Genomic DNA, 43,045 nt, shown 5'->3' with positions numbered 1-43,045 from the left:
CTACCGGTCGCGGTGTTCCGCTGCGACATGCTCCTTGCCGACACCACCTACACCGGCCAGCTCAACATCTCCGACATGTTCACCCGCATGGCGCTGTCGGTCCTGGCCACCGGCCTCGCGCCCGCCTCGTTCTACCAACTCGACGCCCACGGCCACCGCCAACGCGCGCACTTCGACGCGCTGCCCGTCGAATTCGTCGCCGAGGCGATCGCCACCCTGGGAGCCCAAACGGTCGACGGATTGCAGACCTACCACGTGATGAACCCCCACGACGACGGCATCGGGCTCGACGAATACGTCGACTGGCTCGTCGACGCCGGCTACCCCATCCAGCGCATCGAGGACTTCACCGAATGGGCACAACGGTTCGCCGCCGCCCTGCACGAGCTACCGGATAAACAGGGCCAGCACTCACCATTGCGGCCGTTGCAGTTGTTGTCACGCAATTTCACTTATTTGCCGCCCCTAAAGCCGAGGCGCGGCTCGTTCGCGCCGACTGACCGATTCCGTGCCGCGGTGCGAGAGGCGAAAATCGGCCCCGACAACGACATCCCACACATCTCGGCGCCGATCATCATCAAATACGTCACGGACTTGCAGCAGCTCGGCCTGCTCTAGCCACTAAACGACCCGTTGGATGTCCGTGCAATCATGGCGAGCCGTTTTATGTGTTCGCCCGCGCTAATTGACACGTTTTAGTAGGGTGGTCCGCTATCACAGCCTCAGCGGCGAAGAGCAGGCACCTACCTCGGCACCAGGTCATTTGACGACACAACGCGCGGAATGAGCGACTCCAATGCCCGTCGAACCGACCACGCTGCACCGTACTAGTCGGTATCTACCGACTTGTCTGCGGTCTCGCCGTTTCCTCGCCGCGATTAGCGCGATCGGCGGCATCCAGCTGCTAGCGACAATGGACGGCATCATCGCGGTAATCGCGCTTCCTAAAATCCAAAACGAGCTGGGTCTGTCGGACGCCGGGCGGAGCTGGGTCATCACCTCGTTTGTGCTGACCTTTGGTGGGCTGATGCTGCTGGGCGGGCGCCTTGGTGACACCATCGGCCGTAAGCGCGCCTTCATCATCGGAGCTGCACTGTTCACCATCGCCTCGGTCGTGTGCGGAATCGCCTGGGACGAAGGCGCTCTCGTCTTGGCTCGGCTGCTGAAGGGCGTCGCGGCGGCGATCGCTCTGCCCACCTGTATGGCGCTAGTGGCGACCACGTTTCCGAAGGGTCCGGAACGCAACGCGGCGGTCGCCGTGCTCGGTGCGGCAGCCGGCATCGGCTCGGTGATGAGCTTGGTCTTGGGCGGGATGCTCACCGCGGTGTCGTGGCGGCTGGCGTTTCTAGTAAATGTGCCGCTCGGGCTGCTGGTGATCTACCTGGCCCACACCGCGTTGCGGGAGACTCAGAAGGAGCGGATGAAGCTCGACGCCAGCGGGGCCATGCTGGCCACCCTGATGTGCGCGGCTGTGGTTTTCGGGTTGTCGATGGGCCCGCAGACGGGCTGGCTGTCGACCACCACGATTGCATCAGCTGCGGTGGCTCTCGGTGCTTTCGTGGCGTTCGCCGTCGTGGAGCGCGTGGCAGAGAACCCCGTCGTGCCGTTCAGCCTGTTTTTGGACCGTAACCGGCTGGCCACGTTCGGCGCGACGTTCCTAGCCGGGGGGCTGGTGTTCACCCTGAGTCTCATGGTGGCCCTGTACGTGCAGGACATCATGGGCTACAGCGCGCTGCGTGCCGGCATTTGCTTCATCCCGTTCGGTGTTGCGATGGGCCTCGGGTTGAGCGCGTCGTCGCGGTTGGTGACGTGGTTCCCGCCGCGGATGGTCGTGATCGGCGGCGCCATCGTGGTGCTGGCCGCGATACTGTATGGCGGCTCGACACTCAACAGTGGTGCTCCGTACTTCCCGAATCTCGCGGTGCCGCTCGTCGGCGCCGGCATCGGCATCGGCTTGATCAACGTTCCGCTCTCGCTGGCGTTGATAGCTAGCGTCGGTTTCGACCGGATCGGGCCTACATCGGCGATCGCAGTGATGCTGCGAAGCCTCGGCGGGCCTGTGGTGGCGGTCGTCATCCAGGCCGTAATCACGTCGCGTACCTTCCATCTGGGCGGCACCGGCGGGCCGGTGAAGTCCATGAACGCCGCCCAACTACACGCGCTGGACCACGGTTACACCTACGGCCTGCTGTGGCTAGCCGGGGTGGTTGTCTTGATCGGCGGAATGGCACTGTTCATCGGCTACACCGCGCGGCAGGTGGCACACGCGCAAGAAGTCAAAAACGCCATCCGCGCCGGGTAGCCGGCTCTCATGGACGATCCTGGCCACTGTATTCGTTATCCAGTTCAGCGCCCGTCTTTCCGATTAAGATATCGCCGTGTTGGACGCGTACGTCAAAAGAATTGGGTATGCCGCGACGACCTGCTGCGGCCCGAATGCAAGCACTAATACCGAAACGCCGCACGCGTTGCGCGACCACGCGGTCTCGACGAACTGATTGGCACGCGCTGGTGGACGAGACGAACACCCCCGGACACGGCCGCGATCTGGCGGTCGATCTCTACCGTGCAGGGGGGCTGGTCTTAATTGTCGTCGGGCATTGGCTGCTCGCGTGCATGACCTATCACGATGGACGTTTCGGCCTCCAAGATGGGATTTCCGACATGCCTTGGACGGCATGGCTGAGCTGGATTTTCCAGGCGGTCCCGGTGTTCTTCCTGGTTGCTGGCTATGCCGGCGCTGTGTCGTGGACGCATCGGTGCGACACGGACGGCATGTCGCGGCAGGACTGGCTTAGGCATCGACTGGCGCGGGTGCTCGGACCGACCGCGGTATACGTCGCACTCATGTCGATAATTGTGGTGGTTCTACAGGTCCTCGGCCTGCCCGGTTCGATGCTGAAGCTCGCGGGTTGGGCGCTAGGGACGCACCTCTGGTTTCTCGCCGTCTACGTGGTGGTGGTGTCGCTGACGCCCATTGCGATCGCAGCGCACCGCCGTTGGGGTCTGTTGGTGCCGGCAGTGCTGGCGGTAGGGGTAGCGGCGGTCGACGCCGCCGCGGTCCACGGCCACGTGCCTTACATCGGCTGGCTGAACTGTCTGCTGTGCTGGGGACTGCTTTACCAGCTCGGAATCGCGTGGCGCAGCGGGTCGTTAGTTGGCCGCATACCTGCGCTGCTCGCCTCGGGATCGGCGGTCGCGCTGGGACTGCTGATTTGGCTGGGACCCTATCAAGTCAGCATGGTCGACGTCGCCGTCCACGGGCTGCGGAATGCGATCCCGCCCACGGTGGCAATGCTGGCGTTCGGTTGCGCGCAGGCCGGAGTGGTAGTGACACTTGCGCCCGCGCTCAATCGCGCGCTTCGACCCGACCCGGTACAGCGGGCACTATCCGCCGCCAATAGCAAAGTGATGCTTCTCTACCTATGGCACATGGTGCCAGTGGTGGTCGTGGCGTTCGTCGGCTACCGGGCCGGGCTATTTCCGCAACCGATCGAAGGAAGCGCGGCGTGGTGGTGGTTCCGGCTGGCGTGGGTGTTCATCATTGGCCTCGCGGCAGCGGTCGAGATGGCCCTGTTGTGGTGGGGGCGACGGGTTTTCGCGGCCCCTCTACCCATGCTCCCTATGCCGCTCATACAGCGTTGGGCGGAACCGGTCACGCCAGCCGGTGTGTCAATGGCGGCGTATGGCCTGTGGTTGTTCGCCCATTACGGCTTTGCTCCGGCGGGTCACCTTGCGTGGGTCACCGCGCTGCTATTCGCCGTGGGCTTGGTTTTGGTGGCTTTCCGACCCGCCGAGGTCGCCCTCGTCCGATCGGCGGATCGCGCGCTCCGGATGGAGTAGCGAAGGTACATGAGGTTTTGCCACAAGGATCCCAACGGCAAGGGCTCCTGGTAGCTTCACGTACCACAGCCGCTCGGTGCAGGAGGGATGGCCGTGGAGACCGACATCTTCCCGCTAACGGACGCACGACCGCTTCCGGACCCGCCGTTTCCCCTCGTGATAGAGCCCGCGACAGAGCACATTGATGTGGTGCCGTGGGCGACTGCGCAGCACGACCAGATCCGACAGCTCGTGCTACGCCATGGGGGCATCCTGTTCCGCGGCTTCACCGGCGGGTCGGTCGAAACATTCCGCGACTTCATCGCCGCGATGTCCGGCGAGCCCCTCCCGTATCTGGAGGGTTCGTCGCCTCGGCACGAGGTGGCCGACCGCGTCTACACCTCGACCGATTACCCCGCCCGCCACCGGATCCCCCTGCACAACGAGCTGTCCTACAGCAACACCTTTCCGCTGCGCATCTTCTTCCACTGCGTCGTACCGCCGGCCAGCGGGGGCGCCACTCCCCTGGCCGACTCTCGCAAGGTGTATCAGCGGATCTCGCCCGCGGTGCGCCAACGCCTGGAGGAAACGGGCTACCTCTACGTTCGGCACTTCGGCGGCGACATCGGCATCGGGTGGCGCGAAGCCTTCGAGACCGACGACCGCGCCGTCGTCGAACGTTATTGCGCCGACCACGACGTCGAACTCACCTGGGGGCCGGGCGACGAACTCACCACGCGGCAGCGTCGACCGGTGTCGGAGGCGCACCCGGAAACCGGTGAGATGACGTGGTTCAACCATCTCACCTTCTTCAATGTGTCCAGCTTGGACCCGATGGTCGCCGAGGCGCTGTTGTCGATGGGCAAGGAGAACCTGCCCAACAACACCTACTACGGCGACGGCGCGGACATAGAACCGGCGACCCTTGACGAGCTTCGTGCCGCATACGACGCCGAGAGCGTGGCCATACCGTGGCAAGAGGGTGACATCCTGATGCTCGACAACATGCTCGTCTCCCACGGTCGGGAGCCATACACGCCGCCCCGGCAGATTGTGGTCGGCATGGCTGAGCCATGGTCCCGCTACGGGTAGTAACGTGCGGATGCCCGTCCAGTAGGGTCTGATAGGACAAATCCGTCGTCGGCTCGAGGGGCGAACGAAGTCCGGTGAACTCAACGAAGAAGCTGACACCGTCCTCACTCCGTGAGGCCTTCGGCCACTTCCCGTCCGGTGTGGTCGCCATCGCCGCCGAGGTCAACGGAACCCGCGAGGGGCTGGCGGCCAGTACCTTCGTCCCCGTCTCCCTGGACCCGCCGCTGGTCTCGTTCTGCGTGCAGAACACGTCGACGACGTGGCCCAAGCTCAAGGACCTGCCGATGCTGGGCATCAGCGTGCTCGGTGAGTCCCACGACGAGGCTGCGCGCACCCTGGCCGCTAAGACCGGCGACAGGTTCGCCGGTCTGGAGACGGTGTCCAGCACCACCGGCGCGGTCTTTATCAAGGGCACCGCGCTGTGGCTGGAGAGCGCGATCGAACAGATGATCCCCGCCGGGGATCACACCATCGTGGTGCTGCGGGTCAACGAGGTGACGGTGGACGCCGAGGTCGCGCCGATTGTGTTCCACCGCAGCGGGTTCCGGCGAATCAGTCCGCACTGACCGCGAGAGTGCAACTGGGCTAACGAACGCTCAGCGGCGAAACAGCTTGTTACCCAGCCACACCACGGGATCGTACTTGCGGTCGGCGACCCGCTCTTTCATCGGGATCAGCGCGTTGTCGGTGATCTTGATGTTTTCCGGGCACACCTCGGTGCAGCACTTGGTGATGTTGCAGTAGCCCAGGCCGTGCTCGTCCTGCGCCTGGCTGCGCCGGTCCAGCGTGTCCAGCGGGTGCATCTCCAGCTCGGCGATGCGCATCAGGTAGCGCGGGCCGGCGAACGCCTGCTTGTTCTCCTCGTGGTCGCGGACCACGTGGCAGACGTTCTGGCACAGGAAGCACTCGATGCACTTGCGGAACTCCTGCGAGCGTTGCACGTCGACCTGCGCCATCCGGTACTCGCCGGGCTGCAGCTCCTTCGGCGGCGCGAAAGACGGTATCTCGCGGGCCTTTTCGTAGTTGAACGAGACGTCGGTGACCAGGTCGCGAATCACCGGGAACGTCCGCAGCGGCGTGACCGTCACGACCTCGTCCTCGGCGAACGTCGACATGCGCGTCATGCACATCAGCCTCGGGTAGCCGTTGATCTCCGCCGAGCACGATCCGCACTTGCCCGCCTTGCAGTTCCACCGCACCGCGAGGTCGGGGGTTTGCGTCTGTTGCAGGCGATGGATGATGTCGAGCACCACCTCGCCCTCGTTGACCTCGACCGTGAAGTCCTGCAGCGCGCCGGACGCGTCGTCGCCGCGCCACACCCGCATCGTCGCGTTGTAGGTCATCAGCCTCTCCGTCCTGGGTGGTCGGCCAGCTCGTCGTCGGTGTAGTACTTCTCCAGCTCCGAGATCTCGAAGAGTTCCAGCAGATCGGGCCGCATCGGCGCCTGCTCTTCGCGCGTGATGGTGATGTCGGGGATCACCTCGTCGCCGCCGCCCGTGCGGCAGACCAGCAACAGCTTGCGCCACGAGGAATCCATCGACGGGTGATCGTCGCGGGTGTGACCCCCGCGGCTCTCGGTGCGCTCCAGCGCGGCCTTCGCGACGCACTCGCTGACCAGCAGCATGTTGCGCAGGTCGATGGCCAGGTTCCAGCCGGGGTTGTACTGCCGATTGCCCTCGACCTGGAGGTTCTTGAACCGCTGGCGGAGCTTGTCGAGCCGGGCGAGGGCCTCGGTGATCTCGTCCGACTTGCGGATGATGCCCACCAGGTCGTTCATCGACTGCTGCAGCTCGAGCTGCAGGGTGTACGGGTTCTCCGCCTGGGCGCCGTCGGTCGGTCCGTCGAAGGGGGCCAGGGCTCGCTTGGCCGCGGCGTCGATGGATCCCGACGAGATGGTCGGGCGGCTGCTGAGCGCCCGGACGTAGTCGGCGGCCCCCAGGCCGGAGCGCCGTCCGAACACCAGCAGGTCCGACAGCGAGTTGCCGCCGAGCCGGTTGGAGCCGTGCATGCCGCCCGAGCACTCGCCGGCGGCGAACAGCCCGGGCACCGTGGCCGCGCCGGTGTCGGCGTCGACCTCGATACCGCCCATCACGTAGTGGCAGGTGGGCCCGACTTCCATCGGCTCCTTGGTGATGTCGACCCCGGCCAGCTCCTTGAACTGGTGGTACATCGAGGGCAGCCGACGCTTGATCTCCTCCGGCGTCAGCCGGGACGCGATGTCCAGGAACACCCCGCCGTGCGGGCTGCCCCGGCCGGCCTTGACCTCGGAGTTGATCGCGCGCGCGACCTCGTCGCGGGGCAGCAGGTCCGGGGTGCGCCGGGCCGAGTCGTTGTCCTTGAGCCACTGGTCGGCCTCTTGCTCGGTCTCGGCGTACTGGCCCTTGAACACCGACGGGATGTAGTCGAACATGAACCGCTTGTTGTCGGAGTTCTTGAGCACCCCGCCGTCGCCGCGGACGCCCTCGGTGACCAGGATCCCCTTCACGCTCGGCGGCCACACCATGCCGGTGGGGTGGAACTGGACGAACTCCATGTTGATCAGCGACGCGCCCGCCCGCAGCGCCAGCGCGTGCCCGTCGCCGGTGTACTCCCACGAGTTGGAGGTCACCTTGAACGACTTGCCGATCCCGCCGGTGGCCAGCACCACCGCGGGCGCCTCGAACACGACGAACCGGCCGCTCTCGCGCCAGTAGCCGAACGCCCCGGAGATCGCGTCGCCGTCCTTGAGCAGCTCGGTGATCGTGCACTCGGCGAACACCTTGATCCGCGCGTCGTAGTCGCCGAATTCGGCGTAGTCCTCCTGCTGCAGCGACACGATCTTCTGCTGCAGCGTGCGGATCAGCTCCAGGCCGGTGCGGTCGCCGACGTGCGCCAGCCGCGGGTAGGTGTGCCCGCCGAAGTTGCGCTGGCTGATCTTGCCGTCCTTGGTGCGGTCGAACAGCGCGCCGTAGGTCTCCAGCTCCCAGACCCGGTCCGGCGCCTCCTTGGCGTGCAGCTCGGCCATCCGCCAGTTGTTGAGGAATTTGCCGCCGCGCATGGTGTCGCCGAAGTGGGTCTTCCAGTTGTCCTTGGGGTTGGCGTTCCCCATGGCCGCCGCGGCGCCACCCTCGGCCATCACCGTGTGGGCCTTGCCGAACAGGGATTTGCACACCACCGCGACCCTCAGGCCGCGCTCGCGCGCCTCGATGACCGCGCGCAGGCCCGCGCCGCCGGCACCGATGACGACGACGTCGTAGGAGTGCCGTTCGACCTCAACCATGAAACCCTCGCTCAGCTTTTCTTAGTAATTCTCGAAATGGCTTTTCAGCCAACGAATCTGAAATCCGTGATGGTGCCGCTGGCCACCAGCATGATGTAGAAGTCGGTGAGTGCCAGGGTCCCCAGCGTGATCCACGCGTATTGCATGTGCCGGGTGTTCAGCTTGCTGATCTGTGTCCAGAGCCAGTAGCGCACCGGGTGTTTGGAGAAATGCTTGAGGCGGCCGCCGGTGACGTGCCGGCACGAGTGGCACGAGACGGTGTAGGTCCACAGCAGCAGCACGTTGACCACCAAAATGACGTTGCCCAAACCGAACCCGAAGCCGGACGGCGAATGGAACGCCATGATCGCGTCGTAGGTGTTGATCAGCGAGACCACCATCGCGAAGTAGAAGAAATACCGGTGGCTGTTCTGAATGATCAGCGGGACACGGGTTTCCCCGGTGTAATGGACGCGCGGTTCGGGCACCGCGCACGCGGTAGGTGATTGCCACACCGACCGGTAGTAGGCCTTGCGGTAGTAGTAGCAGGTGATCCGGAAACCCAGCAGGAACGGTAACACCAGCATTCCCAACGGAATCCACCACGGGAAGTGGCCGAACCAGACCCCGAGATGGCTTGCACCCGGCGCGCACGACGCGCTGACGCAGGGCGAATAGAACGGCGTCAGGTAGTGGTATTTGTCCACCCAGTAGCTGTTGCCCACAAAGGCCCGGGTGGTGGCGTAGACGATGAACGCCAGCAGGCCGAGGTTGGTCACCAGCGGCGGCTGCCACCAGCGGTCGGTGCGCAGCGTCCGCTCCGGTATATGTGCGCGGGTGGCAGAGAAAACGCCGGACTCAGAACGGGTCGCCGTGGGTGCGCTCATCAAGTGTTCCTCTTCGAACGGGCTGTCTGGTCGAAGGGTACACAGATAGAGCCCTCCCTTTTACGGGGGGCTTGGGTTGCCGCGACTTCGTCAGTACCTGCTGTGACCCCCGACACCCTCGTCGTCGACATCGCGCCAGAATTCGGCGTCGTACTCGGTGTCGGGAATGGTGATCTTCTCGCCGGACTGCTGCACCGTCGCGCGGGCCAAATCCAGTTCGGACACGTCGGTATCGAGCAATTCGACGTCGCTGAGGATCCGGTCGGCGTCGAGCACGATGCGACGCATCGCCGGGCTGTCGCCGTATCGCGCCTTCAGGGAGCTCACGCACCGCCGCAAGCCGCCGATGAGGTCGTGAAGTTCGGCGAGTTCGGTAGCGCTGGACAACGGGTCTCCTCGGGCGGGCGGTGTCACGGATCACAGTATGTTGCCGATACTAACCGCCGCGCCCGACTCACGTGAGGCGCGTCACGAAACGGTGAGTGCGAGCTCAGGGCTTCACACCGAAGCTCTGACGGACGCAGAATCCGGCGGAGCCGTTGGGGCCCCGCCGGATTCGGTGTCGATCGCCGGAATTACTTGGTGATGGCGATGCGCTTCGGCTGCGTTCCGGCGTAGGCGCCGGTGACGCGGACCGTCAGCACGCCGGCGTCGTAGGAGGCGGTGACCGCCTCGCTGGTGACGTGGGCGGGCAGCTGGAACGACCGGCGGAAGGATCCGTAACGGATCTCACGCAGGGTGCGGCCGTCCTCCTCCTCGGAGTGCGCGTCGCGGTGTTCGCCGTGGATCACCAGCCAGCCGTTCTCCACCTCGACGTTGACGTCCTTCTCGACGTCCACGCCGGGCAGTTCCAGGCGCACCACCGCGTCGTCGCCGTCCTTGACGATCTCCGCGGCCGGGGTGAATCCGCTGGTTACCGGCTTGAACCAGTCCGCCGCGGCGGCCGGGCCGAAGAAGTCGCGAAGCCACCGGTCCGTGTTCCAGGCCGGTCGCGACCACAGTGCGAGGTTACTCATGTTCGTCTCCTTGAGCTTCGTTGTGAGTTTGCTGTGACCGGCGCCTCACCGGCCGGCCATTAGTAGAAACATGAGTCGACCACGCTAAAGTTCCACCTGGGTGTTCGCCGTCAGAGAACAGCTTCACAACGGGCGGCGTGAGGTGTGAGGCTGCCGTCATACGAGTGTCACATTGGGCGACTTTTCCTTAATTTGCCGCTTCTACCCTCAGTGCCATGGCCTCCGCCGGAACTTCGTCCGCACCCCGCCACGTCATCGTGGTGGGGCACGGCATGGTGGGGCACCGCTTCGTCGAGGCGCTGCGCGCCCGGGACGACGACGGGGCTTGGCGCGTCACGGTTTTGGCCGAGGAGGGCGACGCGGCCTACGACCGGGTCGGCCTGACCTCCTACACCGAGAGCTGGGACCGCGGCCTGCTGGCATTGCCCGGCAACGACTACGCCGGCGACGACAAGGTGCGGCTGTTGCTGAACACCCGCGTCACCGAAATCGACCGCGCGTCAAAGTCGGTCACCACCGCGGACGGCGAGCGGCACCGCTACGACGCCCTGGTGCTGGCCACCGGCTCCTACGCCTTCGTGCCGCCGGTGCCGGGCCACGACCTGCCGGCCTGCCACGTCTACCGCACCCTCGACGACCTCGACGCCATCCGCTCCGGCGCCGAGAGCGCCGGCGCGAACAACCTGGCCGGCGTCGTGATCGGCGGCGGGCTGCTGGGGCTCGAGGCCGCTAATGCGCTGCGGCAGTTCGGGTTGCCCACACACGTCGTCGAGATGATGCCGCGGCTGATGGCCCAGCAGATCGACGAGGCCGGCGGCGCGCTGCTGGGCAGGATGATCGCCGAGCTGGGGATCGCGGTGCACGTCGGCACCGGCACCGAGTGCATCGAAGGCACCGACGGTTCGACCTCCGTGCGGGTGCGCCTGACCGACGGCGACGTCATCGACGCCGGCGTGGTGATCTTCGCGGCCGGCATCCGGCCGCGCGACGAGCTGGCCCGGGCGGCCGGGCTGACCATCGCCGATCGGGGCGGCGTGCTGACCGACTTGTCTTGCCGGACAAGCGATCCCGACATCTACGCCATCGGCGAGGTCGCCGCGATCGAGGGGCGCTGCTACGGCCTGGTCGGGCCCGGCTACACCTCCGCCGAGGTCGTGGTCGACCGGCTGCTGGACGGCGCCGCGGAGTTCCCGGACGCGGACCTGTCGACCAAGCTCAAACTGCTGGGCGTCGACGTCGCCAGCTTCGGCGACGCGATGGGGACCACCGAGAACTGCCTGGAGGTCGCCATCAACGACGCGGTGAACCAGACGTACGCCAAGCTGGTGCTCTCCGACGACGCCAAGACCCTGCTGGGCGGGGTGCTGGTGGGAGACGCCTCGTCGTACGGGGTGTTGCGGCCGATGGTCGGCAGCGAGCTGCCCGGGGATCCGCTTGCGCTGATCGCGCCGGCGCAGTCCGGCGGGGGCGCATCGGCGCTGGGCGTCGGGGCGCTGCCGGACGCGGCGCAGATCTGCTCGTGCAACAACGTCACCAAGGGCGACCTGACGGGCGCGATCGCCGACGGCTGCGGCGACGTGGCGTCGCTCAAGTCGTGCACGGCGGCCGGCACCTCGTGCGGGTCGTGCGTGCCGCTGCTCAAGCAGCTGCTGGAAGCCGAGGGCATGGAACAGTCCAAGGCGCTGTGCGAGCACTTCGCCCAGTCGCGGGCGGAGCTCTTCGAAATCATCTCCGCCACCGAGATCCGGACCTTCTCGGGCCTGCTGGAGCGATTCGGCCGCGGAAGGGGCTGCGACATCTGCAAGCCCGTCGTCGCGTCCATCCTCGCGTCCACCGGCTCCGACCACATCCTCGATGGCGAGCAGGCGTCGCTGCAGGACTCCAACGACCACTTCCTGGCCAACATCCAGAAGAACGGCAGCTACTCGGTGGTGCCGCGGGTCCCCGGCGGCGACATCAAGCCCGAGCACCTGATCCTGATCGGCCAGATCGCCCAGGACTTCGGGCTTTACACCAAGATCACCGGGGGCCAGCGCATCGACCTGTTCGGCGCCCGGGTGGACCAGCTGCCGCAGATCTGGAAGCGCCTTGTCGACGGCGGCATGGAGTCCGGCCACGCCTACGGCAAGGCGGTGCGCACGGTGAAGAGCTGCGTGGGCAGCGACTGGTGCCGCTACGGCCAGCAGGATTCGGTGCAGCTGGCCATCGACCTCGAGCTGCGCTACCGGGGCCTGCGGGCGCCGCACAAGATCAAGCTCGGCGTCTCGGGCTGCGCGCGGGAATGCGCCGAGGCCCGCAGCAAGGACGTCGGCGTCATCGCCACCGAGAAGGGCTGGAACCTCTACGTCGCCGGCAACGGCGGCATGACCCCCAAGCACGCCCAGCTGCTGGCCGGCGACCTCGACACCGAGACGCTGATCCGCTACATCGACCGGTTCTTGATGTATTACATCCGGACCGCCGACCGGCTGCAGCGCACCGCGCCGTGGGTCGAATCACTCGACGGCGGGCTCGATCACGTGCGCGAGGTGGTGTGCGACGACTCGCTGGGCCTGGCAGCGGAATTCGAGGCCGCAATGGCGCGGCACGTGGACAACTACAGGTGCGAATGGAAGGGCGTGCTGGAGGATCCGGACAAGATGTCGCGGTTCGTGTCCTTCGTCAATGCCCCCGACGCGGTCGACTCGACGGTGACGTTCACCGAGCGCGCCGGCCGCAAAGTGCCTGTGCCCATTGGGATGCCGCGGGTTCGCGGATGACGAGGGAGGAACCATGACACTTCTCAACGACATTCAGGTGTGGACGATCGCCTGCGCGTACGACCACCTCATTCCGGGTCGCGGTGTCGGCGTGCTGCTCGACGACGGCTCCCAGGCGGCCCTGTTCCGGCTGGACGACGGGTCGGTGCACGCCGTCGGTAACGTCGACCCGTTCTCCGGCGCGGCGGTCATCTCGCGTGGCATCGTCGGCGACCGCGGTGGCCGCGCCACGGTCCAATCTCCCATCCTCAAGCAGGCTTTCGCGCTCGACGACGGCAGCTGCCTGGACGACCCGAGGGTCTCGGTGCCGGTGTACCCGGTGCGCGTCACGCCCGACCGCCGCGTCGAGGTCGCGCGCACCGCCGCCTAGTCGCTTGCGATTGGGTTCGCCGAGCGTGGGGGGTATGGCGTAATAGCCGACCGGTTTCGTCCTTATCCCACACGCTCGGCGCACTAGTGACTGCGCCGAAGGACACGCGCTCAGTCGATGTCCCCGACGAGATATCGCTGCATCGTCGGGCCGATCGCGTCGACGAGCGCGTCCACCGACATCGAGTGCAGCGGCTCGGATCGCACGCCGTAGCGCATGATGCCCAGGCCCACCAGCTGAGAGGCGCACAACGACGCCCGCACGGCGACCTTGTCGGCGCCCAGGATCTTCAGCAGCGGCCCGAAAACCGGGCCGATGAACATGCCCTGCACGATCTCGGCGGTCTTGGCCATGCCCGTCGACGCGACCGCACTCGCGGCAAACGGGCCGCCGCCGGCCGCATCCCAGGTGGTGATCAGCATGTGCAGGGTCCGGCGGCCGACCTGGTTGACGCCGCCGGTGACGATCCGGTCGATGAACTCCGGTGTGCCGAACGGCAACCGCAGCATCTTCGCGACCGGGTCGAGGAGCCCACGCGCTGGCTCTTCGCGACGGGGCATGCTGTCAGGATCGCCCGTCGGCGAGCAAAGATCAAGCGTTGCGTGCGTCGGCGCGCCTCGCGTGCAAGGCCTGGCGCGCTAGGGGTTTCGGCACGGCCCTGCGGAACCGGCTCGCGATCAACCGGGCCAGCCCGGGATGGGTGCCCAGCGGTTGGCTGACCAGATCGGCGCCACAACCGTGCAGCCGTTGCTGAAACAGGCCGTCGGCCAACAGATAGGAGGCGACGACGACGCGACGGGCGCCGTCGCGGCGGGCGCGCAGGACCGCCTCGCGCACGTCGGGATCGCCGGTGGCGGCAAAGCCCAGCTGTACCCGCGATCCGGTGAGCGCCGACAACAACGTCGCGGTGGTGTGCAGGTCCGCGCGCGCCCGGTGATCGGACGTTCCCGCGGCACCGAGGATCACCGAATCGCCGGGGCGCCAGCCCGATTCCATCAACTGGTAGAACACGATCCGCGCGAGCTCCCCGCTCGGGCCCAGCGCCGGGGTGACGACGACGTTAGCGTGCCCGCTGGCGGCCACGTGGGCGGGCAGGTCGGTGCGGACGTGATATCCGCGAGAAAGGAACGCCGGCACCACGATCGCGCGCCGGCCGTCGTCGGCGTGTGAGAGCACCTCGCTGGGGGTGGGCCCCAGCACGTCGACGAACGCGACCTGCACCGCGCGGTCCAGCAGCGTGCCCACCCGGGCCGCCAGGTCCCCGATCATCGCGACGCCGCCCGTCCTGCGGGTGCCGTGCGCCACCAGTATCAGGCTCATGCCATTCCCGCCGGTTCGTCGACGGCCAGCCGGTAGCCGCGCTTGACCACCGTCGCCACAATGTTCCTGTCGCCCAGGGCCGTCCGCAGCCGCAGCACGGCCGTGTCGACGGCGTGCGGGTCGTTGCTGTTGCCGGGCAGCACCCGCAGCAGGTCGTTGCGGGCGACGACATCGCCGGGTCGCTGCGCCAGCGCGCGGAGTATCGCCATCCCGGACCCGGACAGCGTTTTGACGGAGCCGTCCACCAGTGCGCAGTTTCCCCGGATGTCCACGAGATGACCGGCCGCCCGCACGTGGCACGAACCCAGCAGCGGCAGCTCCTCGGCGATGTGACGGGCCAAGGCGCCCAACCTCATTCGATCGGGAGATGACGCCGGGACGCCCTTGCGGATCAGCGGCTGGGAGGTCACCGGGCCCACGCACATCGCGTGCACGTCGGTGCGCAGCGCCGTCAGCAGCTGGTCCTCGATGTCGAGGTCGCGGCTGCGCTCCAGGACCGCCGCCGCGGCCGGCGCCGACGTGAAGCTCACGGCGTCGAACTGCCGGCGTGCGATCCCGGTAACCAGCTGGTCGAACTCGCCACCCAACGGGGTCGACTTCCACCGGTACACGCGGATGGGCACCACGTCCGCGCCCGCGGCGCGCAACCCGCCGACGAATTCCGGGAACGGATCCCAGGCGTCGGCCGCGCCGTGCAGTTGAACCGCGATCCGCATGCCGGATACGTCGGATTCGAGGAGGTATTTCAGTAGCTCGGTTGAGGATTCGGATTTCGGCGACCATTCCTCGTGCAGGCCGGCGGCGCGCAGCGCGCCGGTCGCCTTCGGGCCGCGGGCCACGATCCGCGCCGACGACAGCGCCGCGACGAGCTGGGTGGCCAGCCCCCACCCCTCGGCGGCGGCCAGCCAGCCGCGCATGCCGATGCCGGTGTGCGCCACCAGAATGTCGGGTGGCGCGGCGATCAGCGCCTCGGTGTTGCCGTGCAGCTCGTCGTCGTCGGGCAGCGCGATCATGTTGATCGCCGGGGCGCTGTAGACCTCGGCGCCGTTGCGGCGCAACAACGCGGCCAGCTCCTCGGCGCGACGGGCCGACGTCACCGCGATCCGGTAACCGGTCAGTGGTGCAGAGTGTGGCCGGGCCATATCAACTGTGTATGCCTGGGAGGTTTCCGCGGCGTTACCGCGCAATTGCTGACGCATTGCTCCCGCTGCGAGCACGATCACACCCGCGCGGGGCGCGGACCGGCCGGCGAACGTCCGTCGTCCAGGTCAGGATCGAGCGCATGGTGTTCACCTCGATGCCGTGGTCGAGGTTGTCCATGAACAGCGCCGCCGCGACGCCGACGACCGCCAGCAGCACCAGGTAGACCGCGCACACCAGGTACGGCGCCCGGTGACCGGCGGTGGCGAGCGCCAGCAGGCCGGCCAGCTGGATTCCCGCGACGCCGAGGTTGCCGACGCCGGCGTTGGTCGCCAGCGCGGCGCCCTTGAGCCGCTGCGGGTAGAAGGCGTTGACGTTGGCCAGCGACGCCGCGTAGTTGCCGCCACCCAGCCCGGTCAGCGCCGCGCACACGACGTAGGGCCACAGCGGCAGGCCGGGATTGCCGTTTCCCGCCTCCCAGGCCGCGGTGTCCTCCGGATTCCAGTCCGTGATGTGGTGGGTGCGGCCCATGCGGTGTTCGCCTTTCGTGCAGTGGGTTTGGGTGGCGCGGCTAGGAACCCGCGAAACCCGTTGGGCGCGTAAAGCGAACGGGTTGACACCCGATGCTCACATCAGGAACCGAAGTCGGTCAACTCGATTCGGCCGATATCGCCTGTAGGTTCAATCCCAGTTGTCTGGTAAGTCGCTGAAGGACAAGCGGATTCGCTGTGACGCGACCCTCGCTGTGGAATTCGGTGTGAGGCCGAATACTTTTCGTGCTATACGCGATCTACCAGACGTCCCCGGCGCGCCAATCGCACATCAGGTCCGCGGAGGTGTCCAGCTCGACCTCGACCGGCAGCACGTATACCGTCCCGTCGTCGTCGGGGGTGCGGGCCGGGCCCGTCGGCGCCAGCACCGACGTCGGGCCGCGCCACGGCAGCCAGCCGCGCGCCGCGTAAAGCCGTTGCGCCCGGATCGACGAACTGAGCGCGCCGAGCTGGTAGGCGCCGCGCACCACCTGCTCGACGCCGTCCAGCAGCGCGTGCACCAGGCCCTGGCCGCGGCAGTCCTCCCGCACCGCGACGCCCTCGACGTAACCGCAGCGCAGCGCGTCGCCCCGGTAAAGCAGCCGGCGCTGGATCACCGCGGCGTGCGCGATGATCGCGCCGTGCTGCCAGATCAGGGCGTGCATGCCGCCCAGCGTGTGCTCCCAGTCGTGCTCGCTGAAGTCACCGCCGAAGGCGGCGGTGACCATTTGGCGGACGCCGTGCCGGGTCTCGCTGTCGAGGTCGGCGGTGTGGACTAGGCGGGCGGTGTGGACCTGGGCGGTCACACCCCTTTGTCTACCAGGCGGAGGCCGCCTGCGCCCCGGCCCCCACCGGAAGGCGGGGCCGCGCCCAGTGCAGCCGCACGTACTGGCCGGGCCGCACCTGGGCGACCTTGTCGATGTCCTCGTCGACCACCACGCCGACCACCGGGTAGCCGCCGGTGACCGGGTGGTCGGGTCCGAGGATCACCGGTAAACCGTTGGGCGGCACCTGGATTGCGCCGCGGGTGACACCCTCGCTGGGCAGCTGGCGGTCGGGGTAGCGGGACCGCAACGGGCGGCCCTCCAACCGCATTCCGACCCGGTCGCTGCGGTCCGAGGCCATCCAGATGGTGCGCACCAGGACGTCGGGATCGACGAACCAGTCGTCGCGCGGCCCGGGCACCGCCCGCAGTTCCACCAGGTGCGCGTCGATCGCCGCCACCGGGGCCTGGTCCAGTTCGGGGTAGTCGTCGGTGTGCTCGCCGATCGGCAGCCGATCCCCGGGCGCAAGCGGCGGCGGGCCGATCGCGGACATCACGTCGTAGCTGCGCGAGCCCAGCACCGGCTCGACGCAGATGCCGCCGCGCACCGCCAGGTAGGTCCGCAGCCCGGCCCTCGGGGCTCCCATCGAGATCACCTGGCCATCGCGGACATGCTGAATGCTGTTGGCGCCGAACTTGATTCCGTCGACGGTCGGCTCGGTGTCGGCGCCCGTCACCGCGATGTCGACGTCGCCGCCGCGGACCCGCGCGCACAGCCCCCCGAACGTCACCTCCACGGTGGCGCGGTCGTCGGGGTTGGCGACCAGCCGGTTGGCCAGTCGGTGCGAGCGGCGGTCGGCGGCGCCGGAGCGGCCGACGCCGAGGTGGGCCAGCCCGGTGCGGCCGAGGTCCTGCACGACGGCCAGCGGCCCGGTGCGCAGGATTTCCAGCGTGACGCGTGGATCTGTCACGGCGCCCTCCTTCTCACGCGGCCCGGAACTGGACCCACATGCCCTGCGTCAGCAGCGCCGGGCTGGGCCGCTCGAGGTCCCACAGCACCGCGTCGGTGCGTCCGATGAGTTGCCAGCCGCCGGGCGACTGGCGCGGGTAGATCGCGCTGAATTCGCCGGCGAGGCCGACCGAGCCGGCCGGCACCGAGGTACGCGGCTCGGCGCGGCGCGGCACCCGAAGGCGCGGGTCGCCGTCCACCAGGTACGCGAAACCCGGTGCGAATCCACTGAATCCGACCCGCCACAGGGTCGACGTGTGGGCGTTGATGACCTGCGCGGTGGTCAGCCCGGTGAGGTCGGCGACCTCCGCGAGGTCGGGGCCGTCGTAGACGACGTCGATCACCACGTCGGCGCTGCGCTCCGCCGGGGCGGCCTCCTCGGCGCGCACCGTCATCTTGCGCAGCCGCTGACGGACGACCCCTTGGTTGCGCGGGCCGTCGAGCTTGACCAGCACCGTGCGGGCGGCCGGGACGATGTCCAGCACGCCGGGCAGCGCCCCGGCGCGCAGCGCGTCGGTCCACGCCAATACCTCTGCGGTGCTGCCACATTGCACCATCAGAGCCTGGTCGCCGTAGTCGAGCACGGTGTTGCCGACCAGCTCCGTCGGCAGCCCCCTGGTTAGGTCAGTCACGCTCATTACTCGACGGTAACCTCGGAATCGGGGCAGGTCGAGGGGAGTGCCCGGGATTTTCGAGCACTGCCAGAGGTGCCTTAGCAAACGCTCAAACAGCGGGTTCTACCCGAGGATCTTGGCGATCTGCGGGGGCAGCTGGTCGGCGACCAACGGGTAGCTCAGCGGCGACGAAAACGCGATCGCACCGGCCTGGTCCTTGGTGGTGAATATGTGCCGGCTCTGCGCGGTCGCCTGCGACCCCGCCACCTCGGGATCGGCCAGCAGCGCCTTTTGGTCGTCCGGGCTTTCGGTCGTCCAGATCAGCACGTCGGCGGAATCGAGCACCGCCTTGATCTGGTCGCGCGGGATGACGGCGCGGTGATCGGAGACGAACGGCTTGATGCTGTCGGCGATGACCAGCCCCATCTGGTTCAGGAAGTCGGTCCGCCAGCCCGCCGCCGTCGCGACCACGGTGCCCTGAAAGAGGCTGCCCTGCATCAGCAATGCCTTCTTGGCCTGCCATTGCGGATACTTCTGCGCGACGGCGGCGAACTGCTTGTCGACGCCGTCGATCAGCGACTTCATCTGGTCGGCCTGGAACACCGCCTGGCCGATCGCGGTGGCCTGCTCCTTCCACGGTTCGAAGAACGCGTCGCCGTCCGACTGCGCCAGGGTCGGCGCGATCGCCGACAGCTTCTGATAGGTGTCGGCGTCCACCCCGGCGTTGACGGCCACGATCAGGTCCGGCTTCAGCCCGGCGATCTGCTCGACCGGAATCCCGTTGTCCAGGTTCAGCACCACCGGGCGCGCGTCGCCGAGCTTGGGCTGGGCCCACGGCCACACCGCGAACGGTTGATCGCCGAACCAGTTGGTGACCGCGACGGGCACCACGCCCACCGCGAGCAGGTCGTCCTGTTCGGTGTAGCCGGCGCTGACCACGCGCTTGGGCGGCTCCTTGACGACGGTCTCACCGAACAGGTGGGTGATGGTCACCGAGCGGCCGCCGGAGGTGCCCGGCGCCGGTTTGGGTGACGAGCAGCCCGGCGCCGCGGCGGCGGCCCCGAGCGCCGCGGCGGCCCCGGCGAGCTGCAAGAACTCCCGCCGACTCTTCATCGCGTGAGAGTATCGCGTCCGGGGCTCTCACCTGCATCGCCGCGCGGTCGCGCCGCTCAGCCCAGCGGCATGCCGGCGTCGACGAAGTCCATGGCCCGATAGATCGTGTCGGGCGTCGGCGGCGCGTTGTCGAAGGCGGCCATCATGGCGCCGGTCAGCGCGCCGACGAACACGCGAACCTCGAAATCGCTTGCGGGACGGTCGATTCGGCGGCTGACCGCCTCGGCCATGACGTTGACGGTGCGGTAGTACTCGTCGTACATGGCCGCCTTGAGCTCCGGTATCGAGAACATCAGCCGCTGCCGGGTGCTTTCGAACTCCTGCTGCTCGGCGGGCAGGTCGGCCATGACGGCCTGGTAGGCCTTGCGAAACGCCTGGATCAGCGACAGCTCGGGCGGCTGCGCCTCGAAGGCCGCCAGTATCAGCGGGTCCAGGTCGTCGGCCAGCAGCAGCGACTCCTTGGATCCGAAGTACCGGAAGAAGGTGCTGGGCGACACCTCGGCGGCCTCCGCGATCTGCTCGACGGTGGTGGCGGCGTAGCCGTTCCGCTCGATCAGGCGGAACGCCGCGCGCCGGATGGCCTGGCGGGTCTTGATCTTCTTGCGCTCCCGCAGGCCCAGGGGCGCCTCACTCGCCTGCATGAGGCGATTCTCCCGCACCCGCGGCGCCCCGTCGGGAAGCCGGCGGCGTGTAGCCCTGCCACGGGGAGTAGTCGGCGATCAGCTCCTCCTGCGGCGGGCGCTGCTCGACGGGCACGTGCTGCAGGTTGATCCGGATCCGGTACCAGATCGAGCTCGGCCCGCGCATGCCGTCGACCAGGACGTCGGCCGGGCGCAGCCGTTGGGCCGCGGCGGGGTGGCGGGCGCGCCAGGTGTCCAGCGCGGCCATCGCCTCATCCCGGGTTTTGGTGCGGGCGACCTCGATGAGCGGCATCACGGACCGGCGCCGGCCCGCCGCGCCTTTCGCCGAACCCGGCGGCGGTTTCTCCGGGGGACCCATGTCCTCGGCCAGCATCAGCAGCCGGTCGAGCTCGCCGACGGCTGCTTTGTTGGAGGGGTCCATCCCCGCCCACGGGTCACCGATGTCGGCGAACCGGGCGGGCACGGTGGCGATGGTGAACGCCTCGGCCCGGCAGCCGGCGACCTCGTCCCAGTGCAGGGGAGTGGACACGCGGGCGTCCGGGGTGGCCCGCACCGAGTAGGCCGACGCGACCGTGCGGTCCTTGGCGTTCTGGTTGAAGTCGACGAAGACGCCCTCGCGCTCCTCCTTCCACCAGCGGCTCGTCGCCGCGTCGGGCACCCGCCGTTCCACCTCGCGCGCGACGGTCTGGGCGGCCAGCCGCACCTGGCGGAACCCCCAGCGCGGGGCGATGCGCGCGTAGATGTGGAAGCCGCGCGACCCGGACGTCTTCGGCCAGGGGGTCAGGCCGTAGTCCTCCAGCACCTCGCGGGCCACCAGCGCGACGTCGACGATCCGCCGCCAGGTGACCCCGGGCATCGGGTCGAGGTCGACGCGCAGCTCGTCGGGGTGGTCGAGGTCGTCGGCGAGCACCGGGTGCGGGTTGAGGTCCACGCAGCCCAGGTTGATCACCCACGCCAGCCCGGCGGCGTCGTGGATGACGGCCTCCTCGGCCGACGTGCCCGACGCGTAGCGAAGTTCGGCGACGTCCACCCAGTCCGGCCTGTTCTTCGGCGCGCGCTTCTGGAACACGGCCTCCTGCCCGATCCCCTTGACGAAGCGCTTCAGGATCATCGGCCGTCCGGCCACGCCGCGCAGCGCCCCGTCGGCGACGGAAAGGTAATAGCGGACCAGGTCGAGCTTGGTGTGGCGGCCCGCGCCGTTCGTGCCGGGGAAGACCACCCTGTCCGGATGCGTGATGGTGACCTGCCGCCCGGCCACTTCCAGTGACACCGGGGCGGTCATGCGGTTCATGGTAATTCCGGGATACTTTCCGACCGCAGTGCGACGGGCGTCACATATGGTGATCTCATGCCTAACCTCATCGGTCTGCCCGGGCAAACCGTGGCCAAACTTCAGCAGTACTTCGAGCGCGGCTCGGCCGAACTGCACTACGTGCGCAAGATCTTCGAAGCGGGCGCGTTCCGGCTGGAGCCGCCGCAGAACTACGCGGCGATGGCCGCCGACATCGTCAAGTGGGGCGAGTTCGGCATGCTGCCCTCACTCAACGCAAGGCGCCATCCGGACCGGGCGGCGTGCATCGACGAAGAGGGCGAATTCAGCTACGCCGAGCTGGACAAGGCCGCCCACGCGGTGGCCAACGGGCTGATCGAGAAGGGCGTCAAGGGCGGCGACGGCGTGGCCATCCTGGCCCGCAACCATCGCTGGTTCCTCATCGCCAACTACGGCGCCGCCCGGGTCGGGGCCCGCATCATCCTGCTCAACAGCGAGTTCTCCGGCCCGCAGATCAAGGAGGTGTCCGAGCGCGAGGGCGCCAAGCTGATCATCTACGACGACGAGTACACCAAGGCGGTCAGCAAAGCCGAGCCGGAGCTGGGCAAGCTGCGGGCCCTGGGGACCAACCCGGACAGCGACGAGCCGTCCGGCAGCGAGGACGAGACGCTGGCCGACCTGATCTCGCGCAGTAGTAAGGCGCCGGCCCCCAAGGCCTCTCGGCATGCGTCGATCATCATCCTGACCAGCGGGACCACCGGCACCCCCAAGGGGGCCAACCGCAGCACCCCGCCGACGCTGGCACCGGTCGGCGGCATCCTGTCGCACGTTCCGTTCAAGGCCAACGAGGTGACGTCGCTGCCCGCGCCCATGTTCCACGCGCTGGGGTACCTGCACGGCACCATCGCGATGTTCCTGGGGTCGACGCTGGTGTTGCGGCGCAAGTTCAAGCCGCCGCTGGTGCTGGCGGACATCGAGAAGCACAAGGTGACCGCGATGGTCGTGGTGCCCGTGATGCTGTCGCGCATCCTCGACGCGCTGGAGAAGATGGACAAGAAGCCCGACCTGTCCAGCCTGAAGATCGTGTTCATCTCCGGCTCGCAGCTGGGCGCCGAGCTGGCCAACCGCGCGCTGAAGGACCTGGGTCCGGTCATCTACAACATGTACGGCTCGACCGAGATCGCGTTCGCCACCATCGCCGGGCCCAAGGACCTGCAACGCAACGCGGCCACGGTCGGACCGGTGGTCAAGGGCGTCAAGGTCAAGATCCTCGACGACAACGGCAACGAGGTGCCGCAGGGCGACGTCGGCCGGATCTTCGTCGGCAACGCCTTCCCCTTCGAGGGCTACACCGGCGGCGGCCACAAGCAGATCATCGACGGCCTGATGTCATCCGGCGACGTCGGCTACTTCGACGAGCACGGCCTGCTCTACGTCAGCGGTCGCGACGACGAGATGATCGTCTCCGGCGGTGAGAACGTCTTCCCCGCCGAGGTCGAGGACCTGATCAGCGGGCATCCCGATGTCGTGGAGGCCACCGCGATCGGGGTCGAGGACAAGGAGTGGGGCCACCGGCTGCGGGCCTTCGTCGTCAAGAAGGAGGACGCCAGCCTCGACGAGGACACCGTCAAGCACTACGTGCGCGACCACCTGGCCCGCTACAAGGTGCCGCGGGAGGTGGTCTTCCTCGACGAGCTGCCGCGCAACCCCACCGGCAAGATCCTCAAGCGCGAGCTGCGCGAGATGGAGATCGACTAGCCAGCGCGAGCAGACGCCAAAGCCCCCCACGCCTCGGCGTGCCGGGGGCTTTGGCGTCTGCTCGCCCTAGCGCCGATGCTGAATGGCGCGAGTGATCTGGGCCGCGAGTTTGGGGTCGGCCAGCAGCTGGTCGATGAGCGCGGAGAGGACCTCCTGCCCGGTCACCCGGGCGACGCCGATGCGGTCGGCGGCCTCTCGCTGCCAAATGTCGAGGGCCCGGTGCGTGGCGGCGGGCAGGTCGACGGTCCGCCGCGTCCGTTGCATGCGTGCCGGCCGGTCACCCGGGTCGGCCGACCTCGGCGCTGGCCTGGCGATCCGTGGCGGGCGCGGTTGCGCCAACCCCGGGATGCGCTCGGTCGCCGTTGAGTCCGCGGGGGGCGCGCCGGGTCCGGTGTGGCTGGGCTTGAAGTTCACTGCGGCGATCGTCCCTCCGTCGGTGGGCAATCAGTAGATCAGTACGGGGATCGTGCGTCAGTTGCTACCGATTCTGTCACCATAGCGGCGCCGGGTCGCGTCCCGAGCCGCGGCCGCGGGCCGCTGCGGCGATTTTGCGCGGCGCAGGGCGGGGAAGAATAATTGGCGGCCTGACCGTTGCTCATAAACATCCAGCCGCCGGGTCCTGCGCCAATTGCTCGGCATCCGGAATGCGTGCGCCTCATGATTTTCGTGAATACGAAAGTCCGAACTTCAGTGACTCAGTAAAGCCCTCTTTAGCAGCTATTTAAGCCGCATATGCGGATACTGATCTCAGTATGCGCGCGAATTGTGAAATACAGACGTCCGGCAAGAGCATTCAATGCAAAGCAAATTCAAAGCGATATTTGTCGATTTGCCGTTGTTTGCCCGAAAATATCTGGGTAACGTTTTAGACATCTGAAGGTCTCGGGAAGGGGCTTCGCATGATGGTTTCACTGCGATCCACGCGCAAGGTCGCCGCTGGTGCAGCGGGCGCGGCCGCGCTGGCCGCAGCAATGCTATTCGGCGGCATCCCCGCGGCGCAGGCAGCACCCGCAACCCACGTCGGCGCACCGCTCGGTCCTGGCGTTATCCCCGCCAACCCCGGCGGGGGCGGCGGTGGCCACGGCGGTGGCGGAAACGGCGGCGGCCACGGCCCCGGTGTCCCCGGGCCCGGCGGCGGCCACGGCCCCGGTGTCCCCGGTCCCGGGTGGGGTCACGGTCCCGGCCCCGGGTGGGGTCACGACAGCGGCTGGGACGGCTGGCGTCACCCCGGCGGTGCCGGCAACGGTTGGGGCAACATCCCTCCCGGCCGCGGTTTCTGGGCTCCCGGGCACTGGTGGGGCCCTCCCGAGCAGTGGTGGAACTGGTGGTGGTGAGCCAAGCCACCATCACCGCGCGGCGTCGGTCAGCTTGTCCTGCCGAGCGTTTTAGGTTGGCCGGCCCGCGCTCAGGGGGAGAGAGCCATGCCGGCAGCCATGCGCGGTCGGCATGGCCCCCGCCAAAGACATCCATGCCGGCCTGAGACCGGCCTCAGGCCGGCATGGATTCCTCTTACGGGTCGCGGGGCAGGCCCAGCAGCCGTTCGGCGATGATGTTGAGCTGCACCTCCGACGTGCCCCCGTAGATCGTGGTGGCCCGGCTGGCCAGCAGGTACTCGCCCCACTTGCCCGGCAGCTCGTCGGTGTCGCCGATGGCGGCGTCGGTCCCGAAGGAGGACACCGCGAACTCGGCATAACCCTGTCCGGTGCGCATCGACAGCAGCTTCGAGATCGCGGCCGACGGCATGGCGTCCCCGCCCGCCAGCGTCAACAGCGTCGAGCGCAGGTTCAGCACCTTGGCGGCATGCCCCTCGGCGATCAGCTGCCCGGCCCGGTGCTGAGCGACCTGGTCGAACTGCCCGTCGCGGACGAAGTCGACGAAGTCGGAAAGTGTTGCCAGGAAATTGTTGTCGCTGCTGCCGATCGACACCCGCTCGGCCGTCAGGGTGTTGCGGCTGACCTCCCAGCCGCGGTTGACCTCGCCGAGCACGCACTCGTCGGGCACGAACACGTCGTCGATGTAGACGGTGTTGAAAAACTCGGCGCCGGTGAGCTCGCGCAGCGGCTTGACCGTGACGCCCTCGCTTTTCATGTCCAGCAGGAAGTACGTGATGCCGTTGTGCTTCGGCGCGCTCGGGTCGGTTCGAGCCAGCAGCGCGCCCCAGTGCGAGTACTGCGCGTAGGTGGTCCAGATCTTCTGCCCGGTGATGCGCCAACCGCCTTCGGCCCGAGTCGCTTTCGTCGTCAGCCCGGCCAGATCCGACCCGGCGCCCGGCTCGGAGAACAGCTGGCACCAGATCATCTCGCCGCGGAAGGTCGGCGGCAGGAACCGTTGTTTTTGTTCCTCGGTTCCGAACGCGACGATCGACGGGATGATCCAGGCGGCGATGCCGACCTGCGGCCGCTTGACCCGCCCTGCGGTGAACTCCTGGGCGATGATGATCTGCTCGACCGGACTGGACGCCCGGCCCCACGGCTTGGGCAGGTAGGGCAACACCCACCCACCCTCGGCGATCGCGACCTTGCGGGGCTCGCGCTCCATCGCCTTGAGTGCGGCGACCTCGGCCCGGATCTCGTCCCGCAGCTTTTCGGTGTCGGGGTCCAGGTCGACGTCCACCGGGCGCATCCCCGTCGTGGTCGCGGTGTCCACCACCTTTTGCGGGTACTCCGAGCCGCGGCCGAAGCAGGCGGCCAGCATCACCGCTCGGCGGTAGTAGACGTTCGTGTCGTGTTCCCAGGTGAAGCCGATTCCGCCGTGCACCTGGATGCAGTCCTGGGTGCACCGCTGGGCGGCGGCCGGTGCCAGCGTCGCCGCCACGGCGACGGCGAACTCGGCCCTGGAAGCTGTTGTGTCCCAATCGTTTTCGGCGGCCTCGTCGATCGCGCGGGCGGCGTCCCACACCGCGGCGGTGGCCCGCTCGGTGTCGGCGACCATCTCCGCGCACTTGTGCTTGATGGCCTGGAACTGGCCGATCGGTCTGCCGAACTGTTCCCGGATCTTGGCGTATTGCGACGCGGTGTCGGTGGCCCAGCGCGCCACGCCGATCGCCTCCGCGGACAGCAGCGTGCACATCAGCGCGCGCGCGGTCGCCATGGTCAGGTTGCTCAACACGGCGTCGTCGGCGACCTCGACGGCGTTGGCCCGCACATGCGCGATGGGGCGCAGCGGGTCGATGCTCTTCACCGGCTCGATCTCCAGCTGGTCGGCGCGCAGCACCACCCATTCCTCGCCGCTGTCGATCGCGACCGGCAGCACCAATATCGAGGCCTGCGCCGCCGCGGGAACCGCGCGGACCTCGCCGCGGATCACCAGCAGGTCACCCTGCCGGGTGGCGGTCAGGGCGCAGCATTCCAGCGCGTAGGCGGCGATGGCGGCGCCGGACGCCAGCTCGGAGAGCACCTTCGCTTGCGCGTCGTGCGCGGAGATCAGCGCGCTGGCGATCGCCGACGGCACGAACGGCCCGGGCACGGCGCCGTAGCCGAACTCGGCGAGCACGATGGCCAGCTCGAGGATGCCGAACCCCTGGCCGCCGACGGATTCCGCCAGATGAACCCCCTGCAGGCCCTGGTCGGCCGCCGCCCGCCAGTACGGCGGGGGGTTCTCGATCGGTGTCTCCATGGCCGCGTGCAGCACCTCCGACGGCGCGACGCGCGCCACCAGGGATCGCACCGAATCGGCCAGGGCTTGATGCTCAGAAGTTATCGCGATCGGCATTGGTCGCCTTCATTCTCGGGATCCGTTTTGGCCAAGCACCCTCAATCTAATAACCGGTCGGTTGGTTGACCACATTGGCCAGCGGAACCCCGTCGCGCAGCCGGCGGCAGTTCGCGACGGCCTCGGCCAGGTAGCGCCGCATGGTGTCGGCGGTGTACCAGGTGACGTGCGGCGTCAGCACCACGTTGTGCAGGCCGAGCAGCGGGTTGTCGGGCGCGACCGGCTCGACCTCGAAGACGTCCAGCCCCGCGGCGGCCAGCCGGCGGCCGCGCAACGCGTCGACGAGCGCGTCCTCGTCGACGACGCCGCCGCGCGACGTGTTGACCAGTACCGCAGTCGGTTTCATCCGGGCGATCGCGTCCCGGTCCACCAGGTGGGCGGTGTCGGCCGTCAACGGCAGGTGCAGCGACACGATGTCGCTGGCGGCCAGCAGGTCGGGCAGCCGCCGCCAGCCGGGCCGCCCGTCGTCGCGGGTGCTGGTGTGCAGCACGGTGGCGCCCATCGCGGCGACGATGCCGCCGACCCGTTTGGCGATGTTGCCGTAGCCGACCAGCCCGACGGTGCAACCACCGATATCGCGCACGGTCTCGCCAAGTTCCGGGTCGGCCGGCCAGCCGGAGCCGCCGCGCACCGCGCGGTCCAGTGCCGGTAGCCGGCGCAACGCCGCCAGCATCAGCAGCACCGTGCCCTCGGCCACCGACGGCGCGTTGGCGCCGGGCATGTTGGCCACCGCGACACCGCATTTCGTCGCGGTCGCCACGTCGATGGTGTTCACCCCGGCGCCGAGCTTGTGCACCAGGCGCAGCCGCGCCCCGCGTCGCAGGTCGTCGCCCGACAGCGGCCGCAGCACGTGCCAAATCACTTGCGCCTCGGGCAGCTCCCGGTAGAAGGCGGCGTCATCGTCTTCGGCACACCACCGGATCTCGAGCCAATCCGCCTCGGGCGCAACGAAATCCAGCACCTTGTCGCCAGGGGCGAAGTGGGCGAGGACCTTCACGGGATGCTCAGCGCCACCGCTTGAATATCCACTTGGCGATGGTGTCGGCCTGCTCGCTGCGCGCGCCCGGGGTGGTGAAGTAGTGGTCGGTGTCGATCGAGTGGCGCGTCTTGTCGGTGCTGGCGAGCGCGTCGTGGATGCGCTGGGCGTCGGACGGAAAGACGCCGGTGTCGGCCTCGGCGTTGATCACCAGGGCCGGGCAGGTGATGCGGGCCAGGTGCGGCTCGGCGCGGGTTTGCGCCACCCGCAGGCTCCACATGCCCAGCCAGTTGCGCAGCGTGCACGCCGCGGCGATGCCGTGCGCCGAGCGGTTGGCCTTGACCGGGATGCCCGCATAGCACAGGTTCGGTGCGCGTTTGGTGGGCTCGATGCTGGGATCGACCATGCGGGGATCGGCCCATGTGCGCATCACGGTGAACGGCCGATCGGAAAACCCCGCGGCGCGAACGCGTTTGAGCTCCGTCTCGACCCAATCGGTGATGGCATGGTTGCGCGCGGTCTGCGCCGCGCGGTAGCGGGCCAGGAACTCCGGCGAGTACGGGGGACCGTTGGCCTCGTTGAACAGGTCAAGGTCGGGATCGCTGGCGACGGGATCGTTCTCGTCGACGACGGCGGCGTCCATCCACGCCGTCAGCACCTCGGGGCGCCCCGGGTGGGCGGCGGTGGCGACGTAGCCGTCGGCGGGGATCAACTCGGTCAGCCCGGCGGCCGGGCGCATCCCTTCGAGCGGTGTCACGTTGGGCTCGACGGCCTGGGACTGGTAGGCCGCCATCAGCGAGCCACCGCCCGAATTACCCAGCAGCACAACGGTATCGACGCCCTGCACCTCGCGGAGCCAGCGGACGCCCACACCGATGTCCACCAGGGCGTGGTCGAGCAGGAAGCTGCTTTCGAAGCCGCGGAACCGGGTGTTCCAGCCAAGGAACCCGATGCCGCGGGTGGCCATGTAGTCGGCGAGATAGTGCTCGGAGAAGTCGATCTGGTAGTGCGTGGCGATCATCGCCACCTTCGGCTTTCGCCCGACCCCCCGGTGGTACAGCCCCTGGCACGGATGGCCGCCGGCGCCGGCGCGCCCCGCGGTGCGAGACGGCAGCCCGACGAACTCCCGGACGACCCCGGCGGCACCGGTACGACGAGTCAATTCAGCGGATCTCCTCGGGTGTAGATGGCGCGGTAGTAGATGTTGGCGAGGGTCTGGATGCAGGCCCCGTCGTCGGGCTCGGCCGAACGCGTCCCGCTGAGCTGGATGTAGCAGAACTGGTTGAACATGGCCACGATCGCCTCGGCGATCAGCCGCGGGTCGTCGCCGTCGCAGTAGCCCTCGGCCTGGGCGCGTCGGACCGTCTCGGTGATGAAAGAGATGGGTACCGAACACATTTCGGCCCAGTATTGGGCGAAGTCGTCGTTGATCATCGCCAGCTGGGACACGCTGATCATCTCGGCGAGGCGGTTGCGATAGGTGTGCCAGTGCGCGGCGGCGGCCTCGTAGGCGCGTTCGCGATGCGACAGGCCGTGCTGGATCACCGTCGCCGCGCGCTGGTTGGCCTCGTCGCGGAAACGCAGGGCCCACTGGCGGACCATCGCCTCCTTGGAGTCGTAATAGTTGTAAAACGACGCGGCCGAGCGGCCCGCCTCCGCGGCGATGTCGGCGATGGTCGTGGCCAGAATCCCCTTGCGCGCGATGACCGTTCGGGCGGCCAGGTCGATCGCGGCCTGCGTGCGGCGGCCGCGCTGCGTCGGAAAGTCGGCGGCCTGGCCGGGCCGGCCGTTGGGCTCTGCCGCGGTCAACACGGGGCGCACCTCCCTGGAGCAAAACTGAACCTGATGTTAGATTCAGATTCTGATCTTGGCCAGGGCCTGCTCCTCCTCGATGGGGCCCTCCGATGGGAGCCGCAAGATGATCAAGCCGCACAACACCAACACCGAATTCGAGCTCGGCGGCATCAACCACGTCGCGCTGGTGTGCTCGGACATGGCGCGCACGGTGGACTTCTACAGCAACACCCTGGGCATGCCGCTGATCAAATCGCTCGACCTGCCGGGCGGTCAGGGCCAGCACTTCTTCTTCGACGCCGGCAACGGCGACTGCGTGGCCTTCTTCTGGTTCGCCGAGGCGGCCGACCGGGTGCCCGGCATCTCGTCGCCGGGCGCCATTCCGGGCATCGGGGACATCACCAGCGCGGTGAGCACCATGAACCACCTCGCGTTTCATGTGCCGGCCGAGAAGTTCGACGCCTACCGGCAGCGGCTGAAGGAAAAGGGCGTGCGGGTGGGCCCGGTGCTCAACCACGACGAGAGCGAGCGGCAGGTGTCGGCGACGGTGCATCCCGGCGTGTACGTGCGCTCGTTCTACTTTCAGGATCCCGACGGCATCACGCTGGAATTCGCCTGCTGGGTAAAGGAATTCACCGAGAGCGACACGAAGGCGATACCGAAGACCGCGGCCGACCGGCGACCCCGGGTCGAGGCCGTCCGCTAGACCCGCGATGACCGAGGGGGTTTTGACCGACAAGCAGATCGCGGCGTTGACGCCCGAGCAGCGGCGCGACCTGATCGCTCGGCTCGAGCAGCCCCTGAGCGAGCTGATCGACCCGGAGTTCCTCAGCCGGATCCGGCGCATCCGGTTGGGGCTGATGATCGGTGGCTCGTTCGCGATGATCCCCTGGCTCGGGTATCTCTCGGTGACGCTCCCGGAGAATTACGTCGCGCACAACTGGCCGGCCACCTGGGTGGGTTTCGACATTTTGCTGGTCGTGTTCATGGTGGCGACGGCCGTGCTGGGATACCTGCGCCGTCAGCTGCTGGTGCTCGCGGCGTTCACCGCCGGGGTGCTGCTGGTCTGCGACGCGTGGTTCGACCTCATGACCGCCGGGCCCAACGAGGTCTGGTTGTCGGTGATCACGGCGCTCGGAATCGAGGTGCCCCTGGCGGTCGTCCTGATCACCGGTGCGCTACGGATCGTGCGACTCACGATGATGCGATTTTGGCTGCTGAGGCCCGGGATGCGGTTGTGGCACCTGCCGCTGTTTCCTTGAGGCCGTAGAGGTTTGGGTCGGCGAGCCGGTCGAGCAGCGCGGCCAGCTGATCGACGAGCCGGTCCGGTTCGAGCCGGACGTCGCCGGCCAGCCAGGCGCTGATCGTCTGGCCGACGCCGCCCACCGCGAAGTGCGCGCCCGCCTTGATGCGGTCGTTTGCCGGCATCCGCAGCGCGTCGCGGAGATGCTGGCCGGACAGCATGGCCAACAGCGCGCTGGACTCGGCACGCTTGCGCACGATCACGGCGTCGGCGAGCTGGGTGGAGAACAGCAGGCGCCCGACGCGCGGGTCATCGGTGATGGTCCGCACGATGTTGGCCATCCCGGCGCGGGTCTGCTCGTGCACCGGCACCGCCGCGACCGCGGCCTGGGTGGTGGCGGCCAGGTCGGCGACCACCCAGTCGAAGACGCGGCCGACGAATTCGTCCTTGTCGGTAAAGCTTTCGTAGAAGTACCGGGCCGCCAGGCCCGCCCGGCGGCACACGCCCCGCACGGTCAGCGCCGAGACGTCCTGCCGTTCGGCGCCCAGCAGGTCCAGCCCGGCGGTCAGCAGCCGGCCGCGGCGGCCCGCGAGCCGCTCGGCGGCCTTGACCCCGCGGTAGGGGCGGGCGCTTGACGTCATGCGAACCATCTTGACATCGGGGGCGCCACGCGGGCAATATCAGGAAACAAGCGTTCGCACATTTAGCTACCGGGAGGTCCACCTTGGCGATTCACGAACCCGTCCGGCAGCGGCACGTCGAGCGCGCGGTCGCGGATCCGCCCCGCCCGCGGCGGCAGCGACGGCGCATCCGGTCGTTGGGCATCGACGAGGGCCTGATGGGCGTGGCGCTGCTGGCCGGCCCGGCCAACGTGATCATGCAACTGGCGCGGCCCGGCGTCGGCTACGGCGTGCTGGAGAGTCGCGTCGACAGCGGCCGGGTGGACCTGCATCCCATCAAGCGGGCGCGCACCACGTTCACCTACCTCGCGGTGGCCACCGCGGGCAGCGACGCCCAGAAGGACGCGTTTCGCCGCGCGGTGAACCGCGCCCACGCGCAGGTGTACTCCACGCCCGAAAGCCCGGTCGAATACAACGCGTTCGACGTGGACCTGCAGCTGTGGGTGGGGGCGTGCCTGTACAAGGGAGGGGTCGACATCTATCGCATCTTCATCGGCGAGCTGGAGGGCGAGGACGCCGAGCGGCACTACCGCGAGGGCATGTCGCTGGCCACCACGTTGCAGGTGCCGCCGGAGATGTGGCCGCCGGACCGGGCGGCGTTCGACCGGTACTGGCAGGAGTCGCTGGACAAGGTGCACATCGACGACGCCGTCCGCGACTACCTGTATCCGATCGCCGCGGGCCGCATGCGGGGGGTGAAGCTGCCGGGCCCGCTGCAACGCGCGTCGGACAACTTCGCGTTGCTGATCACCACCGGGTTTTTGCCGCAGCGGTTTCGCGACGAGATGCGGCTGCCGTGGGACGCCGCCAGGCAGCGCAGGTTCGACCGGCTGATGGCGGTGTTGCGCACCGTGAACGGCCTCCTGCCGCGATTCGTCCGGCGGTTCCCGTTCAACGTCCTGCTGTGGGACGTCGATCGCCGGATCCGGACGGGGCGCCCGCTGGTCTAGCGCGGTCGAAACCGCGTCGAGCGTGGGGGATATGCACACAGAACGACGGACTTTCGTCCATATCCCCCACGCTCGGCGAGTCGAAGCGAATTCTGCCGGCGAACTAGCGACTCACGACACAAGCGCGTAGCCCGCGGCGAGCCCCCGGCACGCCGCCGTTGATAACGACAATCGTTTTCATTAAGCTCCTTGGTCTGTCGCGGGTCCGGTAGACCCGCCCAGCCCGAGGAGCAACCATGGCCGCGCCGATCTGGATCGCCTCACCGCCGGAGGTGCACTCGGCGCTGCTCAGCGCCGGCCCGGGGCCGGGGCCGCTGCTGGCGGCGGCGGGGGCCTGGAACTCGCTGAGCACCGAATACGCCGCCGCGGCTCAGGAGCTCGGCGCGGCGTTGGCGTCGGTGCAGGCGGGTGCGTGGCAGGGGCCCAGCGCCGCGTCGTACACGGCCGCGCACGCCCCGTACCTGGCGTGGCTGACGGGGGCGAGCGCCGCCAGCGCGGACAGGGCCGCCAGACACGAGACCGCGGCGGCGGCCTACACCGCCGCGTTGGCCACCATGCCCACCCTCGGCGAATTGGCCGCCAACCACGTTGTGCACGGAATGTTGGTGGCCACCAACTTCTTTGGGGTCAACACCATCCCCATTGCCCTCAACGAGGCCGACTACGCGCGGATGTGGGTGCAGGCCGCCACCACGATGAGCACCTACGACGCGGTCTCCACCGCGGCGCTGGCGGCGACGCCGCAAACCGCGCCGGCGCCGCAGATCGTCAAATCCGATGCGTCGAAACAAGATTCGGGAGGCACGTTCACCGACCCCACGGTGGACAATCCACTCGATGACTTCATCGCGAACATCCTGAAAAACTTCGGGATCGATTGGAACCCCGCGGAGGGCACCGTCAACGGGCTGCCGTATGACGCCTACACGAACGCGGGTCAACCGCTCTTCTGGGTCGTCCGGGCTCTGGAACTCTTCGAGGATTTTCAACAATTCGGCTATTACCTGGTGCACAACCCGGCCCTGGCGTTTCAGTACCTGGTTCAACTCGCGCTGTTCGACTGGCCGACGCACATCCTCGAGATCTTCGGCAGCCAACCCGAGTTGCTGGCCCCCGCGATCATCGCGGCCGTTGCCCCCTTCGGGGCCATCGGCGCCTTCGCCGGGCTTGCGGGACTGACCGCGCTGCCGCAGCCCGCGGTCGTCCCGGCGACGGCCCCCGCCGCGGCCCCGCCCGGTGTGTTGCCGGTCGTGGCGACGGCCCCGACCGCCGTCGCGCCGACGGCGGCTCCCGCCCCGGCGCCGGCGCCCGCACCCGCTCCCACCGCGACGGCCACCGCGGCCGGTCCGGCCCCGCCGCCGTCGCCGCCGGCCACCGGCGCGCCGGGATTCTTCCCGCCATACGTCGTCGGGCCGCCGGGCCTCGGCGCCGGCGCGGGCTTGGGCGCCACCGCCGCCGCCAGCGCGAAAAGAAAGGCGCCGGAACCGGATAGCGCCGCGGCGGCGGCCGCCGCGTCGGCGCGCGAGGCGGCGCGGGAGCGCCGGCGGAAGCGGGCGCACCGGCGCGGGCAGGCCGACGAGTTCGCCGACATGCATGTCGACGTCGACCCCGACTGGGGGGAACCGCCCGGCGCCGAGGCGATGGCGTCGGAGCGGGGCGCCGGAAACATCGGCTTCGCCGGCACCGCGCCCCGGGAGGGGGCCGCCGAGGCGGCGGGCCTGACCACACTGGCCGGCGACGAGTTCAGCGGCGGCCCGCGGATGCCGATGCTGCCGGGCAGCTGGGACCCGGAGGGGGGCGACGAGCGGGGAGGCCCCGGCCCGTCGGCGTAGTGTCGGTTGGGTGCGTAGCGAAGGCGATAGTTGGGATATCACAACAAGTGTCGGCTCGACGGCGTTGTTCGTCGCGACCGCCCGGGCGCTCGAGGCGCAGAAGCCCGAGCCGCTGGTGGTCGACGAGTACGCCGAGTTGTTCTGCCGCGCGGTCGGTGGTCACGCGGCCGACGTTCTCGACGGTAAGGACCCCGACCACCCGCTGAAGACCGCCGACTTCGGCGAGCATTTCGTCAACTTCCAGGGCGCCCGCACCAAGTACTTCGACGACTATTTCCGGCGGGCCGCCGAGGCCGGGGTGCGGCAGGTGGTGATCCTGGCGGCGGGGCTGGACTCCCGCGCCTACCGGCTGGACTGGCCGGCCGGGACCACGATCTTCGAGTTGGACCAACCGGCGGTCCTCGATTTCAAGCGCGAGGTGCTCGTCGAGCACGGCGTGCAACCGCGCGCCGAGCGCCGGGAGATCGCGGTCGACCTGCGGGAGGATTGGCCACAGGCCTTGCGGGACAGCGGGTTTGACGCGGCCATGCCGTCGGCGTGGATCGCCGAGGGCCTGCTGATCTATCTGCCGGCCGACGCGGAGGAGCAGCTGTTCAACGGCATCGACGGCCTCGCCGGGCACGGCAGCCACGTCGCGGTCGAGGACGGCGCGCCGCTGCCGCCCGACGAGTTCGAGGAGGCCGTCGAGCAGGAACGCGCGGCGGCCGCCGAGGGCGACCAGCGCCTGTTCTTCCGGTTGGTCTACAACGAGCGGCACGCGCCGGCCGCCGAATGGTTCGGCGGGCGGGGCTGGACCGCGGTCGGCACCCCGTTGGCCGATTACCTCCGCGAGGTCGGCCGGCCCGTGCCGGGACCGGACGACGAGGCCGGCCCGATGATCGCCCGCAACACCCTGGTGAGCGCCGTCAAGGCGTAACCGCGGACCGAAGAACTTCCGATGAATTGAGCGCGCCCGGGAACTTTCCGGTGCCGCGCCCCGACTACTAACGGGCTGATGCGTGCGCCGCCTGACAGCCCGGGCGGCCGTTGATCCCGGAGGAGCCCTGATGGCGGCATCGTCGCGCGTGGTCGCGGGAGGCCGAGAATGACCGCGCCGGTTTGGATGGCATCGCCGCCGGAGGTTCACTCGACGTTGCTGAGCAGCGGGCCCGGGCCCGGCGGCCTGCTGGCGGCCAGCGGCGCGTGGAGTTCGTTGAGCGCGGCCTACACCGAGACGGCGGACGAGCTGACCGGGGTCCTGGCGGCGGTACAGGCCGGGTCGTGGGACGGCCCGAGCGCACAGCAGTATGTCGGCGCGCACCTGCCCTACCTGGCCTGGCTGGCCCGGGCCGGCGCCCAGAGCGCGGCGGTGGCCACCCAGCACGAGGTCGCCGCCACCGCCTACACCGCGGCCCTGGCCGCGATGCCCACCCTGGGCGAGCTGGCCGCCAACCATGCCACCCACGCGGTGTTGGTGGCGACGAATTTCTTCGGGATCAACACCATCCCGATCGCGCTCAACGAGGCCGACTACGCGCGGATGTGGGTGCAGGCGGCCACCACGATGACCACCTATCAGGCCGTGTCCACCGGGGCGGTGGCAGCGGCGCCGCAAACCGATCCGGCGCCGGTCATCATGCACGCCGACGACGGCGGCGGCGACAGCGACGACGACGGCGGCATCGTCGACAACGACGGCGGCGACCCGACCCAGCTGAGCTGGTGGATAAATCGCTTCACCGAGATATTCCAAACCCTGGGCAGGGATTTGGCCGAATTTCCCACCGACCCGGCCGACGCCATATCGGACTTGTTCCGCGACATTCCGCTGCTCATCGCCGACGAATTCACCCACCTCGGCGAGGCCCTGCAGACCTTCCCCCAGCTCGCGGCCGTTCCCTTCGCCGTGCCGGCGGGATTCGCGGGCGGCATCGCGAGCTTCGGCCTGCTGGCCGGGATCCAGCCCGCGGCCGCCCCGGCACCCGCCGCCGCGGCCGCACCGCTGCCCGAGGCGCCGCCGGTCGCGCCGGCCGCCATCGGCGCACCGGCCGTCGGCGCCCCCGCGTCCGCCGCCCCGGCCCCCGCGCCGTCGTCCGCCCCGGCGTCGGCCCCGGCGCCCGCGCCCACCTCCGTGCCGGCGACCGCGGGCCCACCGCCGCCGCCCACCGGCGCCGAGGGAGCGGCCTACCCCTACCTGGTCGGCGGGCCCGGCATCGGGGTCGGCGCCGGCGTCAGCAGCAGCGCACGGCGCAAGGCGCCCCAGCCCGATTCCGCCGCCGCCGCGGCGGCGGCCGCGGCGTCGGCGCGCGAGAAGCGACGGGCGCGCCGGCGCAGGCGGGCGGCGATGAACGAGCACAGCCGCGGCCACCGCTACGAATTCCTGGGCGTGGACGCCGAATCGGAGGTGGACCCGGAACCCGAGGAACCGGAAGCCTCGACGGTGGCGTCCGAGCGGGGCGCGGGGACCCAGGGCTTTGCCGGGACGGCGCGCGCGCAGACGGCCGCGGCCGCGGGGTTGACCACGCTGGCCGCCGACGAGTTCGGGGACGGGCCGGCGCTGCCCATGGTTCCCGGCACCTGGCAGCCGGACCAACCGGACCCGGACCGTTGACCGAGCCGGGAACTTTGCCCGGCCGACGGCCGACTACTGGCTGCGTGTTCGTCCCCCGGGTCCGTCGCGACTAAGGGGGCTTTGCTAATGAAAACCGTTTTCAGTAAGCTGCCCTGCGTGGCGGGCGAATTCCGGAAGGGGGCCCGGTGCCAGGCGGGAATGCCCTGATCAGGGCCTCATGGAGCGGGGACCAAGCGATGGATCACGGGAGCCCAAGCGTCTCGACAGTTAGCTTATGCAATGCTAACTTCAGGCGGTCAGGTTAGGGGAGGCTACATACACATGGGAAGAAGCTGCCGTGGAACGCGGTGACACGGGCATGCTGGCAGCTCAGCCCGTCAACTCTCGGCCGGACGGCAGGGTGGACAGCGACATCGTCAGCCGCTTCGCCACCTGCTGCCGCGCGCTCGGCATCTCGATCTATGAGCGCCGGCGCCCGGCCGACCTGGCGGCCGCGCGCTCGGGCTTCACCGCGCTGACCCGCATCGCTCATGACCAGTGCGACGCCTGGACCGGGCTGGCCGCGGCCGGTGACCTGTCCATCCGGGTGCTGGAGGCGGTGTGGCGCACCGCGGGCACCGCGGGGGTGTTGCAGCGTGAGGTCGAGCTGGCGCCGGGCGCGCTGGGCTTCCGCTACGACACCGGGCTGTATCTGCAGTTCCGGGCCACCGGACCGGACGACTTCGCGCTCGCCTACGCCGCGGCCCTGGCGGATGCCGGGAAGTTCGCCGACGCCGACCGGCTGGTCTCGGAGGTCACCGGGCGCCGCCCCGGCTGGCGTGAGGCCCGCTGGGTCTCGGTGGTGATCAACTACCGCGCGGAGCGCTGGTCGGACGTCGTCAAGCTGCTGACCCCGATCGTCAACGATTCCGACCTCGACGCGGCGTTCGCCCACGCGGCGAAGATCGCCCTGGGCACCGCGCTGGCCCGGCTGGGCATGTTCGCGCCGGCCCTGTCGTATCTCGAGGAGCCCGACGGGCCCGTCGCGATCGCGGCGCTGGACGGTGCGCTGGCCAAGGCGCTGGTGCTGCGCGCCCACGTCGACGAGGAGTCGGCCGGCGAGGTCCTGCAGGACCTGTACGCGGCCCACCCCGAGAACGAGCAAGTCGAACAGGCCTTGTCCGACACCAGCTTCGGGATCGTCACCACCACCGCGGCGCGCATCGAGGCCCGCACCGATCCGTGGGACCCCGAGACCGAGCCCAGCGCGGAGGACTTCGTCGATCCCGCGGCCCACGAACGCAAGGCCGTCCTGCTGCAGGAGGCCGAACGCCAGCTCGCCGAGTTCATCGGCCTGGACGAGGTCAAGAACCAGGTGTCGCGGCTGAAGAGCTCGGTGGCCATGGAGCTGGTGCGCAAGCAGCGCGGGCTCACCGTCGCGCAGCGCACCCACCACCTGGTCTTCGCCGGGCCACCCGGAACCGGCAAGACCACCATCGCCCGCGTGGTCGCCAAGATCTATTGCGGCCTAGGCCTTTTGAAGCGGGAAAACATCAGGGAGGTGCATCGCGCCGACCTCATCGGCCAGCACATCGGCGAGACCGAGGCCAAGACCAACGCGATCATCGACAGCGCGCTGGACGGTGTGCTGTTCCTCGACGAGGCCTACGCGCTGGTGGCCACGGGCGCCAAGAACGACTTCGGGCTGGTGGCGATCGACACGCTGCTGGCCCGCATGGAAAACGACCGCGACCGGCTGGTCGTCATCATCGCCGGCTACCGGGCGGACCTGGACAAGTTCCTGGACACCAACGAGGGTCTGCGGTCCAGGTTCACCCGCAACATCGACTTCCCGTCGTACACGCCGCACGAGCTGGTGGAGATCGCGCACAAGATGGCCGAACAGCGAGACAGCATCTTCGAACAATCCGCGATCGACCACATGGAGGCCCTGTTCGCGAAGCTGGCCGCCGAATCGACGCCCGACGCCAACGGGATCTCGCGGCGCAGCCTCGACATCGCGGGCAACGGCCGGTTCGTCCGCAACATCGTCGAACGCTCCGAGGAGGAACGCGAATTCCGTTTGGACCATTCGGAACAGGCCGGAACCGGCGCGTTCACCGATGAGGAATTGATGACGATCACCGACGAGGACGTGAGCAATTCGGTGGAGCCGCTGCTGCGCGGCCTGGGGCTGTCGGTGCCGGCATGACCAACCCGGAGCAACCAGACGAACGGCGTTCGTTCACCTCGCGAACGCCGGTCAACGACAACCCCGACCGGGTGGCCTACCGCCGCGGTTTCGTCACCCGACACCAGGTGACCGGCTGGCGTTTCGTGATGCGCCGCATCGCCTCCGGAATTGCGTTGCACGACACCAGGATGCTGGTCGACCCGCTGCGCACGCAGTCGCGCGCGGTGCTGATGGGCGTGCTGATCCTGGTCACCGGCCTGGCGGGCTGCTTCGTGTTCTCGCTGATCCGGCCCAACGGGCAGGTCGGCAACAACGCGGTGCTCGCCGACCGATCCACCGCCGCGCTCTACGTGCGGGTCGGCGACGACCTGCACCCGGTGCTCAACCTGACGTCGGCCCGGCTGATCGTCGGTCATCCGGTCAACCCCACCACGGTGAAAAGCACTGAGCTGGACCGGTTTCCGCGCGGCAACCTGATCGGCATCCCGGGCGCACCGGAGCGCATGGTGCAGAACCCCTCCCACGACGCCAACTGGACGGTGTGCGACGCGGTCAGCGAGCCGGCCCCGGGCGGGCACACCGCCCACAGCACGGGCGTCACCGTCATCGCCGGGCCACCGGACAGCCGCGGCGCCCGGGCGGCGACGCTGGGACCCGGGCAGGCGGTCCTGGCCGACTTCACCAATGACAAGGGCACCAGCACGTGGCTGCTGTGGGACGGCAGGCGCAGCCAGATCGACCTGGCCAACCACGCCGTCACCAACGCGCTGGGCCTGGGAGCCGCGGACGTGCCCGCGCCGCGGGCCGTCGCCGCGGGCCTGTTCAACGCGATACCCGAAGCCCCGCCGCTGGCGGCGCCCGGCATCCCGAATGCCGGCGCCCCCACCAACTTCGGCGTGCCCGCGCCGATCGGGGCGGTGGTGGTGTCCTACGCGCTGGACCAGAGTTCGTCGGGCACCCCGCGCTACTACGCCGTGCTGCCGGACGGCCTGCAGCCGATCTCGCCGGTGCTCGCCGCGATCCTGCGCAACACCAATTCCTATGGGCTGGACCAGCCGCCGCGGATCGGGGCCGACCAGGTGGCCAAGCTCCCGGTGTCGCGGATGCTGGACACCACGCGCTATCCCGACCGCCAGATCGCCGTCGTCGACGCGGCCAAGGACCCCGTCACGTGCGCGTACTGGAGCAAGCCGGCCGGGGCGGCCACCAGCTCGCTGAGCCTGCTGTCCGGCTCCGCGCTGCCGGTGCCCGACGGCGTGCGCACCCTCGACCTGGTCGGCGGCGGCGCCCCGGCAACGGCCGCGCGCGTCGCCCTGGCGCCCGGCACCGGTTATTTCACCCAGACCGTGGGCGGCGGCCCGACGGCACCGCCCACCGGCGCGTTGTTCTGGGTCTCCGACACCGGGGTGCGCTACGGCATCGACACCGAGGCCGGCAGCGCAAGCGGTGCCGTCGGACACGGCAAAACCGTTGAGGCCCTTGGCCTGAGCACCCCGGCGATCCCCATCCCGTGGTCGATGCTGTCGCTGTTCGCGAACGGCCCCACGCTGTCGCGCGCCGACGCGCTGCTGGCGCACGACGGCCTGCCCCCCGACAGCAGGCCCGCCCGGCCGGTGTCGGCCGAAGGAGAACCCCGATGAGCCGACTGATCTTCGAGGCGCGCCGCAGGCTGGCGCCGCCGAGCACCCGCAAGGGCAGCATCAGCATCGAGCCGCCGCCCGAGCTGCCCCGGGTGATTCCGCCGTCGCTGCTGCGGCGGGCGATGCCCTACCTGATCCTGATCCTGATCGTCGGCATGGTCGTCGCTTTGTTCGCCACCGGGATGCGGTTGATCTCCCCGCAGACCCTGTTCTTCCCGTTCGTGCTGCTGCTTGCGGCCACCGCCCTGTATCGCGGCAACGACAACAAGACCCGCACCGAGGAGGTCGACGCCGAGCGGGCCGACTACCTGCGTTACCTGTCGGTGGTGCGGGACAACATCCGCACCCAGGCCGCCGAGCAGTGCGCGGCCGCGGAGTGGTCCCATCCGGATCCGGCGGCGCTGGCGACGGTGCCCGGGTCGCGCCGCCAGTGGGAGCGCGACCCGCACGACGCCGACTTCCTGGTGCTGCGGGCCGGCCGGCACCAGGCGCCGCTGGCCACCGCGCTGCGGGTCAAGGACGCCGCCGACGAGATCGACCTGGAACCGGTGTCGCACAGCGCTTTACGCAGCCTGCTGGACACCCAGCGCACCGTCCGCGACGTGCCGACGGGAATCGACCTGACCAAGGTCTCGCGGATCACCGTGCTGGGCGAGGCGGACGAGGTGCGGGCGGCGCTGCGCGCGTGGATCGCTCAGGCGGTGACCTGGCACGACCCGACCGTGCTGGGGGTGGCGCTGGCCGCCCGCGACCTGGAGGGCCCCGACTGGTCCTGGCTGAAGTGGCTGCCGCACGTCGACATTCCCGCTGAGGTCGACGGCGTCGGCCCGGCCCGCTACCTGTCCGGCAAGCCCGACGAGCTGGTTTCGCTGCTGGGACCGGCCCTCGTCGATCGCCCGGCGTTCACGGGTGAGCCCGCGGATGCGTTGCGCCACTTGCTGATCGTCGTCGACGACCCCGACTTCGACGTGAACGCGTCGACGCTGGCGCTGGGCCGGGCGGGCGTCACGGTCGTGCACCGCTCGGACACCCCGCCGCACCGCGAACAGTATTCGGACCCGGAAAGGCCGATCCTGCGCGTCGCGCACGGGGCCATCGACCGCTGGCAGACCGGCGGCTGGCAGCGCTACATCGACGCCGCCGACCGATTCGGCACCGACGAGGCCGCCCACCTGGCCCGCCAGCTGTCCCGGTGGGACTCCAACCCCACCCACACCGGGTTGCGCTCGGCGGCCACCCGCGGCGCCACCTTCACCACGCTGCTGGGCATTCCGGACGCGTCGCAGCTCGACGTGCCGACGCTGTGGGCGCCGCGCAGCCGCGACGACGAGTTGCGGGTGCCGATCGGGGTCACCGCGACGGGCGAGCCGCTGATCTTCGACCTCAAGGACGAGGCCGAGGGCGGGATGGGTCCGCACGGCCTGATGATCGGCATGACCGGGTCCGGCAAGTCGCAGACCCTGATGTCGATCCTGTTGTCGCTGTTGACAACCCACTCGGCCGACCGGCTGATCGTCATCTACGCCGACTTCAAGGGCGAGGCCGGCGCGGACAGCTTCCGCGACTTCCCCCAGGTCGTCGCGGTGATCTCGAACATGGCCGAGAAGAAGTCGCTGGCCGACCGGTTCGCCGACACGCTGCGCGGCGAGGTGGCGCGCCGCGAGACGCTGCTGCGCGAGGCCGGCCGCCGGGTCCAGGGCAGCGCGTTCAACTCGGTGGTCGAGTACGAGAACGCGATCGCGGCCGGGCATGACCTCGCCCCGATCCCGACGCTGTTCGTGGTCGCCGACGAGTTCACCCTGATGCTGGCCGATCACCCGGAATACGCGGAGCTGTTCGACTACGTGGCCCGCAAGGGCCGCTCGTTCCGCATCCACATCCTGTTCGCGTCCCAGACGCTGGACGTGGGCAAGATCAAGGACATCGACAAGAACACCTCGTACCGGATCGGGCTGAAGGTGGCCAGCCCCAGCGTTTCTCGCCAGATCATCGGCGTGGAGGACGCCTACCACATCGAGTCCGGCAAGGAGCACAAGGGCGTGGGCTTTTTGGTGCCCGCCCCCGGCGCGACCCCGGTCAAGTTCCGCAGCACCTATGTCGACGGGATCTACGACCCGCCACAGAAGGCCAAAGCGCTTGTGGTGCAGTCCGTT

The 43,045-nt window shown here is 69.0% G+C and carries 38 protein-coding genes and 1 pseudogene (1 of these 39 cut by a window edge); 18 read left to right on the top strand and 21 right to left on the bottom strand.

Going from position 1 to position 43,045, the window contains the following annotated elements:
* The 5 genes from AC5Y6X_RS24285 to AC5Y6X_RS24265 form a co-directional block, all read left to right on the top strand.
* Window positions 1–618: SDR family oxidoreductase (locus AC5Y6X_RS24285; protein ID WP_499989669.1), on the top strand; the 618-nt coding region annotated here is incomplete at its 5' end.
* Between the two features lie 178 nt (window positions 619–796).
* Window positions 797–2,302, top strand: coding sequence for an MFS transporter (locus AC5Y6X_RS24280; protein ID WP_499989668.1), 1,506 nt, complete (start codon window positions 797–799; stop codon window positions 2,300–2,302).
* Window positions 2,303–2,511: 209 nt separating this feature from the next.
* Complete coding sequence (locus AC5Y6X_RS24275) at window positions 2,512–3,843, top strand: acyltransferase family protein (protein ID WP_499989667.1); 1,332 nt, start codon at window positions 2,512–2,514, stop codon at window positions 3,841–3,843.
* Window positions 3,844–4,032: 189 nt separating this feature from the next.
* Window positions 4,033–4,914: a TauD/TfdA family dioxygenase gene (locus AC5Y6X_RS24270; protein WP_499989666.1), complete on the top strand. Its 882-nt coding sequence runs from the start codon at window positions 4,033–4,035 to the stop codon at window positions 4,912–4,914.
* 74 nt (window positions 4,915–4,988) lie between these two features.
* A complete protein-coding gene (locus AC5Y6X_RS24265; protein WP_499989665.1) occupies window positions 4,989–5,480 on the top strand; it encodes a flavin reductase family protein in 492 nt (163 codons plus the stop codon).
* A 30-nt stretch (window positions 5,481–5,510) separates the two neighbouring features.
* On the opposite strand, the gene AC5Y6X_RS24260 is transcribed toward AC5Y6X_RS24265, so the two are convergent.
* The 5 genes from AC5Y6X_RS24260 to AC5Y6X_RS24240 all read right to left on the bottom strand — a co-directional run bounded on the left by AC5Y6X_RS24260 (window position 5,511) and on the right by AC5Y6X_RS24240 (window position 10,055).
* Window positions 5,511–6,257 (bottom strand): succinate dehydrogenase/fumarate reductase iron-sulfur subunit, encoded by a 747-nt coding sequence (locus tag AC5Y6X_RS24260; protein WP_324682155.1) that lies wholly within the window; start codon window positions 6,255–6,257, stop codon window positions 5,511–5,513.
* Complete coding sequence (locus tag AC5Y6X_RS24255; RefSeq protein WP_499989664.1) at window positions 6,257–8,173, bottom strand: fumarate reductase/succinate dehydrogenase flavoprotein subunit; 1,917 nt, start codon at window positions 8,171–8,173, stop codon at window positions 6,257–6,259. The genes AC5Y6X_RS24260 and AC5Y6X_RS24255 overlap by 1 nt, the downstream gene beginning before the upstream one ends.
* A gap of 44 nt (window positions 8,174–8,217) precedes the next feature.
* On the bottom strand, window positions 8,218–9,039 hold the full coding sequence (sdhC, locus tag AC5Y6X_RS24250; protein WP_499989663.1) for a succinate dehydrogenase subunit SdhC: 822 nt from the start codon (window positions 9,037–9,039) through the stop codon (window positions 8,218–8,220).
* A gap of 90 nt (window positions 9,040–9,129) precedes the next feature.
* Window positions 9,130–9,426 (bottom strand): Rv0250c family protein, encoded by a 297-nt coding sequence (locus AC5Y6X_RS24245; protein WP_324682160.1) that lies wholly within the window; start codon window positions 9,424–9,426, stop codon window positions 9,130–9,132.
* A 188-nt stretch (window positions 9,427–9,614) separates the two neighbouring features.
* Window positions 9,615–10,055 (bottom strand): Hsp20/alpha crystallin family protein, encoded by a 441-nt coding sequence (locus AC5Y6X_RS24240; RefSeq protein ID WP_499989662.1) that lies wholly within the window; start codon window positions 10,053–10,055, stop codon window positions 9,615–9,617.
* 215 nt (window positions 10,056–10,270) lie between these two features.
* Between AC5Y6X_RS24240 and nirB the strand changes: the two genes are divergently transcribed.
* Complete coding sequence (gene nirB / locus AC5Y6X_RS24235; protein WP_499989661.1) at window positions 10,271–12,814, top strand: nitrite reductase large subunit NirB; 2,544 nt, start codon at window positions 10,271–10,273, stop codon at window positions 12,812–12,814.
* 13 nt (window positions 12,815–12,827) lie between these two features.
* Entirely contained in the window at window positions 12,828–13,184 is a 357-nt protein-coding gene (nirD, locus tag AC5Y6X_RS24230; RefSeq protein WP_499989660.1) for a nitrite reductase small subunit NirD, read from the top strand.
* 110 nt (window positions 13,185–13,294) lie between these two features.
* Here the strand turns inward: nirD and AC5Y6X_RS24225 are convergent, their stop codons facing one another.
* The 10 genes and pseudogenes from AC5Y6X_RS24225 to AC5Y6X_RS24180 all read right to left on the bottom strand — a co-directional run bounded on the left by AC5Y6X_RS24225 (window position 13,295) and on the right by AC5Y6X_RS24180 (window position 21,605).
* Window positions 13,295–13,744: a TetR/AcrR family transcriptional regulator gene (locus tag AC5Y6X_RS24225; RefSeq protein WP_324682167.1), complete on the bottom strand. Its 450-nt coding sequence runs from the start codon at window positions 13,742–13,744 to the stop codon at window positions 13,295–13,297.
* A gap of 31 nt (window positions 13,745–13,775) precedes the next feature.
* Entirely contained in the window at window positions 13,776–14,504 is a 729-nt protein-coding gene (locus tag AC5Y6X_RS24220) for a sirohydrochlorin chelatase (protein WP_499989659.1), read from the bottom strand.
* Window positions 14,501–15,646 (bottom strand): uroporphyrinogen-III synthase, encoded by a 1,146-nt coding sequence (locus tag AC5Y6X_RS24215; protein ID WP_499989658.1) that lies wholly within the window; start codon window positions 15,644–15,646, stop codon window positions 14,501–14,503. Before AC5Y6X_RS24215 ends, AC5Y6X_RS24220 begins: the two co-directional genes overlap by 4 nt.
* A gap of 124 nt (window positions 15,647–15,770) precedes the next feature.
* A pseudogene (locus AC5Y6X_RS24210) lies at window positions 15,771–16,175 on the bottom strand (hypothetical protein); the annotation flags it as partial.
* Window positions 16,176–16,434: 259 nt separating this feature from the next.
* Window positions 16,435–16,980, bottom strand: coding sequence for a GNAT family N-acetyltransferase (locus AC5Y6X_RS24205; RefSeq protein ID WP_499989657.1), 546 nt, complete (start codon window positions 16,978–16,980; stop codon window positions 16,435–16,437).
* 10 nt (window positions 16,981–16,990) lie between these two features.
* Window positions 16,991–17,908, bottom strand: a complete 918-nt coding sequence (locus AC5Y6X_RS24200) for a 5-oxoprolinase/urea amidolyase family protein (protein ID WP_499989656.1) — start codon at window positions 17,906–17,908, stop codon at window positions 16,991–16,993.
* Window positions 17,909–17,921: 13 nt separating this feature from the next.
* The gene (locus AC5Y6X_RS24195) at window positions 17,922–18,584 is read right to left on the bottom strand and encodes a 5-oxoprolinase subunit B family protein (RefSeq protein WP_499989655.1); all 663 of its coding nucleotides are present in this window, start codon (window positions 18,582–18,584) and stop codon (window positions 17,922–17,924) included.
* 99 nt (window positions 18,585–18,683) lie between these two features.
* Complete coding sequence (locus tag AC5Y6X_RS24190; protein ID WP_499989654.1) at window positions 18,684–19,673, bottom strand: ABC transporter substrate-binding protein; 990 nt, start codon at window positions 19,671–19,673, stop codon at window positions 18,684–18,686.
* Between the two features lie 56 nt (window positions 19,674–19,729).
* The gene (locus AC5Y6X_RS24185) at window positions 19,730–20,314 is read right to left on the bottom strand and encodes an acyl-CoA-like ligand-binding transcription factor (protein ID WP_499989653.1); all 585 of its coding nucleotides are present in this window, start codon (window positions 20,312–20,314) and stop codon (window positions 19,730–19,732) included.
* A complete protein-coding gene (locus AC5Y6X_RS24180; protein ID WP_499989652.1) occupies window positions 20,301–21,605 on the bottom strand; it encodes a DNA polymerase domain-containing protein in 1,305 nt (434 codons plus the stop codon). The genes AC5Y6X_RS24185 and AC5Y6X_RS24180 overlap by 14 nt, the downstream gene beginning before the upstream one ends.
* 57 nt (window positions 21,606–21,662) lie before the next feature.
* Between AC5Y6X_RS24180 and fadD2 the strand changes: the two genes are divergently transcribed.
* Entirely contained in the window at window positions 21,663–23,342 is a 1,680-nt protein-coding gene (gene fadD2, locus AC5Y6X_RS24175) for a long-chain-fatty-acid--CoA ligase FadD2 (protein ID WP_499989651.1), read from the top strand.
* 66 nt (window positions 23,343–23,408) lie between these two features.
* Here the strand turns inward: fadD2 and AC5Y6X_RS24170 are convergent, their stop codons facing one another.
* Window positions 23,409–23,756, bottom strand: coding sequence for an ATPase (locus AC5Y6X_RS24170; RefSeq protein ID WP_324682183.1), 348 nt, complete (start codon window positions 23,754–23,756; stop codon window positions 23,409–23,411).
* 485 nt (window positions 23,757–24,241) lie between these two features.
* Here AC5Y6X_RS24170 and AC5Y6X_RS24165 point away from each other — a divergent pair, with 485 nt between their 5' ends.
* On the top strand, window positions 24,242–24,676 hold the full coding sequence (locus AC5Y6X_RS24165; RefSeq protein WP_499989650.1) for a hypothetical protein: 435 nt from the start codon (window positions 24,242–24,244) through the stop codon (window positions 24,674–24,676).
* A gap of 175 nt (window positions 24,677–24,851) precedes the next feature.
* Here the strand turns inward: AC5Y6X_RS24165 and AC5Y6X_RS24160 are convergent, their stop codons facing one another.
* The 4 genes from AC5Y6X_RS24160 to AC5Y6X_RS24145 are packed head-to-tail and all read right to left on the bottom strand — an operon-like array spanning window position 24,852 to window position 29,841.
* Window positions 24,852–27,053, bottom strand: coding sequence for an acyl-CoA dehydrogenase family protein (locus tag AC5Y6X_RS24160; RefSeq protein WP_499989649.1), 2,202 nt, complete (start codon window positions 27,051–27,053; stop codon window positions 24,852–24,854).
* A gap of 46 nt (window positions 27,054–27,099) precedes the next feature.
* Window positions 27,100–28,050 carry a 2-hydroxyacid dehydrogenase gene (locus tag AC5Y6X_RS24155; RefSeq protein ID WP_499989648.1) on the bottom strand — a complete coding sequence of 317 codons (951 nt, stop codon included), beginning with the start codon at window positions 28,048–28,050 and terminating at the stop codon, window positions 27,100–27,102.
* Window positions 28,051–28,057: 7 nt separating this feature from the next.
* The gene (locus AC5Y6X_RS24150) at window positions 28,058–29,191 is read right to left on the bottom strand and encodes an alpha/beta hydrolase family protein (RefSeq protein ID WP_499989647.1); all 1,134 of its coding nucleotides are present in this window, start codon (window positions 29,189–29,191) and stop codon (window positions 28,058–28,060) included.
* The gene (locus AC5Y6X_RS24145; RefSeq protein ID WP_499989646.1) at window positions 29,188–29,841 is read right to left on the bottom strand and encodes a TetR/AcrR family transcriptional regulator; all 654 of its coding nucleotides are present in this window, start codon (window positions 29,839–29,841) and stop codon (window positions 29,188–29,190) included. The genes AC5Y6X_RS24150 and AC5Y6X_RS24145 overlap by 4 nt, the downstream gene beginning before the upstream one ends.
* 106 nt (window positions 29,842–29,947) lie before the next feature.
* On the opposite strand from AC5Y6X_RS24145, the gene AC5Y6X_RS24140 reads away from it, so the two are divergent.
* Both AC5Y6X_RS24140 and AC5Y6X_RS24135 read left to right on the top strand, forming a co-directional pair.
* On the top strand, window positions 29,948–30,529 hold the full coding sequence (locus tag AC5Y6X_RS24140; protein ID WP_499989645.1) for a VOC family protein: 582 nt from the start codon (window positions 29,948–29,950) through the stop codon (window positions 30,527–30,529).
* Window positions 30,530–30,536: 7 nt separating this feature from the next.
* Window positions 30,537–31,085 carry a hypothetical protein gene (locus AC5Y6X_RS24135; RefSeq protein ID WP_499989644.1) on the top strand — a complete coding sequence of 183 codons (549 nt, stop codon included), beginning with the start codon at window positions 30,537–30,539 and terminating at the stop codon, window positions 31,083–31,085.
* On the opposite strand, the gene AC5Y6X_RS24130 is transcribed toward AC5Y6X_RS24135, so the two are convergent.
* Window positions 31,018–31,707 (bottom strand): TetR/AcrR family transcriptional regulator, encoded by a 690-nt coding sequence (locus AC5Y6X_RS24130; RefSeq protein ID WP_324682195.1) that lies wholly within the window; start codon window positions 31,705–31,707, stop codon window positions 31,018–31,020. The two genes, AC5Y6X_RS24135 and AC5Y6X_RS24130, sit on opposite strands and share 68 nt — an antisense overlap.
* Window positions 31,708–31,790: 83 nt before the next feature.
* Between AC5Y6X_RS24130 and AC5Y6X_RS24125 the strand changes: the two genes are divergently transcribed.
* From AC5Y6X_RS24125 to eccCa, 7 genes are all read left to right on the top strand, one after another.
* Complete coding sequence (locus AC5Y6X_RS24125; RefSeq protein ID WP_499989643.1) at window positions 31,791–32,696, top strand: oxygenase MpaB family protein; 906 nt, start codon at window positions 31,791–31,793, stop codon at window positions 32,694–32,696.
* A 236-nt stretch (window positions 32,697–32,932) separates the two neighbouring features.
* Window positions 32,933–34,528 carry a PPE family protein gene (locus AC5Y6X_RS24120; RefSeq protein WP_499989642.1) on the top strand — a complete coding sequence of 532 codons (1,596 nt, stop codon included), beginning with the start codon at window positions 32,933–32,935 and terminating at the stop codon, window positions 34,526–34,528.
* A 10-nt stretch (window positions 34,529–34,538) separates the two neighbouring features.
* A complete protein-coding gene (locus AC5Y6X_RS24115) occupies window positions 34,539–35,444 on the top strand; it encodes a class I SAM-dependent methyltransferase (RefSeq protein ID WP_499989641.1) in 906 nt (301 codons plus the stop codon).
* Window positions 35,445–35,612: 168 nt separating this feature from the next.
* Window positions 35,613–37,118 carry a PPE domain-containing protein gene (locus AC5Y6X_RS24110; protein ID WP_499989640.1) on the top strand — a complete coding sequence of 502 codons (1,506 nt, stop codon included), beginning with the start codon at window positions 35,613–35,615 and terminating at the stop codon, window positions 37,116–37,118.
* Between the two features lie 298 nt (window positions 37,119–37,416).
* Complete coding sequence (eccA, locus tag AC5Y6X_RS24105) at window positions 37,417–39,270, top strand: type VII secretion AAA-ATPase EccA (protein WP_499989639.1); 1,854 nt, start codon at window positions 37,417–37,419, stop codon at window positions 39,268–39,270.
* A complete protein-coding gene (gene eccB, locus AC5Y6X_RS24100) occupies window positions 39,267–40,892 on the top strand; it encodes a type VII secretion protein EccB (RefSeq protein WP_499989638.1) in 1,626 nt (541 codons plus the stop codon). The genes eccA and eccB overlap by 4 nt, the downstream gene beginning before the upstream one ends.
* On the top strand, window positions 40,889–43,045 hold the 5' portion of the coding sequence (gene eccCa, locus AC5Y6X_RS24095) for a type VII secretion protein EccCa (protein WP_499989637.1). The gene runs 1,806 nt beyond the window's last position; only the first 2,157 of its 3,963 coding nucleotides appear in the window; the start codon lies at window positions 40,889–40,891; its stop codon lies off the right edge, out of view. Before eccB ends, eccCa begins: the two co-directional genes overlap by 4 nt.

The organism is Mycobacterium sp. NGS26, from assembly GCF_059813025.1.
The sequence above is the reverse complement of the archived record's forward strand: the minus strand, read 5'-3'. Positions and strand labels throughout refer to the sequence as shown.

Coding starts and splice junctions, on each gene's coding strand:
- AC5Y6X_RS24255 (WP_499989664.1), bottom strand. CDS start 8,173: ATGGTTGAGGTCGAACGGCACTCCTACGACGTCGTCGTCATCGGTGCC.
- AC5Y6X_RS24160 (WP_499989649.1), bottom strand. CDS start 27,053: ATGCCGATCGCGATAACTTCTGAGCATCAAGCCCTGGCCGATTCGGTG.
- AC5Y6X_RS24110 (WP_499989640.1), top strand. CDS start 35,613: ATGACCGCGCCGGTTTGGATGGCATCGCCGCCGGAGGTTCACTCGACG.
- AC5Y6X_RS24130 (WP_324682195.1), bottom strand. CDS start 31,707: ATGACGTCAAGCGCCCGCCCCTACCGCGGGGTCAAGGCCGCCGAGCGG.
- AC5Y6X_RS24260 (WP_324682155.1), bottom strand. CDS start 6,257: ATGACCTACAACGCGACGATGCGGGTGTGGCGCGGCGACGACGCGTCC.
- AC5Y6X_RS24135 (WP_499989644.1), top strand. CDS start 30,537: ATGACCGAGGGGGTTTTGACCGACAAGCAGATCGCGGCGTTGACGCCC.
- AC5Y6X_RS24140 (WP_499989645.1), top strand. CDS start 29,948: ATGATCAAGCCGCACAACACCAACACCGAATTCGAGCTCGGCGGCATC.
- AC5Y6X_RS24225 (WP_324682167.1), bottom strand. CDS start 13,744: ATGCCCCGTCGCGAAGAGCCAGCGCGTGGGCTCCTCGACCCGGTCGCG.
- nirB (WP_499989661.1), top strand. CDS start 10,271: ATGGCCTCCGCCGGAACTTCGTCCGCACCCCGCCACGTCATCGTGGTG.
- fadD2 (WP_499989651.1), top strand. CDS start 21,663: ATGCCTAACCTCATCGGTCTGCCCGGGCAAACCGTGGCCAAACTTCAG.
- AC5Y6X_RS24120 (WP_499989642.1), top strand. CDS start 32,933: ATGGCCGCGCCGATCTGGATCGCCTCACCGCCGGAGGTGCACTCGGCG.
- eccB (WP_499989638.1), top strand. CDS start 39,267: ATGACCAACCCGGAGCAACCAGACGAACGGCGTTCGTTCACCTCGCGA.
- nirD (WP_499989660.1), top strand. CDS start 12,828: ATGACACTTCTCAACGACATTCAGGTGTGGACGATCGCCTGCGCGTAC.
- AC5Y6X_RS24220 (WP_499989659.1), bottom strand. CDS start 14,504: ATGAGCCTGATACTGGTGGCGCACGGCACCCGCAGGACGGGCGGCGTC.
- AC5Y6X_RS24185 (WP_499989653.1), bottom strand. CDS start 20,314: ATGCAGGCGAGTGAGGCGCCCCTGGGCCTGCGGGAGCGCAAGAAGATC.
- AC5Y6X_RS24240 (WP_499989662.1), bottom strand. CDS start 10,055: ATGAGTAACCTCGCACTGTGGTCGCGACCGGCCTGGAACACGGACCGG.
- AC5Y6X_RS24190 (WP_499989654.1), bottom strand. CDS start 19,673: ATGAAGAGTCGGCGGGAGTTCTTGCAGCTCGCCGGGGCCGCCGCGGCG.
- AC5Y6X_RS24165 (WP_499989650.1), top strand. CDS start 24,242: ATGATGGTTTCACTGCGATCCACGCGCAAGGTCGCCGCTGGTGCAGCG.
- AC5Y6X_RS24180 (WP_499989652.1), bottom strand. CDS start 21,605: ATGAACCGCATGACCGCCCCGGTGTCACTGGAAGTGGCCGGGCGGCAG.
- AC5Y6X_RS24195 (WP_499989655.1), bottom strand. CDS start 18,584: ATGAGCGTGACTGACCTAACCAGGGGGCTGCCGACGGAGCTGGTCGGC.
- sdhC (WP_499989663.1), bottom strand. CDS start 9,039: ATGAGCGCACCCACGGCGACCCGTTCTGAGTCCGGCGTTTTCTCTGCC.
- AC5Y6X_RS24280 (WP_499989668.1), top strand. CDS start 797: ATGCCCGTCGAACCGACCACGCTGCACCGTACTAGTCGGTATCTACCG.
- AC5Y6X_RS24215 (WP_499989658.1), bottom strand. CDS start 15,646: ATGGCCCGGCCACACTCTGCACCACTGACCGGTTACCGGATCGCGGTG.